Raw genomic sequence first — 57,671 nt, forward strand, 5'->3', positions numbered from 1 at the left:
AAACAAGTTAAGGTTGAAATAGATTTTGATTTTGTACAAGTATTTCCGGAAGCTATTCCTGTAGCATTTTCTTTAGCGTTTAACTCTGAAAATAATTACCGAAAAGGTGAAATTTTCAAAGAGTTTCAAGAGGAGTATGGATACAATCCGTTCTCTGGTGAATATTTCACAGATAAGCGCATTTTACATATTGATGTGGGAGACGGTACAACAGAATTCCCAATTACAGATGGTTTTAGCCCAAATCAAAAATTAGCACAGGGTACAAATAATGGAATTGGTCACGCTGCAGAAAACATCTTAGATGAATATGCAAGTAGAATTTTTGTATCTTCTGTTCAACGTCAGGATGTTTCAAAAGTTCTTAAACAAAAAACACATAAGTACCACAGTGTTGCAATGGAGTTAATTCAAGTGGAGCTTGAAAAACAAGCTCAAGAAATTATGCGTAAAGCAAGACAACAACTAGACACTGTGCAAAATAACATTGATGTTATTGTTGTATACGGTGGTGGAAGCATCTTGTTAAAGCCGCATTTATATGACTTATTAAAAGAGCTGTGCGAACAAAGACAAATTCAATTGTTCTATGTTCCTGAAGCATATGCTTCTACGTTATATGTTGAAGGTTTGCACAATACTCTTGTAAATGACGTATATGATGATATTAAAGCGGCAGTAAAAGAAGAAGAAAAAAAGGCTTTAAAATAATTAGTGGGGATTGATCGTTATGGGTAAAGAGAAAGTAAAAGTTTTACAACTTCGTATAACGGACAGTGTAGATCCTAAAATTGCTGAGTGGGTTAATGCACAAACACTTAGTTCATCTGATATTATAAAGTTCTTTATAGAATTTGATATTGCACTTAATGGTGGAATTAGAGATATGGCTGAAGTCATAACTTCGAAGAGAACAAAAGGATTTATGCAAAGTTATATAAATGCTTTAGTAAATAAATCGAATGATGAGCAAATAGAAACAATTTATGATCGTGATGCAGGAACAGTTATTAGAAGAGTTCCTGCACCTACTAACCAATCAACTGTGCATTCAAGTAATAATGTTGAACCAGTAGAAGAGGAAAAAACAAACCCTGTAATTACTAGACAAGTACAGGAGGAGGTTGCGAATAGTTCGCAACCTTCTATTCAAAATAAAGTTCAAACTCCTAGTGTAGAAGAATTACAGGCGCAAATAGCGCAGATGCAGGCACAGATGAAACAAAATCAAGCTAAAGAAGCACCACCTGTAGAAGAAAAGATTACTGATTCTGTAACAAGGACTCCGGCTCCTAAAGTGGATAAGGAAGAGCGAGTGCAAAGTAGTAATATTAATTCAGATGAAAATGTTGATGTTAAATCTGTAGAAGCAGGAAACGATAAAGAACCTAAAGAAGCCAAAGGAAATGATCTTAGCGCTTTAAAAAAGACCTTTAATGTTAAGGAATGGATGTAAAAGACAACATTTAAGTAATAAGGTTCCTAATTTATAGTTAAGTAATAAAAAAACGTATCTTTAATACTAATATTAAAGATACGTTTTTTTATTTTAGATTTACATTTTGTTGCAGTTTTTCTTCTAATTCCTTTAAGTCGTTAATACCAAAGAACTTTAAAAATTCATTAGTAGTTAAATAACCTTGCTCCGTTTCTTTTATAAGTCCCATTGATAAAGCAGATTCAATACCACTATCCGGATTTTTAATATTTCTATATCTGCCAATTTTAGCTTTTTTAACAGGTAGAGAGGTTTCAAGTTCAAACGTAGCTATTATAGTTACGGTTTCTAAAACCGGTCTTGAAAGAAATTCGTATTCTTTTGGAACAATAGGTTCTATTACCTCGTGGTATTGTTCGGAAGTCACCATTTCAAACCCACCCGCAACTCTACGTATACGAATTCCTCTTTGTTCATAATCCTTTTCTAATTCAGATATCCACCTACTAATAACACTATCTGATTGATTTAGAATTTTAGATATTCTCTCAGATGAAAGGGGTTCCTTAGCAACAAACAACAAAGATTCTACAGCGTGTTTATCCATATTAATCACCTCTACTTACAAAACCTTTTTGATAAGCAAAACCTGTGTATTAATTATTTCTACTCGGAAGTATTGAACTTTAACTAGCTCAAGTAGAGCTGAGAAAGTTACTACCATTTCCTCTAAATCGTTAATTCCTTCAAATAATTTCTCAACATCTATGTCACTTGAAAAATCTTTTAAATATTGCATTTGATCATCAATAGTAAATTTAGATTCAGCAAGCTTTTTTGACAATTCTTCAAGCTTCATATTCCTTTCCTTTAGCTGCTTTTTTCTAATAATTACGTTGTAGCTATTAATGACATCGAGAATACTACCTTTTTTCTTTTTCTTTGCTACATCTCGTTTTCTTCTTTTGAAATACTTTTGCTCTATAAATTGAAGCTCCTTAATACGTTCAAGATTACTCTTATACTTTTCGTATTCTTCAATTTCTTTTACAAGTATATTTCGGGGATCTACTTCTTTGGGAGAAGGGAGCAACATTTGCGTTTTTATTTTAAGAAGAAGAGAGGCCATAGCTGTAAACTTAGCAGTAACCTCTATATTGTTTTCCTTCATAAGCTCAATGCTATTTATAAAATCCTTTGTAATTACGCTCATAGGCAAGTCATAGATATCTAGTTCTCTCTTTTTAATGAGCTCTATAAGTAAATCAAGAGGACCCTCAAATTCATCAAATTTAATAATAAAGTTTTCCATTACGTTCCAACCTCAGTATCAGACTGATCTAGAGGAGAAGAGGGTTGCTCTAAATGATAAGGGAAAACGGTTGTAATTCCTTGCTCTTCCTGCGTCACTCCAAATAAAGAATCAGCTGCCATCATTGTTCCTTTACGATGTGTAACTACAATAAATTGTGTCTGCTCTCCGAACTTTTTAAGGTAGAATGCAAAGCGTGATACATTAGCATCATCCAATGGGGCATCTATTTCATCAAGATATACGAATGGACTTGGTGAAGCCTTAATAATTGCAAATACTAGTGCGCAAACAGTTAGGTTCTTTTCTCCACCAGATAGGAGTTCAATTTTCTTGGGCTTTTTACCAGGGGGTTGAGCAGTAATTAAAATTCGAGAATTAAGAGGTTTTTTAGGATCTTCTAAGCTAAGCTTAGCGTGTCCGCCTCCAAATAACTCAACAAATATCTTCTCAAAGTGTTTAGATACTTCTTTAAAAGTAACAGTAAAGCGTTCGGTCATTTCTTTAGAAACGTCTTTGAGTAACATTTCAAGATCCTTCTTAGCTTCCTTTATATCCTCAAGCTGTGCTTTTTCTGTTTGATAACGTTCATTAAGTTCTTCAAAGTCTTTAATAGACTCCAAATTCACAGAACCTATTGCTTTTAATTCTTTCAATAAAGTCTTTATTTCTTTTTCTGTTGCTTCTTCGTTTATGTTTAACTGTTGGGCTTGAAGTAAGTCATTTTCTCTTAAATGGTAAGCTTCAAAAGCACGCTTAATAATTTGCTCTTTTTGGTTTATGTAGTTTGTTTTTTGGATTTCCAATTTATGATTTGCTTCTTTAAGATCAATAAAGGAATCACGTAATTCTGTTAAAGAGGATTCGGACGTATCAACATAAGTTTGAATTTCATTTTTCTTAATTTGTTGATCGTTGACAGAGGTGTTTAAAGATGAAAATGATTCGGAGAGAGTGTGAAGTTGCTCTCTATATTGGGCATTTTCTTCATTAGCAGTATGTATTTTTGTTTCATTTGAATACTTCTTTGTTTGAAGAAACTCTAAACGCTTTTCAAAAGAATCTTTGCCGTTTTCCTGTTCAGAGATGAAATCTGTTAAATTTCGTTTTTCTTCTTCATACTTTTCTATTTCAATTAGACACGCAGTTTCAGTTTGCTTTGCGCTATTGTATAACTCTTCATTACTTCTCAATTGTTGAATTAAAGAAGACAACTCCTCGTTTTTTTGAGCGTGTAAGTTTTCTTTTTCGTGATATTTATTGTAAAGAGAAGAGGAGGTTCTCTTAGATTCTTCGTATTGATATTTTAAATCCTTTACTAAGACATCTTGCTCCTTAATGTTGTTTTTTGCGATCTCTAAGTTGTGCTGAGCGCTTTCTAACTTTAACTTAATTTGACCGTTGTTTTCCTTTTCTAAATCCAAAGCTTTAAGTAGAGATTCTTTTTCGGCCGTAATTAGTTCAATAGATCTTTTTAAGTTTTGTGCGTTCTCTTTAGTCTCTAAGAATTTTTGTTCATTAGTTTTAACGCTTTCTCGTAGTGTATCCATCTCTTTGCGCTTGCTAATTAAACCTTTTTTATTTCGCGTACCCCCGCTAATTGTGCCGGGCTGAAGTATATCTCCATCTAGTGTGGAAATTTTTATTTTTAAACGAGTTTCTTCGTAGAACTTCACTGCAGTTTCCATATCAGTAGCAATTAAGTTTCTTCCAATTAGGTGCTGAAACAAAGGTTTTAATTCACTTGAATGGTGAATAGAAGAGAGGGCAGGGCTAATGCCTTTATATCTGTTAATAATATTCAATTCTTCATTAGAAAAGGTTCGAATAGTCAAGTCATTTAGTGGAATAAAAGTAGCTCTACCCATTCTGTTTTCTTTCAAGAAATTAACCGCTTTTTTGGCGATTTGAATAGTGGAGACCACAATGTTCTGAGCAGCGGCATTTAAAAGACTATCAAGAGCAACCTCATAACCGTCCACTGGAGTAAATAAATTGCCTACAACGTCTAGAACGCCCTCAAGCTTACTTTTGTTTTTTAACACATTCTTTACACCCTCATAATAACCCTCAAAGTTCTCTAAAGACAATTCTAAGCTATCTAGTGTGGTTTTTTCTTTAGCTAAAGTAGTTTCAATTTGCATTAGGCTTGTATTATACTCATTCGCAAGGCGTTGCTTATTGTTTAGCTCTGTAATATGGAATTGATGTTTACCACTCAATTCTTGTATGACATTACTGTTTTCGTGAAATTCTTTTTGAATAGACTCTAATGTTTCTTTAGACACACTTAAGTTTTGTTCGGCATTTCTTTTTCTACCGCTTAACAAATCCATTTCATTTAAGAACCTTTCTTCATCCCGATTATACTGTTCAAAACGTAGCTTTGCTTCTTGATATTCGTTATAAAGAGAGGCAATCTCTTCGCGTAAATTTTCTGTTTTATCTTTAGAGGACGTTATTTCAATTTGAAGGTGAAAAAGATCTTTAACAACTTGATCTTTTGTTTCGTTATTGTCAAAGATCAGTTTTTCCAACTCTTGAAATCTATTCTTTTTGCTATTAAATTCTTCAATTGAAACAGAAAATTTCTCTTCAATTTCTCCGATTTCCCCATTAACTTCAGAAAGTTCATTTTCAAATTGTAGAATTCGTTCTTCATTAATTGAGATTAAACTCTGCAAAGAGTCAATGTTTTCTTTGATTTTAGCTTTTTCCTCTTGAGTGGAGAAGATTGAGGTATTTAGAGATTTTAGTTCTTCCTTAATATTTTTTAGCTTTTCTTCAAGATCTGTTATGTTTGAGGTACATTTACTCAGCGCATTTACTTTAAGGTTTAAATCGTTAATAACAACCTGTTCTTCTTTTGATAAGCGTTGGTATTTAAAACTTAAAAAATCTGTTTCTGTTTCATCTAAAACATTTTTAATTTTTAAATACTGTTTTGCTTTCTCGCTTTGTTTTTGAAGAGGTTTTACTTGTCTCTCTAATTCTTTTAAGATGTCGTGTAATCTAACAAAATCCTTTTCAACCTCATCTAAACGTTCTTCTGTAGTTTCTTTTTCGTTTTTCATCATTACAATACCAGCTGCTTCTTCAAAGATAGCTCTTCGTTCTTCAACTTTCTCAGACAATAGTCTTTTGGTTTGCTCTTGGCTAATCATTGAATAACTGTTACTGCCTAAGCCTGTATCTAAAAAAATCTCCTGAATATCTTTTAGTCGAGCTGGTTGTTCATTAATAAAAAACTCTGATTTTCCACTTATGTGAGCTTTACGAGTAATAACTACTGTATCCATATCCATTCTAGGTAAAATTCTTAATCGATTGTCCAACTCTATAGAAACTTCGGCCTGGGTAGAAGCTTTTCTTGTATCGCAACCAGAGAATATAACATCTTTCATAGAACCGCCGCGTAATGACTTGGCACTGGTTTCTCCCATTACCCATCTTATACCGTCAGAAATGTTGGATTTACCTGATCCATTGGGACCTACAACCGCTGTAACCCCGCTAGAAAAATCAATTTCCACACGGTCAGCAAATGCTTTAAAGCCGTGGAAAGTTGCTTTTTTTAGGATAAGTCATCATCCTCAGTGTTGGTGAACTCTTTATAAGCGTCATACGGATAGTTTTTTATTTCTGTGGGACGGTTAATAATTTTTTTAATAGTTTGTTCTTCCTCTTTAACATCTTCTTTATCTTTCCATTCATTCTCCTTGGCTACTTCTGCTATTTCTAAAACCATCTCAAATGGATTAAAATCTTGCTTTTTCTTCATAAGTAAAACCCCCTTTAAAATTACAAACGAAACAGTTTAAAAAAGTCTTTAACTTTTACAGGTGACGAATCTTCAATAGGTGTGTCATTCTGCTCTTTGTTTTTTTCATAATGGTTATGCATATAATGGCTTCTTAAACCATCTACCCATTTTTGGCTATCTTCTGTAAGTTCCATTTCACCACAAATTTTACACTGTCTATAACGAACATTTTTTAAGATGATTTGTCGATTACCAGGAATTCTAGTGTTAATTACATATTTATCAATTATTAGTTTTGAGTTACCGCCACAAGCACAAGTAGTCATTTTAATATTGGGCATAAGCCCAACACCTCCTATAGTTTAATTTCTGTAAGTTGATTATCTTTAGCTTTATTCAAGGAATTCTTTATCTCGGGTGAGTATAGTAAAGAATGATATAGGCAAAAGAGGGTAGCAAAAGGGTTTGAAAAAAGTTCGCCTTGAAGGTAGATGCTATAATTTGCATCTATTGCAATAGAGAAGGGTTCTTGCTTTAGAACATCAAAGAAATTCTTATCTGATACCTTTAGTATTTCTAGATCTAAATTTGGCTTCTTAAGAAATGAAATGCTATCTGAGATAATAAGCTTTTCTTCAATATTTAAGTAAGGAATTATTCTAGATACAATTTCTTCAAAAGAGACCGGATAAACGTTCCCTTTTTTCTCTTCTACTAAGTCAAATTTGCTAAGGTCAGGGGATGTTGTCATACCGTACTGACACAGATACTCGTTCATTTTTAAGCTAGTAATATCTATTTGTTCTTGAAACTCAAATTCATTTAAAACGTCTTTAGTTAATGTACTTTCATAAGAATTAATTGTGTATGCATCAATACTCTTTTTGTTAAAAGTCTGTACAAATAATTCTTCTAGAACAGGGGAGAGTGGGCTGTGCATTGCATTCCACAGAAGGCTGTTCATAGCATTAGTTGAATTAGTGAATTTGAAATTTGTTTCAAGATAATTTTTAAGGTTTAACAAAGGGTCAAACCAATCTATAGGTTGCTTCTTATGTTTTTTAAATTCTCCTACTAAGGTTAAATCTTTTTTTGTTATAAATTTACCGTTACTGTCACTAACCTTTAATCCAACATAAGGAAAACAATAATCATCGCGAACAAAAGATAAGGAACCACACCCAAATCGTTCTTTTGCAATCACTTGAATCATAGAAGTAGATAGCGGGCGGTTTGAAATGAAAACTGGGATGCCGTTCTGACTAAAGAATTCAGCAGCTTGAACAGCTATATATTTTGAAGATTTATTGTGGTCGTAGCTTATAAACAGTTTTTGACCGGAAGAAATTAAATTGTAATTGTATGCAAATAGAGAGCGGAATAGTTTTTCCCGTTCGTCTTTTGTCCAAAAATCATCTAATGTTCCTATCCAGCCATTAAAATAAGAAGAATACATTTATGAACCTCCTAATCTTCTTGATATTTCTCCACTAAAGTAGAGGCTTTTACAGGGGATAGAATAAGGTAGCCGTTATCTAAAAGTATGGCGCTTCTGGTTTTTCTACCTCGGGTAGCATCTACTAGTTTTTTTTCATCTCTTTTATCTGATAACAGAGTTCTCATAGGGTTTGACTCTGTAAAAAAAATACCGACAATTCTAGAGCGCGGCACAAAATTATCGCGGCTAATCGAAATAACTTTATTATCCATTACAATATTCCTCCAATGAACATAAAAACTCTTATATATATATTAATAAAATTATTGTCATTTCCTTTGCTGACTCAATATAATAAAAAACTTTGCCCACTAGGACAAAGTTTTTAACATATATACTATTTTGTTGCTGTTATGACCACTTTGTATTTATCGCTATACTTAACTTTAAATTTCGTTATCTGTTCTTCTGTGTAAAAGTGGGCGACTTTATATCCAGCTTCATTGTAAGCCTCTGCAATTCTAACAGGTTGAATATCACCGGTAGGGTAATAAGTGGGCATTATCTTGGAAATGCGATTATAAGTTAAAACGCCTTTACTTCTGCTTTCCTCTCGGTTAAGTGCATAAAGTCCTTTAAACACTGCTTCAAAATTACCAGTAGAGGTTTTAGAATATGCGAATAAAGCAGTTTTTTGGTTATACTTAAACATTCTTTTATTAAAATAATCTTCGTTTTTTAATTGATCCGTGCTATATTCCGTAAAAACGTCCTCGTTGTTAAGAAGTTTGTTGTTCCATTCTTTATTCGGGAAGAAATGTAACCTTTTAATGTCGGTATCTTCTTCGAACTTGTGCGGTGCACCGCTTTGTTGATATCCATTGTTATATCCAGCTCCAAACACATTGCAGCAGTCTGCAACAGTCTTTAAAGAGATATTGTCATCAGCATCTATATAGCCTTGTTCAATATACGTGGTGGGGTTATATTCCTTATCTATATCCCAAGGGAGAAAATCAATTTCACTTTTTAACTGATTAATTTTTTGGACAACTTGATCTATCTCGTTGTGAATTTCCTCAAGAGGCTGAGTTGCATCTATTCGAATAAATTCGCAATCTAAAGCATTTACAATATCGTTTTTCCTAATTTGGTCTAGCGATTGATTTACAACATTTTTGTGATGTGCTTCATCAATTTCAATAGCCAACTTAAACTGAGGAAAATATAAATCAATTAATCCATATTTAATCCTTTGGTTATTATCAGATCGAATTACAAACTGTTGAGTATTTATTTTAATGTCATAATCATTTAGTAAGTGCCAAATTCTAGTGATAATATAGTTCTCATCGTTTTTCTTATTTGTTTTTGCTAATTGTTTTTTTACATATTCGTATTTGTTCATTAATCCTCTACTTCGATTCCGGCTGATTTAAATGGTTCTAATACTTTTGGGTCACACATAGAAGTATAATCCACTCTTTTTAAGTTTTTGAGATGTTGAAATCCTTCAACAGATGTTACATCAAATAATTCGTCTTCACCATCCCAATCTGGCTTTATAATACCGTAGATTTCATTCCCGCCATCAAAGCAAAGATACTCAATTTTTTCTAAATCACTTGTTTCTAATTTCAAGGATTTTAAGTAATCTAGAATTTGAACAATAGGTTCTGCATCTGAATACCATTCATAATTATTGGTATACTTAGCTTCTAATTCTTTTAATTCATTTAGAAATAAAGGATTCTTATCTAATAATTCTTCAATTACTATTAATTTAAAATTAAAATCCGTAAATAGTTCGTTTTTCTCCATTTAATTACCTCCGTTGCTATAACTATTATTGGTTTTTAAGTAAGTTACACATAAGTATTATAACAATCATCTTAAATTTTGGAGTTTCTAATTTTAATTAAAGTTTTTATAATTTTTAAAGAGTGGAGCTGAGTAGTATTTAACTATTATGCAAGTAGAAGCTGCTTGAAACTGATACCAAAAAAAGAATCAATATCTTTTGAATAGGATATTGATTCTTTTATATAGAGATGCACTTTCTTGTAGCTTAAATTATTATAATGATAGGGATTAAAACCTTTAGAATACAAATAAGTTTTTAGTGAATTTGTTTCTTTAGAGTTTTTAATTGCTTTACCAAAGAGGAGAATAGGACAGCATCATCTTTTTCCAAAGCCTTATTAATCTCTTCTTCTAACTCTTTAATTGTAGACAATGTATAAATGTTGTCCATTTGTTTTAATGCTGTTAAAGAATCTTCTAAAATTGCTACATTTTCTCCGAATTCTACGTCATACCACTCAGGATAACGGTACATTTTAGTCATAATTTCAAATGGTTCCTTGTCTGTTTCTTCGTTCATATTGTGATAAACTTGCCACATATCATCGTTACTTAGTACATTTTCGCTAAATGCTACTTCAAAGAATAGAATACGGTTCGTTTCTTCAAAGAAATGTTTTAGCTTTCTTACAATTTCTTCGGCATCTGTAATAGCGTTTTCGTACACAGAAGCAATGCTTGCGTGTTTATCTCCGCCGTTTGATGCAAGTGTTTGGCAATTCAAGCTTAAGAAGAAGGGGAAGTCAAAGAAATCAACATCGAGTTCTTCAAAATATAAAATATCTTTTAACCCAACAAAACTTTTAACAAATTGAATTCTATCTATATATTGCTCCACTAAGGGGAAGATCGTTTGTTTTATTTCAGATGGAATGTTTCTATTTTTTAATTCTTCAATGATAATTTTTGTCTTATTTAAAAATGACCCTCCAGTATTAAGTTAGAATTTTTTTGACGTAGTTTTGTGTTTCTTGAAAAGGTGGAATACCCTTGTATTTTTCGACATTGCCAGGACCGGCATTATATCCAGCTACAGCTAACTTAAAATCTCCATCAAAGCGTTTGAGTAAATAACTTAAGTATTTTGCTCCGCCTTCAATATTTTCTCTAGCATTATAAGCATCGTTTACTCCAAGCCATTTAGCTGTACTCGGCATAAGTTGCATTAACCCCATAGCTCCTGTTGAAGAGGTTGCATTTGGGTTAAAGCTGGATTCCGCGTTAATAACAGCCTTAATTAAATCAAAAGGGACGTTATATTTTTGAGCCATTTCTGATATGGCGGGATCATATGTGGTATTACCGCTAATCTGCTTTATAGGTAAGGTAGAGGAAGTATTAGTAACAGAATTTGTGGTAGCTGCTATATTATTTGTTTCCATTATATTAGAAGTATTGGTTGAATTATTAGGTGCTGGATTAGAAAGTGTTGAGAAATTGTTGTTTGTAGTAGAATTTTTTGCAGTAGAGTCAGTCGTTAAAGAACTACCAGTAGTCGTCTGTTTATTATTGAAGTCATCTACTATTTGCTGAAAGGCTATTTTTTTAAAGTTGTGTTCAGGAAATAAACTTTGCTTTGAGTTATAGTTTCCTTCCAAAGTTTTAGCGGTTTCTGCAACAGCGCTTATAATGCTTTCAAATTCGCTTTCTTGAACATTCTTGTTAGAAAGAGCTGTTTTTAAAGCAGAAATATCTAGTTCGCTTAATGTTGATTGAATATTAGTTATATCCATAGTTTCCCCCTTATCTAGAATATTGGTTATTTAAATATTAGTGGAAACTAAAAAACGCCCTCCTTGTGGAGAACGTTTTTAGTCTTAACCTTGAAGTAATTGAAGTACACCTTGAGGTGCTTGATTAGCCTTACCTAACATTGCTAGTGAGCTCTGGCTAAGAATTTGAGATTTTGTAAGGTTTGAGCTTTCTTCCGCCATATCTGCATCGGAAATGCGTGACTTACTTGCCTCTGTATTTTGGATGTTAATTTGTAAATTATCTGAGATGAAGTTTAGACGACTTTGAGTAGCACCTAAATCAGCACGAGCAGATGAAACTTTGTTTAACGCATCGTCAATTGCGCTAATTGCACCCTGAGCATCAGTACTTACATTAAGTGCATTTACTCCTAATGTAGTAGAATCTGCATTTAGTAAACTAACACTAATAGTGTCATCAAATTTATCTGAAATGTGAAGATCCAAAGAAGTATCAGCATTTAATAATGACATCCCGTTGAAAGAAGTAGTTTGAGAAATATGATCAATCTCGTTAACTAGTAAATCCATTTCTGCTTTAATAGAAGTTTTATCTGTGTCACTGTACGTACCATTGTCCGCTTGAACACTTAACTCCCTCATACGCTGAAGTATGTCACTTGTCGTGCCTAAAGCGCCTTCCGCCGTCTGGATTAAACTAATACCATCTTGGGCATTCCTATAGGCCTGAGTCATTCCAGTTGACTGAGCCTTCATTCTTTCGGAAATCGCTAGACCAGCCGCATCATCGCTAGAATTATTGATTCGTAGACCAGTAGATAAACGTTGCATAGCCTTAGATAAGTCATTGTCGTTAATACGCATAGAATTACGTGCAATAAGAGAACCTGTATTTGTATTGATATACATAAAATCGCCTCCTGATTGAAAATCTATAAATACTTAACGGAAGCTTTTTTTAAAGTTTAAGAAAAAAAGTAAAAAAATCTTAAATAATAAAATTTGCTACTGCATTATAGTGTCTACACCAGGGGTTTGAACGAATAGTAAGCCGTTAAAAAAATAAAGAGATTTTTGTATATATGTGTGTATGTATTATCCTTTAAATAATTTTCATACATAAAAATTGATTTTTTAAAATTATGGGGCTAGTATTTCCTCATTAGTAAGGGTGGTGAGGGAATGATAGTCACTGGTTTTAAACCTAACGAAGAAAAAACTTATAAAATTGTAAGAGATTATTATACTTACTTTCATAAGAGGGAGGGCGTTCTATTTGTATTAGCAAATGAGGATGCGCTTCAAACATTCTCGCGCTTTCTACCAAGAGATCAAATGAATAGTAATTATGAATGGAAAAAAGTAAATTCTGGTGATGTGCATTATGTGACAGCAGGAATTGAAAGTGGAAGTGAATCAAAACTTATTGTAGAAACGGGTTTTATAAAAATTAAAAAAAGATTCTCTCAAAAAGAAACGACTTACACATATCGCCGCTTTCGTTTCATATTAAAAAAGTAACGTCTGGAACTCAACGTTACTTTTTTTGTTATATAATTTAAACCATTTGAATTTCAGGCTCATTAATTAAAATGTCATTTAAATTGTATTCAACATACTTGCCTTGTCTAAAACGTTTAGCCTTAGCATCAATAGGAATATTAAACTGTTTGAAAAAGTCTACATCAGAATTATTCTCTAATTTAAAAATAAAAACATTCTTAATGTGTTGCTTTAAACGTTTAGGGAAATTTTCTGTTTTGTTAAAGGAAAGGAGGAGGTTATTTTTCTCAAAATCAAAAATTTTAGAGAAAGAGAATAAGTGTCCATCTCGCCATAGATAGTTTATATTATCGGAGACAACAGTAATAGAAGGAAACTTTTCTTGCAGGCGGCTTAGTAAGAGGAAAGATAAGACTCTTGTTTGAATACTGTGTAAACCTTCTGTCTTTATTACTACAATATCCGTTTGTTCTATCTTGTTAATTTCATCTTCCAAGATAAGCTCTTGTTTTGACTTTTTAAAGTTTAAAAACCTTCTGGATTCCTTCGCTTTCGCGTTTTCGTGCTGATTCCACCCATTAGTTGCTCTTTTTAAAGCTTCGTCGATTAAATCATTCATCTTAAATTCTTTCCAGTCTTCTTCTAAACAAAAGTCTTTTAATACTTCTTGACTTCTTTCCGCTAAGAATTGGCTGTATTCAACTAAACCAGAATTGATAGCAACAGCATCTTTATAGTTCATAGGAGATAAGAAAGGATCAATTAAACCCAAATTAATGGTCTTAGTCTGAACATCATCAAAATCGTTTTTGAAATCTAAGATAATGACAGGGTTTTGAACCGCTTTAATTTTCTCTTTAATTAATGTTGTTTTGCCCGATTTTGTCTTTCCGGTAATTAAATCTATCATAGAATAACACCTCTCCAATTTTCATTACACGAATTATATTTTTCTTGAGCATAAATAAACAATAGATAAAAAATATTTTTAAGAGGTGTCAAACGTTTTTTTTGAAAAGAAGTAAGGATTATAATTTCGGTAGTTCTGGTTTGCTAAAAGAAAGGAATGTGGTGATTGAGATGAATATTAAAAATAAGTTTCCTTAATACATATAACCAACTGGAGGAATTTAATAAATGGGTATTCGTCATACCACTCGTAACATCTTTAAAGCTACAATGGTTTCTTTGTTATTTACCGCTATTGTAGGGTTGTTAACAGGACTAATAGTAAATCAACGATTCGCTTCTATTGAACTTGACGGAGAAAAATTACGGATTGAACCGAAGCCAACAAGGATATATGATGCACAAGGTAATAAAATGGCTGAGTTTGAAAAAGATCGTAAAGAAATGACACCTTATAGTGAGATTCCTAAAGAGATTATTGAAGGCGTAGTAGCAACGGAAGATAGAGAATTTTTTAACCACGCTGGTGTAAATGTTCGTACAATCTTCCGTGCAGTACTTGTTGACCTTCGCTCAGGATCTTTTGAACAGGGTGGTAGTACAGTTACACAACAATTAGCAAAAGGTATCTATTTAAACCCAGGTAAAACCCTAGACCGTAAGATTCAAGAAGCTGTGTATGCAACAGCAATCGAAAAGGAATATTCTAAGCAAGATATTATTGCTTTTTACTTAAATCACAACTTTTATGGTCAACGTGCATATGGAGTTAAAAACGCGATTAAAACGTATTTCGGAATGACTATTGAAGAGTTTGAAAAACAAGATAAAATTGATCGTATTGCAAGATCCGCTTTATTAGCGGGTATTCCACAGTCTCCAAGTGTGTTAAACCCTTATGCTAATAAAGAACAAGCAATGCAACGAAGAAATACGGTATTAACGAATATGTATGTTCGCGGATACATTACAAGAGAAGAATATGAAGCTGCAAAAACAAAGGATTTCTTAGTTCTGCAACAACCGAAAATTGCAGATGATGAACAAATTCACTACCCTGAATATGTTCACTATGTTTTATCTGAAGCAAGTAAAATTCTTGATATGCCAATTGAAGAAGTTATGTATTCAGGCGTAACACTTTATACAAGCTTCGAACCAGAAGTATACAAAGCAATGAGACAACATATGTCTGATAGCAGTCTATATCCTACAAATCCAGCTGGGGATGACCAAAAGATACAAGGTGCCTCAGTCTTCGTAAATCCCCAAAATGGCGAAATCTACGCTATGACTGGCTCTAGAGATGAAATTACACAATTCTTATCTTTTAATAGAGCATTCCAAGCAAAACGTGGACCTGGTTCATCATTTAAACCAATAATGGATTACGGCCCCGCGTTAGAAACAGGAAAATGGAATCCTTATTCTACAGTACAATGTCAATCAAGTTTTGGGACTTACTTTGTTAAAGACCATAACTGTAATGGTTCTAAATCAATGGCAGAAGCACTAAGATTATCTAACAATGGACCTGCGGTATGGATGCTTCAACAAGTAGGTATTGATTATGCTAGAGCGTATGTTAAAAAACTAGGTATTGAATTAACGGATAACGATGTTTATTTACCAATTGCACTAGGCGGTTTAGAGTATGGTGTAACACCACTTGAAATGGCAGATGCATACCAAGTGTTTGCAAATGGCGGTAAGCGTGCTGAAGCTCATACTATTCGCAGAATGGTGAATTATCTTGATGAAGTAGTATATGAACCTGAACAACCAAAACAAGTTATTAGAGCAGAAGCTGCTGATCAGATGAAAAGTATGCTTCGTAGCGTAGTAACAAATGGTACAGGTAGAAATGCTGAGGTACCTGGATATAAAATCTCAGGTAAAACGGGTACCAATGAAAACCCTAGTGGACACGGAAACAAAGATATATGGTTTGCTGGATTTACAGATAATATGGTAGGTATTGTTTGGATGGGTTTCGATAATGCAGACAGCCGACACTATATTCCAAGTGGGCAAACATCATATATTGCTGCAAAAATGTTTGGAGAAATTGCGAAAGATACTTTAAAAATTTTACCAAAAGCAAAAATAACAGCACAGCAATCAAACGTTGATAAAATCTCAATCGAACTTTTCCGAAACACTGAAGGTAATCAAGTTACAGTTAAATGGGAAGACAAACCAGGATTAAAATACGAAATTCATAGAAATGACGCTATTATTGGAGACAGCTTAGATGGCAGTTATACAGACACGAATTTGAAGGCTGAAAAAACTTATACGTATCAAGTAGTTGGTTTTGATGAAAAAACAGGACAAAAAGTGCTAGAAAGTAATAAGTCATCTATTCAACTTCCTAAAGTGGAAGAAAAACCAGTAGTTGAAGAGAAACCAGCGGTTGAAGATAAACCGGTAGTCGAAGAAACTCCACCAGCTACTAAGGAGGAAGATGACACTACAGAACAAAAACCTACTAAGGAAGAACCTACTAAAGAAGAAACTCCTCAAACTGAAGCTCCTAAACAGTCTGAAACACAGCCGCAAAAAGAAACAGAAACAGATCCACAAAAAACACAAACACCTTCTTCGGGTGATACAACAGGAACAGATGTAAAAGGAACAGAACAAAAGGATAGTGGTTCACAAGAGGAAACAACACAAACAAAAGCCGGCCAAACTACAAGCGGTGGGGACAATAATAGTCAAAATCAAAAGGTTACAGAGCAACAGCCAAAAACCGAAATAAATAATCTATAAGAAAAGCCTAGGTGGTCAATCCATCTAGGCTTTTTTAATTTTGTAAAGATAAAGGGTTTTCAACTAAGAAGCTTAATACGAAAGGTAGAAGGAGGCGTTTATGAAGAAAAGTATTGAGCTATTAAAGAAATGGCATATTGAAGAACCTAATAGTTACCAATCAATAGCACCCTTAAATAACATAAACCGCTTATTTAGTATTAAAGAAAAAACGGTAAGTATGGAGGGTACACAATTGGAGTTCCTTAAGTACTTACAAAAGGAGTGTGTTAATAGTGTAGCTGTTAACACTGCAAATGGTTCAGGAAGGTATTTCTTTAAAGTTGGTCGATCTATTTTAGAATTATTTATTTTAATAGAAAATAATCAAATAAAGATTGAGCCGTATCTTTTATATAATGATTCAGAAGTAAAAAGAGACATACAAAAAATTGTATGTAAAGAGTATGTTATCTTTTGTATGCTCAAAAAATGGGGTTTACAATAGTTTTTTTCTAATTGAAGTGGTGATTAGGTGAAAAGATTTATTCCAGCAGTTATCATTTTATACGCCCTAGTATATATGATTTATCCTATCCAAAACTATACACATCAAAGTGTAAAGAAAAAAGATGTATCAAACAAAATAGAACTTACATATAAAGAAAACTCAATTGTGTTAACTAATTTTAAGGAAGATGATAACGAGCGTTATTGGGGAGAGTTAAACCATTACCCATATATGATCTATAAAGATATAGACAAATACATATATGTAAACGGACAATTCTACGCTGTAAAAGGAAAGTGGGAAAGCAATGCATTTTTACTTCCAGAAGGCGATGCAAAGAAATTATTTAATCTGTCTGGAAGCAAAGGGAGTTACACGGTAACTAAAAGAACCGGCATTCAGGTTTGCAAGAACGTGGATAAAGAGAAGGTTTTAAATGTATTGAGCGGCCCTCATATTCCAATTGATCACGCGTTTGTTACTAAGGAGCCTGGGCAAGTACCAGGGGCAGCTAGAGATTACAGAAATGGAAAGCACGAAGGATTTGACTGGTATCCTGGAGCGATTGGCACTGAGATTACAAGACAAACATTAATCCATCCTCTGTTTGAAGGTAGAATTGTAAGGATTGATAAAAATTTCAAGGAGTTAGAGTTTAATCATAGAGAAGTTTTATTAAAAGAAGCTGCGGAGAGTAATAACACATCTCAAAAAACATTAGATAAATTACGTGGTAGACAAGTATGGATTCAAAGTAAAAATGGCGTTTTAGTGCATTACGCACACACTAGTAGTGTGAACCCAGAATTGAAAGTTGGAGATTACGTAAAGACAACGGATTGGATTGCGAAAGTAGGTAACTCAGGTACAAGTAATGGAGCGTTAGGTACGGATGAGGATTTACATTTGCATAGCGATATCTTAGTGTGTGGAAAGAACTTCTGGGAATACGGTGATATTTCCGATATGAATAACTCTCTTATTGATATTTTTGATAAAGCGGCAAAAGCAGAACAAAATGCTACAGCGACTAAAAAGGGTGCAAGCTTATAATAGCTTGTGCTTTTTTAGTACATTTAAAGGCCTTTTATATTTGTAAAAGGAAATAACCTTAAATAAGCAAATAGCAGCGGTTCCGCTATATAACTTACTATAAACATACTTTTGAAAAGAAGGGAGGAGGTTTAAAAATAACAATGTTCCAAATTAACATTGTAGTATTCTTGGAAATTAAAACATTTTAATATCTAACAATGAAATAAGTTTTAATTTATCATTGTTCTAATAACAAGATGAATAAAGTTTGATACATATATAATAAAATATGTTTTAAATGAACAATTTAGTTGGACTAATTGTTTAAGCTAAAAAGTTTTTTAGATATTAAATTTATGTAATTTAAGAATTTTTTTTGGGGCTACTGTAGTAAACTTAAGTATGACTAGCTAACAAGAAAGAAAAAACAGTGGCATTTAGACTGTCAAAAACAAATAGCAAAAGTTTGGTTTTAAAGGAGTGAAAAAGTTATGGACTCGGATAAGGAAATGATAAATATACCTATCTCCAAAGAATTAGAGCCATTATTAAAAGATCTGTTTGAAAAAGACAACATTTCTAAAAATGTTCAGGTTATGTCATCAATTATGTTATTTTTGAAAAAACGAGTGACTTTTGCGCGCGCTGCTGAATTATCAGGATATCCATTAAATAATTTCGGGGATGCATTAAATAAACTAGGAATTGACTGGATGGAATATGGAGAGCAAGAGTATTTAGACGATATAGAAGTTTTGAAAAGTTTTCAGCAAAAATAAATAAGATAATAGCGATTTTAAAAGGGATCTATGTTAAACAATAGGTCTCTTTTCTATTTTATAGAAAGAAATAAGTGGTTTAGGAATAAAACAGCATTGTTCCAAAGAAACACGGTGTAGACCATTGAACATTTAAATAATCATTTAATAAAATGAGGTATCAATTTTTTTATGCTACTTAATGTTCCAAATTAACCTTTAAGAACTCAACATATGTTCTTAAATAACTATGTTCTAAATAATCAATATATAAATAATATTAGCTACTAAGAGAAATATCATACTCTACCTTTGTATGTACAGCAATATTTACATTTCTCTTAGAAAATTTTCTTGTTTTTTACACCCTACTAATTATAAATATTACTTAAATAGACGTGTTATATAAGCTCCTCTCTATGAAAGCTACCATCTACTACTAATAGGTGATAGCTTCTTTTTTTATTATCTGACAACGGAAAAGGGTTCCAAGAAAAATTAAATAACATATGTATAAGATTCTTGAGGGGAGAAATGTTCTTTGAATAAAAATGTTTCTGAATTACACGAAGAAGAATTTGTATTAGATACCAACGTAATATTGAATGACGCAAGTTCAATATTTAAATTTGGTATAGGCAATGTAGTTATACCAGCGGTTGTACTTGAAGAAGTAAATAATAAAAAGGGACGACAAGATTTAGTAGGGAAAAACGCAAGAGAATTTTCTCGTCACTATATGAAATTAAGAAAAAAATTTACGGAAAATGAACTTTCAAATGCTGTGAGATTGGAATCGGGTGGTACTTTCCGAATTGAATTACATAACAAGCATAACAAAGTCATTGAAGATGTGTTTGGAGAAATGAATAACGATAATAAAATTTTATCAACTGCTATTAATTTAGCTGTACAAAACCCAAATAGAAACTACACGTTAGTAACAAATGACTCTTTAATGATTGCAAAAGCTGATGCGCTTAAAGGAAAGCTTAAAGAAGAATTAAAGAATTTTGATGCTGACGTATATAGCAATGATCGTTTAGTTGAAAATGCTGAATACATCCATAAAGGTTACCACACTGTTTATATCAATGATGAAGTTCTTAATGACTTATTTAAAGAAAGACCGGTAGAGTACTCTCGTTTTAAAGAAGCCATTTATGTAGGTGAAGGTGTTGAAGAATTAAAAGAAAACATTTACGATGGCGATTTCTTTATTTGTAAGAGCCCTACAAATGCTAAAGCAACTTTCTACGGACGCTTAATTCTTCAAGATGACAAAAGGTTTGTACGAAAAATTACAACTGAGGGTCCAGTAGCAGTTAAGGGGATTTCACCGAAGAACATTGGTCAAAGAATGTTTTTAGATCTTCTGTTAGATAAGGAAACGAGCTTAATTTGCTGTATTGGTAAAGCCGGTACAGGAAAAACGTTAGAAGCGGTGGCTGCTGCATTACATCAAATAGAAGTTCTTGGCCACTATGATAAATTACTTGTAGCAAGACCTATTGTTGAAATGGGAAATGGCATTGGCTTCTTACCAGGTGAAAAGGAAGACAAGCTAAGACCTTGGATGCAACCAATTTTTGATAACCTCGAATACATCTACAACCAATCTTCTAAAAAGAACCTTGATAAAGAAAAAGACAAAAAAGCTTCTGCTGCAGTTAAGGAACGCAGAACAATTGATGAAATTGTAGCTGAATTACCTTACCTAGAAGTTGAAGCCCTCACTTATATCCGTGGAAGAAGCATTCCAAACCAATTCATTATAATTGATGAAGCGCAAAACTTAACAAGTCACGAGGTGAAGACTATTATTACTCGTGCTGGAGAAGGAACAAAAATTGTACTAATTGGAGATCCTGAACAAATTGATAATAAGTTTATCGACTCTGTGAGTAATGGCTTAACATTTGTTATTGAAAGAATGAAACAAGAACCGTATGTAGGTGTTATGAAGCTAGATAAAACGGAACGTTCTACACTAGCTGAAAGAGCAGCTGACTTACTGAAATAAGGTTAAGTGCATATGGAAAAAGCTATAGAACAATTACATATGTTAATGAATAATGTATTAGCAGATTTTAGTCATATTAATAAAAGAAAAATTGGTGTTTGGGTTAAAGAAGGCGAGTATCTGAACAGCAAGGTAGAAATTTCGTTTGAAGATAATTGTATTGATTATGAGATGTATATATATTTACATAAGGAAGAACAAGAAATATTGACTCCTCACGAAATGTATATCTTTCTACACGAAATGAGTCATATAGTAATTTTGGAAAAAATAAAGAATGAGCAAGGAATTAAAGCGGCTGAAATGTACTTAAATGAATATAAGGATGATATTAAAAATCTCGAGAAGAAAGCCAAGAAGGAAAATTGGGGCGACACTAAAATTCAAAAGGAATATGAGAATATAAAGTGTGAAAAACAAACGGATTCTCTTACGAAAACTTTATTTGAACGTTATGTTCGTATCGCTTCTGTATAAGAAGCGGTCTTTTTTTGGCCTTTTGGAGGTATATAATATGTCTGATCAACCTGTATTAGCAGAACCGAAGAATATGTTTGAGGAATTTCTAAAGACGATGATTGAAATTGATGCCAGTGACCTTCACTTAGTGCATAACAATCCTGTTACATTTAGGGTTCACAAGAAAATTATTAAAACACAAAAATTTATCAGAGGTAATGATATCTTTAAATTACTTATTGAATCTAAGGCTATTGATGATTACCAAATTAACAACTTCCACGAACTAAAGTCCGCTAACTTTGCTGTTACCTTCTCTGGTGTACGTTTTCGTGGCAACTTATCACAAGCAAGAGGAGAATACACATTAGTTATTCGCCGCTTAAGTGATAAAGCCATTCCTCTAGACAAGATTGGTTTACCGGAACAAGTAGTTGAAACAATTAAGCGTGATACAGGTCTTATTCTTGTTACGGGCCCTACTGGTAGCGGTAAGACAACCACGTTAACATCTCTAATTGACTATGTTAATAAAAATATGAGTGTCCATATTGCTACTGCAGAGGATCCAATTGAGTTTGTTCATAGGTCATCAGAAAACTCTATTATTACTCAACGCGAAGTTGGTTCCGATACGCCTAGCTTCTCAGCAGCTCTAAAAGACGTTTTAAGACGTGATCCTGACGTAATCCTTATTGGTGAGATGCGTGAGCTTGAGACAATAGAAAACGGGATTATAGCGAGTTCTACAGGGCATATCGTATTTTGCACATTGCATACTAATACTTGTGCAGACTCTATTGACCGTCTCGTAAGTGTATTCCCTGTAATGCAACAGCAAAATATTCGTTCGCAGCTATCTTCTAATATCCGTATGATTATTAACCAACGCTTAATTCCTAAAATTGGTGGTGGTGTTGTTCCGGCATATGAAGTGCTATTCCCTAACAAGGAAATTAGAAAAGCAATTAAAGAAGATCGAATTGAAGATATTGAAGAGTTAATGGAGAAATATAAAGGTGACGGAAATATTCTATTAAAGGATGCCGTTCAGGACCTAAAAGAGAAAGGATTAGTAGATACCAATACTGTCTACTAAAAAATGCTGTAAAACCAAAGTATTTAATTTTGCTTAAAAGATACTAAAAGGGGACTTAAATAGCTAGTCCCTTTTTTAGTGTCTTAATATAGTGTATGCTTATCTCAAAAAGATAGAACAATGAATAGTAGAATGTCCAAAGGAAAAGGTGACTAAAATGGTTCAGCAACAGCGGGTGTTACATTCGCCATTTAATATAGAAACTCATAAAAAAACATTTATTAATTATTTAGAAGTTATTATTTCAGTTGATGGAGAAATAATGTACGCAGTTCCTTCACACCAAGAAAAGTTAATCGCTATTGCTTGCCGGAAACTAGATATTAATAGACAAGCGTTAGCAGATCTTTGTCCACCACAATATTATGGCGACTATATGTATTGGCTATGTCAGGTAACAGATTGTGTCTCAGTGTGGAACGGTTTTACGGTAGGGAATGCTAATGTCAAACAAAAAGAGGCTTTAGAAGTATTACAAGCTGAAGGTTTATACAGCGGACCAATTAAGGTTAGCTCTAAAATATAATTATTTTTTACTACAAAAAACAGTAACCTAACTGCAGGTGCTGTTTTTATTTTGGTTTTAAATATAAATAAAGGAAATTAACTAGCAAATTTGTAATAAAATGAAACGAAACAGTCTACTCATTCGTAGTATATATTACAGAGAGGAGTGGTTCTATGAAATATGTATTGTATGGAACAGGCTTGGCTATATTAGGGATCATAGCAACTCTTATATTATGGGGTAACTTTGATAGAGCTTATTTAATGACAGGGAGCATAGGACTTGTTTGTATTGCTTGTTCAGCATTGGTATCTGGATCTTTTGCGAATGGAGATAAACTAAGAGCAAACTTCGCTTCGGATACACCAGAAACAAGAGATTTTAGATTCAAGACGTCTATTAATACATTATTACTTAGTCTACCTTGTTTTGCAGTAGCGGTTATCCTTTACTTTGTTACTTTATAAATAGATAGTAATACGGTTTTAAACGTCTTGTATAGAGAAGAGGATTAGAATGGAGCAATTATACTTAGCATTGAAACGAGAAAGGCTCATTTTAAGAGATCCAGTTAAGTACGGAGAGAAGGGGGAAGTTATTCTTCTTGAAGTAGATAGAAAAGGAGTAACCTCTACAGTATCTATAGAGACATTTAAAGAGCTTTTTAGCGATGTATTAGATAATCCAACCTATGAAGCTTTGTCAGGGGCTCATACGTTTTTTCTAGAAGGTAAGCAACATACAATGACCGCTAAAGAAATGGGATACCAAGAGTATTTTAATCAGTGGAAAGACAAAGGAATATTTAGTTATTAATACCTTAAAGATTTGCTTAGTTTAATGAAAATTAATGTGTTGCAGCAGAGTTCTTCATTAATTAAAAAATAAACAGTAAGTTTTAAATATAAATAAATGTTGAGTAATATGTTAGTAGTTTAAAAAGGGGGTGGAAGAATGAACAAACTAATGCCATTTATCTTTCTAATCGGTTTATATGCATATTCGTTTAAGACTAATAACATAACGGCCATACATACACCGGCATTTACTGTATTTGCATATGTAGCGGCTATAGCAATGTGTGCATCGTTTATCGTAAATATCAAGAAAACGAAAACAGCAAGCGTCAACTAAAATGTACGAGTGCTTAAAAACACCTACTATCTTGTCATATAGATAGTAGGTGTTTTTTTATGGTAAGTTGATCTTAATTTTTTCACATCTTCCACGCACCATATGAACAGTATAAATTTTACTATACATAATAAAATAAGTATTTACGAAAATTTATGGAAGGTATAAAGTAATTATTAGGTTGATATATGAACCTTTTTTCTCATATGGAGACACAGAATTAGGTACATAGTTTATGTACTATTAAATAAAAGCTCGTTTTTAACTACAGATGTATAGACAAAATAGAGCACTTAGGAGCGGAATGCTGTGGAGATTTGTTATTACTGGACGGATAGATTAGGTTATGAAAAACACAATAAAGGTTTTAACTTCGGTAGCGAATTAAAATTTTCTTATGACTATAATAATAAAAAGTTAACTGTTGAAGAAGATGACTTGTACATAAAAAACTTTTTTAATGTATATAGTGATGAACAAATTAGCAATGTAACAGCTGTAGTAGGCAGAAATGGTGTAGGTAAGAGCACATTTTTAGAAGAAGTTAAAAGTCTTTATGTTCAAGGTGGGATCCTTGCTAAAAAAGATGAGAAAAAAAAGTTATATGATCACAAAAAAATACTCGTAATAAAGAATAAAAATAACTATGAAGTAGTTCATCACAAAGATTTAATTTTAGGAAAGAAGAAATATTTAAAAGAATATATGCTTGAATATACTCCTTACGGAGATGACGAAAATTTCATTACCAAACAAGCAGATTTATTTTTAATTGAAAAACACCAATATCTTAAAGAAACTTTTTGCATTTATTTTTCGTATGCATTTGATAATAATTTCTATACCCAAAAAACCTCCACTGGTTCTAAATACTTTGATTTATCTACAAAAGGGATACTAAATGAGATGAATTATAAATTAATACGAAATGGAGATAGCTATTTTGACGTTGGACCTAGGGAGCCAAGGTACAGAATTGTTGAAGATGTCCATCTAGATGTAGGTCTTTTAAGAGAATATTATGTCCGTGAAAATAAAAAAAGAATCCAACTTTTAAACAGTGATATTGGTAGAGGTTTTATTACAAAACACAATTTTTTTCCTACTAAAGCTTACTTGAATTTAGACTACATCCTCCAAAGACAAGACAATTTCTTAAATGATAATGCTTTTAAAAATCCTTTGAGATCTGAAAGTAGAAATAGAATAAACGGGCTTGAAAAGGAATTTTATAGTTTTATTAACAGCATCCCTCTATCTAAATATAATAGACGTAATAAATTAGCTTTAGCTCAGCAGACTTACTTAAGAAGAATTTTAGATTCTTATTTTAAAGATGTTAATACATTAATTTTTCTTGACAGTTTCAAAGATTATAGAATGGGTACGAAGGCTTTAAGCGAATTCTCTAAACAAATTGAAAATAAGGATAGAAAACGTGCTAGTCTTGTTCTGGAAGATAATGCAAATCACATACTTTGGCTAATGGACAATTTCAAAGATGAGATAACAAGATTCGTAACAGTATTTTTAACAAATAACAAAGATAGAAATGAAAGTTTTGACGATAGTAAGCTTGCCGCTATGACAGAGAGTTACAAGGATTTTGTGATTTATTTTAATAAAACCTTTTTAGGGAACAACCCAGCTGTCCATATAAAAGAAGATACAACATACTTAAATTCTAGAAGAGTGGGTAGCGCAGAGGGTGCCTCGAGTGTAAGTGTAGGGATAGTAGAAATTGATTTAACCTCACAAGGACTTTCTTTACTTGCGGAATTTTTACATAAATACAGTTTGATAAAATCAGGTAGTGATTTTATAAAAATTGATTGGGATGGCCTTAGTACAGGAGAAGATGCATTGTTAGGAATGTTCTCGCGTTTCTTTGTTTTAGCAGAAAAATTCAAGGGTGAAAATTCTGAGGAAGATGGTAATGAAAGGTTAGTTATACTTCTAGATGAAATTGAACATTCTCTACATCCAGAATGGCAAAGAGGAATATTAAATAACCTAATAGAATTTTTACCAATTGTATTTGATACTGTTGAAACATTACAGATAATCTTAGCTACCAATGTCCCTTTTATAATTGCAGATATTCCTACAAGTAATATTATTTATCTGGAAAAAAACGAAGTTCAAACAGAAAAAGGCCACACGCAAATTGTAGACAAGCCTAGTCAAACGTTTGCCGCAAATATTCATAGCTTATTAATGAGCAATTTCTTTATGGATACTACTATTGGAAAGTTTTCAGAACAAAAGATAAAAAAAATAGTCAGTTATTTAAATGATAGTGTCACTTTTCCAGAGAATCAGAGTAACACAAGTTTAAAAGAAGAAAAACAATATTCACAAGAAGAGATTAGAAAAACAATAAAAATTATAGGTGAGCCTGTAATACGAACAAAGCTGGAATCCCTGTATATTAACAAGTTTCGGAAAGATACTGAAGAGAGTGTTACAAAGCAATTTTTATCAGGAATTGAATCTGATAATAACATTCCTGAGGATATTAAACTGCGTTTAAGAACTATGATCAACGATTTAGGTAAGGAACAAGATAATGATTAAAATTCAATTAGATGATCCAACAACTATTAAGAATAATCACTTAGCCCACTTTAAACCGATTGTCTTAACAAAATTGTATTACCAAATTATAAAAGCTAAACGAGAAAAGAATTATTCAATAATATGGATGCTTCATTATCTACACGCGAAAGTAGATGAGGTACTCGTTGGAGAAAGAAAAGAGTTAAAAGAAATTATTGCTCATATAGAAAAGTATTACTTTATCTCACCTAGTAAATTATCTAAAATTAAAAAAGATAGAGAATATGAAGTAGATGGAAAATTAGGAAGGAAAGCTGTTCAAGATGGATTGGGAAATTTCATTATTGAAAACTCCTTGTGCAAGCATTTGGATAATAAAGCATCTGAGTTAATTAAAACATTTAACAATGAGATGGATAACCTAAAAGAGAAGTGGAAGGTTCATAAAGAGGTATTGGAATATATATTTGACTACAATTCTTTTAGTAGTGCTAGTACAGGATGGTCAGCATATGAGTTAGCAGAGCGTTTAAATGTCAGTGTCTGTCCATATTGCAACCGATTGTTTACTACATTGATTAAAAAAGAAGGTAAAGAGGAAAATCAAACTAGACCTGACTTCGATCACTACTACCCAAAATCAAACTATCCGTATTTAGGTATATCTCTGTATAACCTAATTCCATCTTGCGGGGTATGTAATAGAAGTATGAAAGGAATAAAAGATTTCTATGTTTCTGAAGCGATTTATCCTTATGAAGAAGGGTTTTTGGATGTCGCTACATTTGGTACGGACCTTGACTATACCAGTGCTAATAGTTACCGATATTTAATGGGTCAATCTGTTAATTTTAACGTCACTTTTAAAATCAACACAGCAGACAAAGCACTTCATAATCGATTAGAAACTGCTATTAAAGCGTTTAGTTTAGAGGGTATTTACAATAGTCATAAAGATATTATTTTAGATATAATATGGATTAGTCGATTAAACACAGAAGATAGATTTAATGAACTCTTTAATAAGGTTGGTTATATGTTTAAAAGTAAAGAAGAATTTACAGAAAGATTTTTTATGAACTATATAACGCCTGAAAAACAAGGGAAAAGACCTCTTGCAAAACTTACGCAAGACATTAAGAAAGAACTTCATTTATCGTTTGACACCAGTGAATAAAAGAAACTAAATAACAAAAGACAACTTCTTTACACTACGTAAAGAAGTTGTCTTTTGTTTTGCGTTGGTTTAGTTTTTGTTAATTTCTTATGCTTAGTAATCTGTATTTAAACAAAAGTGTCATTACTACATTCATTATAAAATGCACGAAAAAAGGGGCTAATATGTTACCTGTCTCGACATATATATAACCAAAAACTAAGCTTGGAACTGAGATGTTTAACAGCATTATAGGCTTTTTAAAGTATTGAGTATGAAGTGCTAAGAATAATCCAGTTGTTATGACAATGGTAGCCCATTGATGTTCTATGAATATAGAAAGTGCATTTTGAATAATTCCTCTAAAAAGCAGTTCTTCAAATAATGCCGCTAGAAACATAAAGACAATAATGCCTAGTAATGAACCGTTCTGATAGCTTTTATTCGTTTCATCAATGTATCTAGAAGGAATAAAGACAGCTAAGACTATGCTAAACAGCACCAAGCCTGATGAAGCGGCTGCTACTTCCATTATCATTAGTGAAAAATTATTAAATGACAAGAACCTCTGTAGAGTAAACACATCAGAGGACACTAAAACAAAAATAACTGCGATACACATTAGGACAAAAGAAGAAAAGACCATAATAGCGTCCTTTGTTTTAAATTCCTTCTTTATGCTTTTGTTCTGAGTGTTGTTGTTGATGTGGTGCATATGTAGCCTTCTTTCTTGCTGACTTTCGTATATAGCGGTAAATCTAGAATGTTAAATTATATAGAACAAAACCTTATAACTCTTTTAATGCTAGTAACACACTATCCAAAAACAGCTTACCGTTATAATTTTAGATTTTTTAGTTCTTTAGCTAGCTTTGAGGGCTTAAACCCTTTTAGCTGCCTAAACTCCTTCATTTCTTCGGGACTTAAATACGAGAGGCGTATATAAAAGTAGTTAATATACTCAACAAGAGCAAAAATATAAATTATTGTATACCAAAACATCTCAGTACGGAGAGTAACAACCTGAATGATTAATAATATAGCTCCTATCATAAATAACAACAAATTGAGTTTCTTACATATATTAAAAACTCTTAATGTACTGTCAGGTAACTTACTAAATGAATTCTTACGTGCTTGCTTTAATTTAAGGTACCAATATAAGCTTCCCTGGAACAATACAAACTCTAATAAGACAAAAGCGTAAACAGAATAATACGATGTTAAAAAGGCGTTTATTTCACTTTTTCTCATTAGGAACATAATCCATATAGCAGCAAAAACAATAGTGGCACTCAGTTCACCAGTGAATAATCTATAATACTTCTTTTCAATGTTTTTTCGCATATGAAACATCTCTTATTTACAATTTTATACAAAATCTTAAGTTGTTTAAAGTGTTAATTACATTTTTGTGGAAAATAAATGCTCTAATTACTTTATAAACCGTTAAAAACCGCTATAAGGGTTAGCGGAGGTGAAGCATATGAGCTCTGATTACATACAAGAACTAACAACTCTATATGAGCAATATGAAGAAAGACGAACGGCTGCTAAGGCTAACCAAGACGAAGCAAAAGACTTAAAAAATTTAATGATGGAGATTATGAAAGATCGTGGTGTTGATTCCGCTATCGTGGCTGGATTAGATGAAGACGCTGTTGAACTTTGTATTAATGTCGTTGAAAGGGAAGTGTTAGATAAAAAGATTATTGCTGAGAAGTTAGGCATTAAATCAAATGAATTAAGCAAAATTGAAAAATGGGTGGAGTACACAAGAGACGGAAAAATAACTCCGGAAATGTTGGAAGATGCCAAATTCACTGAGGAAAGAGAGCAATTCTCTGCCAAAGCAGTGAGGGAAGATGAAGGGTTTTAATACTCTTCTTTTTTTTATTTGTTTTTATGTGAGATTTTCTCACATCACGAGAAGGAGAAATTTAAAATGCTGAAAATATATAGACATCGAAGTAATAAGTAAGAAATTTCACTTTATATTAAGGGAGAATGTATACCTATGACAACAAACCAAATTGCATTAGAAAAATTAAAAGAAGTAGATTTTATCCGTTTAGTATTCACTGACATTAACGGAAAACTAAAGAACGTTGAATTGTCTAAATCTCAACTTGATCGTGTATTAGAAGGCGAAGTAATGTTTGACGGTTCTTCTATTGATGGTTTCTCACGTATTGAAGAGAGTGATATGTATTTAGTGCCTGATTTAAACACAGTGCAAGTAATGCCGTGGAAACTAGAAGACGAAAAACGTGTTGCTCTAATCTTCTGTAATAGCCATACAACGGATAAAAAGCCATATGAAGGCGATCCACGTAATGTATTAATTCGCACACTAGAAAAAGCTAAAAAATTAGGATTTGAAGTAATGGTTGGTCCTGAACCAGAATTCTTTTTATTAAAACCAGATGGGACACCAAATGACCAAGGCGGTTACTTTGACTTATCACCAATTGATACAGCGGTTAATACGCGTCGTGACATCGTTCTTGCTCTTGAAGAGTTAGGCTTCACAGTAGAGGCTGCACACCACGAAGTAGCATTAGGACAGCACGAAGTTGACTTCAAGTATGATGAAGCGTTAAAAACAGCAGATAACATTCAAATGTTTAAATATGTTGTTAAAAACGTATCTAAGAAACACGGTTTGAATGCTACTTTTATGGCAAAACCAATTCAAGGTATTAACGGTTCAGGTATGCATTGCAACATCTCTCTATTTAAAGATGGCGAAAACGTATTTGCTGGTAAAGGCGAACACCTATCAGAAACAGCTCGTCACTTCATCGCAGGTATCTTAAACCACGCTCGTCAAATGGCAGCTATTACAAATCCAACAGTTAACTCATACAAACGTATTGTTCCAGGTTATGAAGCGCCTGTATATGTAGCTTGGTCTGGTAGTAACCGTAGCTGTATGGTTCGTATCCCTGCATCTGGTGGTAAAGCTACTCGTGTAGAAGTACGTAACCCAGATCCAATGGCTAACCCATACCTAGCACTAGCTGTGTTAATTGAAGCAGGTCTACGTGGTGTAGAAGAAAAAGCAGTAGCACCTAAAGAAGAAAAAACAAACTTATTCGCTCTAACTTTAAATCAAGTAAATGAAATGGGTGTAGAAACTCTTCCAAGTAACTTAAAAGAAGCGGTTGAAGAGTTAAAAGGTAGCAAGCTAGTAAAAGACGTATTAGGAAACCACTTATTTAATACGTTCATCAAGGAAAAAGAAGAAGAATGGGACGAGTTCCGTTTATCTATCTCTGAGTGGGAACGCAAAAGATATCAATAATACATAATTTCTAAAAGACCGCTATTGCGGTCTTTTTATTTTTTGTGTTGACTTGGTTATTTCAGGAAAAGCACAACTTTTTCTTAATGAATGAAAAGAGGAGGGGATGAAAAATGGATACTGTTATGGATGCTATTCTCCAGGTGGGATTAATCGTCGTATCTATTATAGGTATTGTGTTTTTACTTATAAGTACGTTTCTAATGTTCTTATTAACCGCAATGGCACTTAGGTTAAATAAGTTTCTAAAGAAGCAAAAAGCATTGCTTGATGTAGTCGGTAAGTTCTCTACATATACAAATTTGTTTAAAAAGAAAGGGTGATAAAATGAGTACGCTTCAAAAAGAGAATGAACTAAGAAAAAAAGGTCATCAGTATATAGCCTGTATTGATGAATGTGGCCGCGGTCCTTTTGCCGGTCCCGTAGTAGCTGCAGCCGCTATTATGCCTAAAGGGATTTCAATTAATCGCTTAACAGATTCAAAGAAAATGACAAAGGCAGCAATGAAAAAGCTGGCTCCTATTATTAAAGACATAGCCATTAGTTATTCTATTGGATACGCCACTGTAGAAGAAATCGATCAATTAAACATTAAACAAGCTACACGCTTAGCAATGAAACGAGCGGTTGAAGGGTTAAAAATCCTTCCAGACTACCTTCTGGTTGATGGAACAGAAATTATTGACGTAGAGATACCTCAAGAATCTGTTATCAAAGGAGATTTATACTGTCACGGCATTTCTGCAGCTTCGGTTATTGGGAAAGTGCACCGAGATGAATGGATGGCGGAACTTGATTTAGAGTATGGAGATATCTATAACTGGAAGAGCAATGCCGGATACATTAATAAAAAACACATTGATGCTTGTATTGAACACGGACTTACACCTCACCACCGTAAGTCTTGGTCTACATATAATGATGTAACAGAGAAAATAAAACAAAAGAATAACAATAATTAGGTAGCAATGCTACCTAATAAGAAATCGGTTAACTAAACCTCCTTGAAAAGGGAGGTTTTTCTATTGATAAATCTTTTCTTTTTACGATATCCTTTTGAAGAAATAAGCATTTATAAATTAACTTTTAACCGTTGCGACAAGCGCCATCATATATATAACCTAGATGGTATGATTAGTTTTGGTTTTAACCATCCTAACTGTATAGATTTTTTCGAAGGAGATTTTAAATGATTAATCAAATATTAAAGGTAATTACTAAAGGGCATAAAGAAGTTCCTCTATTTCATATAACATTCAGTTTTAAAAAGTATCAACAAACAGAAGGTAGAGAGTCTTGTGATCTGGAACTACATCCTTTGTTGTTAAATGATAAATTAGTTATTGAACGATTAAACGAGTTAATTGATTATATTCGTAAAGAATATGCCGAAAAAGTGTTTAACATTGTATTGGATTCCGGAAAGTCACCCCGTACATTCCCATTGCTATATGTGACTTTCAACTTGAAGAAGTACAAAGAATCCGGAGAAAAAGGTTCTTGTAACCTTTCTGTTCCTCCTCCTTTAAGTGGAGATAAACTAATTATTAATACAGCAAACGAAGTAGTAGATTATATCCGAAAAAATTACGATATGGAAAAGTTGGTCTGATAGAAATTAAGCGCCATTTACATAGGATTAGCTATACGAAACAGCAAACATCCCGTTTCTTTTTTCTCGAAGCGGGATGTTTTTTGTGCATTAACAATATATTCGTTGCCTTAATTAATTTTTGTTCGAGAGTCTGCCTGTGGAGGTTGTTCCATCCACTGCTTATCAACCATAACCTTTCCGATGCGACTAAAAGCCAAATAGCTATCTAATGCTGCTTTTTCGCAGTGAGCCGATATATCAAACCTCATACTCGATATAAGAGCGGCATTGAAGTAGGTTACAGCTACGCCAAATAGAAAGCCGGATTGCATAAGCATTAATTTATCTGAAAAGGGCGAAACAGTAGAATCTGTAACTTCTGTTTCTAAAGATTGGGGCACCTGAAGATTTTCTTTAGCTAATACAGCAGAGAACACGTTAATATGTTTGTTCTTGACATCAAGAGCTTTTTCCAATACTGAACGAGCCTTTGAATCTTGGGCAACCTGTGCAAATCCTAGTAGTAGTGCTTTAGAGATAAGCGTTTTATATAAATTAAAATAAATATTTCCGCTTTCAACTGAGTTTATAGGTCTATGTTTTCCGAATATGTCTGATACATAATTGTAATCTTTAATAATTGTGGATTTTTCAGGTGTTACGTATTCAGAAGGTCCTTTATAAAGTTGTTTTGAAATTAGAAGATCCTTTGCTTTCATAAACAAGTCCATTGCTTCCATATTGCATTGGTAATAAAACAATGTAATATCGTGACGTATAGAATTGGTATGTGAAAGGCTATATTCATTGCTTCCGTGCTGAATCATCATATATAGAGCTTTTAAACATAGTGTGTCTGTAAATAGGGGCGGTGCATCTAAGTTTACATCCTCTTTTGTAAATCCTTTAGGTAGTGGGAATTTTTCTTTTTCAAAGAACCCTTTTAACGTATTGATGTGTTTATAGGATATATCCAAAGCACTTTGGAAGAAGCTATGTATTTCAGGATCTTGTATAGTTCGTAACATATATTCATTAACACAAATTGATAAGGTCTCACGTTGCCAATGAGCCCATAGATTTGAAATCTCGGGAGCGGTTAGTCGAGTGTTCTGTTGCAAGTTTTTTTCCTCCGTATAACAATAATTTGTAGTTATATTCTCCTTAAATCCTATCTTTCATACTTTTACCATTATTAGAGCAAAAACAAATTCTTATAAGCAAAAAGCAATTTGGGTAGTAACAAATAATATCTCAATATTTTTTTGGTTTTTTTCCTATTTTTAATATTTCGTTTTAAACTTATTTTATAAACAAAAGAAAAGGGAGTGCACTAATGGATTTATCACCTATGGCTCATCATCTTATTAATATTCAAATTACTCAAAACGAAAAAGAAATTTTCAAAGCATCTGCTCCAGAGGATGATAAAGAAAAAGTAGAGGACTTACTATCAGATGCAATAGGTATGCGCCCAGATATGGACTGTTCTTACGATAATATTGATGAATTTATTCTTACAGTTTTAAATAAAACAACGGATCAGACTCTACAGTTGTATAATCAATTGCAAGAAGAGGAAAAACTACAATATTTTATTTTTGCCACTAGTGATGGATACGAACATCTTAGTGAAGAGCAAATTGAAGAACTAGAGAGATTAAGAATTAGTGAATTTGAAGAAGAAACAACTGCGGCACTAAAGAAAATGCTTAATATTGAGTTTAATCTTGTAGTAAACGGTGCAGTTTTACCTTTAAAATAAAATTCGAAAGACGATTTATTGATTTAAATCGTCTTTTTTTGTCCTGTTTTAGTTAATACTTGCTGTTAACTTGTATTAAATGACAAAATGTTACTGCTAATTATATAATTGAAACACAAAAATCCCGAGGTGAATTGCATAAGCTTTTCGTCTTTTTCACATAAGGAGTAATAGATATGAACCTAAGCGATAAGGTAATTACATTTATTGATGAAGTGAAAAAGCAATTAGAACAACAGCAGAACGGAAACATAACTGCAGCTAACAAGCACACAGATAAAATAGTTAATATGGCAAAAAAATTAAAAGAATCCGGTAGTGCAGGTAAAAGTGAACTAATCAATTTAGCAAAACACGAGGATCCATATGTGCGTTTATGGGCAGCTTGTAACTTGGATGATACGGCTAGAGAGTTTGCTATTAAAGTACTAAGAGAACTGGCACAGCACCCAAATGAAGATTATGGTCACAGCGCCCAAATACAGTTGGACTTTAATATGTAGAAGGAAAGTTCTATCTATACATAAACGAGAAGACAACTTTATAGCTTTTTAAGTTAAAAGGGATAAAACTTAAACGTTGGCTTTATAAATCTCTAAAGAAAGCAGGTTTTTACGTGAATGTTGACTACTTTTTTATCAACGAAGCGGAAGACAAAATAAGCGGACCAAAAATAGAAAGTAACCAAAAAATAAAAAAGACATTCTCTGTAGAAGAGATAAGAGCATTAATTGAGGAACCAGATGTATTACTTTTTGTGAATAAACACGATAATTTATTAGAGCCAATCTTTAAAGAGGAACTTTTGGGAAAGTGGGATAAAGAATTTGTTTCTAATATAAATACAAATGATTATGGTTCTGTAGATAATTACGAGAACGGCTACTTTTATTATATTGATGTTTGGAAGATGGGAAAGAAGGCTAAGATTGTTGTTTTTTCTCTACAGCACTAAGTGTATTTATACATCACTAAAAAAACCGCTTTTAACTGTTTCTATATATTAATCGCGAAGGAAAAGTAAATAATTCTTTCAACTATTAACATATACAAAGTAAGGCGGTGAGTATCTTTGCTGAAATTTGAAATTGTAAAATGTACAAAAGCCTTCAATGAAGCATTTCAAGAAGGCGAATTATATAAGGCCTATCCTAATAAAAAAGGACAACAGCAAGTGTTTATCGGTAACGAAAGGTACCTAATTAGACCAGAAAGAACGTTTGTTATCTCAGAACGTGCTTATTATTTAGATTTCTTTGAACCTGTTGGTACGATGTTTTTATCAAACGTTAAAAAATGCAAAAAACTTCAGGAGAAAACAATAGGTGAAATTTTAGAAATTATGAAGGATTAAGATAAGAAGATAGCGAAACAAAAAAGACTACCAGCGTTTTACGCCAATAGTCTTTTTTTCTTGCTTTGTTAGTAAGGTTGTTCTTCTACAAGACCGCAGCTGTTACAGATAAATACTATTTCAACGTGATCATAAATGTTTATAATGTTTGATACAGAAACATCTGTACTTTTACAATTTCCACAGACAATTTTAAACCCCAATGTATTCACCTTTTGCATATGATATTTGATTGAATTACTTTTTATTTAAAGGATCTTTGTTCACAATAAAGGAATCGACGATTAAAGAAAATTCATCTAACGTTACGTTGTCATTTGTGGTGAAGTAGTAGTAAAAGTCTTTTCCTTGAATAAGGCTTCTAGGTAATAATTTATCATCTTTCTTCATTACCCATTTAGCAATAATAAGGTTTCCTTGATTATGTACATCCATTTCACTATCTAAAGTCATACCGTTTTTTTCTTCTTGTTGGATGTTTGTTTGAATAACATCTTCATACAAATCAATAGCAGACTTCTTTAAAGAGTACGTGAGCTCTTTTTCTTCTTTTTTGTAGACTAACTTACCTTGTCCGGAAAAATCCCAATTAGAAGGGTAGAGGAACGTGTGGGAGCCATCTGGAGAATAGAATACATTAGCAGGTTTGTTGTAGATAGCAAGTGCGTCATCGAAAGTTTTGTTGCTTTCAATTTGATTGCTATTAAAGTAGGATTTAGATTTCTCTTCGCCTGTATTCTTTTCTTCCATTACAGCTAGAGAAACTTCATTTAATTTATTCAAGTCTTCTACTAAATAAAGCATTTCCTCTGTTGTTAAATTCTTTTGAATCTGAATATGGTAGTTTTTAATCTCAGGCAGACGATCAATCACTTCTCCTTGGAATTCAGAAATAATCTCGTTAATTTTCTTTTCCGAAACACCTTCTTTAAACACAATAATGACATCTCGGGTATTGTATTTGCTTTCTAATTTTTTCAGAGATGCTTTTGTTTCTTCCTCTGAAATATTAGATTTTTCAGGAACATACCGTTGATATAGAAAGTATGAAAAAGATAAAATGAAGACAAGAATAAGAGTAACTTTAAAATACTTTTGCTTTTTCATCTAAAACCCCCTCAAAGAATAATCTAACGAATTATATCTTCTCAGCAATTACTTAAACAATGACTAGAAAAAGCTTTTAATGTAAATTTTTTTGTTTTGTGGTGGGGAGTTTATTACTAGTTAAATTTTAATGACTAGCTATTGTCAAAATGTTTCTCCATTAAGTTTTTTGATGTTCTTCTCAATTGTTTTTGCAGGAACAGCAAAAGACATACCGTTGGAGTCCTCAAGCATTGAAGAGACAATACCAATTACTTCTCCATCCCCATTTAATAAAGGTCCGCCGCTATTACCTGGATTAACATTAATCGTTGTTTGAATAAGTAATTCATCAAAATCACCATCTTCAAAAACTACATTTTCGTTCAAATTAGAAATTATACCGTTGCTCATCGAGAATAAAAAGTCATAAGGATTACCAATTGTGTAAACCGAAGTCCCTATGGAAAATTTGTTTATGTTGGAATCTATTTCTAAGCCTGGGATATTTGGCTTTTGACTTAATTTCAAAAATGCTATATCGTCATCTTTGTTCGAATAAATTACGCGCCCTTTATATTTTTCGCCACTTTTATTTATTAGGTAAAAAACCTGTTTTTTAGAAGAAACAACGTGTTCGTTCGTAACAATTAGTAGTTCGTTTTGTGCTTTTATTGCAAACCCAGTTCCGCTGACACTCGATTTATTTGTTCTTGAATCAAGGTAGATAGCAAAAACAGAGGGAACAGCTTTTTCATATATATCATTCGTGGAAGTACGATTAGATTGTTGAGTTAAATGCTTTGTAGTTGCTGTAGTAGGTAACGTGTTACCGCTATAAATGATTGTTCCTAAAGATAAGGCGACTAACATACCCATCTTTGTATAGAAGTGTTTCATTAAAGCACCACCTTTCAATAACGAACCATACTTAAAATAAATACAAAATCAACAAAACTGGATTAAAAAGGGGAGAGCCCACAGGAATGAGAATTGTCGCTTTGCTTATCGTATTTACCATTACATATTTATCGAATACCCCGCATTTAATGGTTTCAGATGTACATACGTGGATTAATTCAAGTAACTATGAACAAAACATAAGATTTTTATACATATTTAAGAAAGACAGTGTATTTTATGCTTCTTGGGGTGAAGTAAAGAATACGGAGTTTTACTTACATAAGCTAGGCCACTTTATCTTTTACGGGGCTCTTTCAACGTTTCTGTTTTGGAAAAGTACTAATAAAAAGACTATATTTATTAAGCTAATCCTAATTGCTGGATTTACACTAACAGATGAAATTCATCAATTTTACGTTGTGGGAAGATCGGGTAGATTAGTTGATAGCTGCTTTGATATGTTTAGTGCGCTATTTTGGTTCTCTTTAATATTTGCTTTTGGAAAAGCAACGAAAGAATCTAGAGTAAAAAAACAAAAGGTAGCTTCTTCTAGAATTAAACGCCAGACAGTGTTTGATAAACTTGAAACCGAAAATTAAAGCAACAAAAGACTGAGCCTATATATGGCTCAGTCTTTTGTTTTATAAACATTTACTTTTATTTTGGAATTTAGTATGCAGTGTATTAATTACTTGTTTAGAAGTATTGTTATTTCCGTAAACTCCATATTCCTTAAAGTACCTACGGTTTCTTCCGTCTAACACGTAAACCAAAAAGGAATTATCGTTGCATAGTTCACAGCAGTATTTTCCTTTATCAAATGTCTTGGTGAGAAGAAGGTTATTTGTATATAATTCCTCTTCAACTAAGTAACCTAATTCCATTAGACCAGCAGTAATTTCTTCAAGGTTAACTTTTGCCTTTGTACAATGCTCCTCGGCACTTGTATGCATACTAACGCTCCCTTACATTAATTTAAAAGTAAATATTTTATGTAAAGATACACAAAAAGAGGGCATTATATTTACTTTTTTCTGGTTTCCTGTGCGTTCAGGTAAAAACCTTAATAAATGTAGGTTCTAATATTATTTTTATAAACTGATATTTTATCAACAGCAAAAGATAAGTCTCTTGGTTCTCCGTTAATGTTTATACTAATAGCAATAGAAAGCGGCATATCAAGGTTTTTAATCCTATCCTGCAAGGCATAATATTCATTATCCATTTTATTATAAAGGACAATTGTGCTAATTAGTACTTCTTTTTCCAGTAATTCCATTTCACACATTATAGGGCAAGACTCTTCGGTATTTAACGTAAGCTCCCCAAGTACAATGGATCCGTTTAATTCTTCAGTGAAATTACTTGTACTAGCTGGTTTTATCCAAGTTTCATCTTGGCTATCTTCATTCTCAAAGTCCCACTCCCAAATAGGGTGTCTTTTTAAATCATCTATAGTTAATTCGTCAATTGGTTTAGCTACACTCATATTATTCTCCTTTTTACTAGCAAGAACATATTGCTTTAATGGGTTTAAATTGTATAATCGGTTTCACTAACGGATATTATTTCTACAGATGAACAGTAAAAGCTTAGTGTGCCTTCCTCGTAATCAAGAACCTTGTATCTAGAATTCTCCCAACCTCTATCTGTTATATCTTCAATGTCTAAATGAATTTGATGATAGATACCATCGCTATCTAAGTAAACTTGTTTAGGATGGTGAAAGCGGAACTTTGCAAGGATGTTATTGTGTTTGTTGTTCTTATCTTGAATAACAAAATTGATTTCTAAATGTGCTTTATGGTCGCCATTTTCAGAGGAATAATCTAAAGAAAAAGTAGTTAAAAATTTAATATCAGCATACGAAAAATCCTGAATTGTGTTTGTAATCATTTCAATATTTTTTATCATTTTATCTCCTAAGTAGCAGTTTAGTAAGTTGCTAATTTTATTAATAGGTTTACAAAAGATTATACCTTATTCTTGTCGCATATATCTAACTGTTGTTAGCCTAATGCCAGTAATCTTATTAGATATACGTAATTAGTAAAAAAAGAAGACTTATTCCAAAAGGAAAAGTCTCAATAATTTATAAGTCGTGATTCCCTAAAGGGAAGACAATAAAAATATTGAGCTATCCCTAAAGGTTAGTCTTCTTATGAGTTTAAAGCAGCCATAGATATTCTGCTACCCAAAGAGCCATTACTCTTCCATCGCTGAATTTTACCATTTCTACTCCATCATAATACCATTGGTTAACTACTCTCATTGTTAACGCCTCCTCATAAGATTTACCTTTATATACTCTATAAAAGTTAATTGTCAACAAACTTTTTAAAGGAAGCTTTTTTCTTTTTTTGTTGAATTTCCCTCAACTCTGATTATAAAGGAGGTATAACAACACTAAATCAAGAGATTGGTGCGGATTATGCCACAGTGTATTAGTAATTCTGGTCGGAACACTAGATAATACATTGCCGTTCCTTGCAATTCTCTGTCCTTGGAGGGATTCTAATGGCTCGTTTTCTTGAAACAAAATCTACTGCTTACTCATTCGAAAGTTATGGTAATTTACTAGCAACTGACAAAGTATTTGGCAATATGACAAATACTTCTGTTAGACATCTACCTACTGGTGGATATCTTGTTAGAAATTGCGTAACTAATAATGTTGATGCTGTAGTTGTTTTGGTAAAAGAAGGAGATAAATTAATGGCGTACCACGCTGCTTAATTTCTTTAAGTTTGAACCCTCTGCTCTTATTTAAAGTTGTTATGAACCGTTTTCGGTATATAATAATTATAAATATCAGAGGGTTTTACTTTATGTAAATCTCTTTTTTTCGCAAATAGTTTTATAGAAGAGGGTGTACATATTAAATTATTACTGTTTAAAGAAAAACCATTAACAAAAGTAGTAAATGCATTGCCACAGAAATATAGGGATCAACTCAAGGAAAGTGAAGAAATAGTATCCGCTATTTTTTACACAAAAGATGAATTCGTTATAACCTCTAAACAGGCATATAAGGGGATTCAAAAACTTGGTGAAACTGAAACTAGAAAGATTGCTGTTGCATACAATTTCACTGCAGAGGCAATTGAGATTTTTAAAGAACATAATTTTTATCTTATTCATTATTCAAATTTCACTTGGACCGATCAACAGTGGAAAGATAATTTATCAAGTCGTTAAGTTGGGCAACTTTGCAATTAAAAAAGTTGTTTAACTAGTGTTAAACAACTTAAGGTTTATTCTTTTACACTTCGAATGACCAAAGTTTTAAATACTAATGCAATATTAACTGCTTTATATTGTCATTCAATGGGTTTACAATAATCTTTTCCGTATTCACTACCAATATCACATACGGCTTTATCACCTTTCATTAGCGTTAAATCTCCATTCCATTTGGAAACTGTTAGAATATCTTTTACCTTTGCTCCTGTTTCCCATCCTTTAGGAATTTCTTTAATTACTTCGTAACGATCACTCATAATGTGACATCTCCTTTTGTTGCTATGTATTTTTTGGTTATTTTATTAATTATATATAATTATTTTTCATTTAGTGAAAGAACTTGTTATTTGTAAAAAATATTGTAAATATTGGATAAAACTAACTTTTGGGAGAGGGGAATAACAGTGAAACAAACTGCAAGAGATAGCTTTATTAAACAACTGACACAAGCTTGTGATAAAGAAGGAATAGAAATAGATATTCTGTCTTTGTCGGATAAAGAATTAAAAGAATTCTATCTTAAATTACAAACAGTAAGAAGTTATAGATGTGCTTATGGAGTTGAGAAAGGGAAAGACTTTGAAGAGATGATGAAAGAAGGTAAATTGCAATTTATTAGCTTTACTGACACTTATAAATACGTTAGGCCGCTAACATTCAAAGAATACTTAATGCTATGTGAGTATGCAGAAAAGCATCCAGGTCAATACGGAACTTTGCGTAAATAGCGAGTGAAAAAAGACTGGGTATCAGTCTTTTTATTTTTTATTAATTTAGTTCATTTCTACACGTACTCAATATTTACTTATAACTTTTATATCTCATCTGAATTTCTTGTACTAACAACCAAAATGGCGACTGCAATTATTGCTACAGATGCAAGAAAAGGTAGATAAGTTTCAGCAAAGAAGAAAAGATAAAAAATAAGAAAAAATGCCAAGCAAAGTGTAATAACTAAATGGAAATTGTGTTTTAGGGTCTTCATAATAGAAGCCTCCTCGTTAATTTTTAACATTCTATAACAAGAAAGATCAATTTTTATAAAAAAGAGAAATAAATACTGAAGTGTAAAGCTTAGTTACACACGATTGATAAATAGCAATAAAAAAAAGACTGAACAGTAATTAAGCTTCAGTCTTTTTTATTTATCTCGAATGTAGTTTAATGCATCAATCAGGCGACTAAACTTCAGGAGTTTTATATACAATATCTTAGTGTAAATAGCTCTTAAAGGGTTTAGATGATGCACTGCCAAAAACAATTTCCCCCGACTCTATAATCTTAGAAAAATCGAGAAGTGAGCGTTTATTCTTAGGGAATTCGCTATCCTCTGAAATTATTTTAGCTGCCTCATTATTAGTGAGTTCTAAACCTGCTGTCTTATTGTTTTCTTTAAATTCGTTACTTACTTTCATTTTAAATAACAACTCCTATATATTTTGTGTGTTTTGTAAACTTGCTACGAAACACACAAAATATATTCGTTTTCCGCTAAATGTCAATGGTTTATAAATCTTAATTAGTCATTAAAGAAACCAGAGATATAAATTAAAGTTATTTAAGATATACTGGAAATCATAATGAACAAAAGCAGCTATTTGGCAAAAACAGCTGCTACGAATGAGAGGATTAAATATAAATGAATTACAAAATAGGCGATGTGTACAAAAACGAGGCTTTCCCAAATCGTGTATCAACAATAATTGATATCTCTCCAAAAGTGGATTACGATGGAGGGCTTTCGTGTTTTGTAATGGATAACACAAATGGTGAAATTGCTTTCTCAGTTGAATATGAAATGCAACTGAAGGAATGGTGTGAAAAGATTAATAGTGAGCTTCCGAAATATGAAAGTCTGTCTAAGGAAGAACTCCAAAGACTTGCTAAGTATCAAATTGGTCAAACATATTTACACACTGAATCACCAGATTTACGTTACACAATTATCTCTATATCACCAGTAAAAGACACACATAATCAATTGTCTTATTTCTGTGAAGTCCAAGATAACAGCGGTGACATATGGTATGATGTTCACTCCGGAGGGAATATGGATAGAGTGTTAAAAGAAATTTAAAAGCAAACAGAAGTGGTTTAAAAGCTAAAAAGCAATGGAAATGATTTTCCCATTGCTTTTTAGCTTGTTAATTTAATATTTAATTGTTATTTTTCAACTTTGTCTGTTATGTAAGGAACTCGTTGATGATGAGTTGCATATATCGCGGTTGAAAATTCTTCAATACATATTTCAATATCCTTTGTACTTAACTCACAATCACGCAATACACCTTGTTTAATTTTCTTATAAATAAATTCTCTTATTTTACTTTCAAGTTCTTCGGACGAAGCGAAAGTAAGGGAACGCGAATAAGCTTCTGTGGAATCAGCAAGCAATAATATTCCTTCTTCTTTTGATTTAGGAGTAGGGGTTTTGTACCTAAAATCTTCTATTGTGACGTCCATTCCTAAATCTAAAGCCTTCTGATAAAAGTGTAGTAAGACCGTATCTCCGTGGTGAGAGTAAATAACATCAATTACTTCTTGAGGAATGCTATACTTTTTACACAATTGAGCGCTACGCTCAGAGTGAGCCAAAATAATTTTAGCACTTTCTAAAGGATTAAGATGGTCGTGAACGTTTTTGTCTGGATGGGAATTCTCTATGAAATATTCCGGCTTATCCATTTTCCCTAAATCGTGATATAAGGCGGCCACTTTCAAGAGAAGTGTGTTAGCGCCAATACGTTTAGAAGCTGATGAAGCTAGGTGCCCAACATTACGGGAATGATCATAAGTGCCTTTAGCTTTTCTATAAAGTTCTTCTAAAACAGGATGATCATACTTGTTTAGTTCTGTTAGTTTATAAATAGTGGCCATACCCAACGCATTTTCTATTAGCGGTATTAAGCCGTTTGCCAATATACCTGACAATAAACCTGAGAAAATTAAAACAATTGAATCGTTAATAAGCAACCTTTGATCCAGTGAGTAAAAAAGAATGAGGTGAGATAACCCAACTATTACACCTAGAAGAGAACCGGTCTTAATAGCATCTGTAAATCGCCTAAAGTCGTTATATAGGAACGATAAGCTTATTCCTATAATAAGGCTAAGTAGCATATACACGTAGTCATCACTATTAATTAGAAACCCTAAAAAGATAGAAGCGGCTATAACAAATCTTCTTCCCCAGAACACCGCAAACACAATTAATGAAGTGATAAAAGGAATAAAGAACCAGAATGCTCCGTGCAATAAGAATGATAATAGCGTAACTAATGAAATTAAAAAGAATGTAAATAAATACTTTCTCATTGAATGCATTTGCTTCGCTAAATAGCGAGAACAATAAAAGTGGAACAAGATAGAAAATAAAAGGATATTAGGATAATAGCGTAAGAAATCAGACCATTTGAACTTATGGTTAATTAAATCTAACTGCTCTAATTTTTGAATATGTTCTTCGTTAATTTTATCGTCTTTACGAGCAATAATTTCTCCCTTTGTAATCTTCTTGTATACTGGTGCTACTTTATCTAAGGTTTGTTGCTTTTGCTTTTCAGTTTCATCTGTATTAAGAACTTCATTAACCTTTATGCTTTTGCTCAAATTTGGAATGAGCTCTCTTCTAATTGTGGCACTAAATAAATACAAGTTTGAATCATTCGCTAATTCGTCCTGATACTGAGTTACATTTTCTTCCCTAACTCCTGCATCATAGGTCCTTTTTAATTTGTTCTTTAAGTAGTCTTCAGCTCTTATTAATTCATCTGAAGGTAAATCTAATAACTTTTCAAGTTGATTAGAAGATAAATTATAAGGATTACTCAAAGTCTTACTTACAGACGAAAATGGAGCGCTCTTTAACGCAGTTTTTCCACTAATAAGTGATTCAAAAAACGTATTTAGCTCTGCTAGTTGTTTCTCTGAGACAGAAGCATTTCGGTCATATACACTCTTTGTCTCTTTAAGAGCCTCGTCTTTTAGATCCTGAGTTGCCTTTTCATCAATATAGGTTACTGACTTAGGAGCAATAATATCATTCTTAACAATCGTATCAATCTTTACTTTGGTATAAAAGAAGTTGGACGGTTGAGAACAAAAAAGAATCACTAATGAAAAAAGGATTAATGCGATAAAGTGTCGGTAAGTCATTAATGTTTTCAATGAGACACCACCCTAATAAATAAATAAGAGAGGTAAACCCTCCCTTATTCATTCGTAATTTTTTTAGCTTTTCCCCGTAGAAACTGAAAAAGGAAACGTATAAACACTTATTATGCTGTTTGCCTTACTCCAATTTAGTATGTAATAAGATAGCTACTACTCTGTTTCTTTCGCTTTTTTCTTCCTCAACGAAGGGAACATTCCAATTTTACTAGCAAACAGTTGAAAAAACACTAGGTAAAAGACAAGTAAGAATAAACTGAATTCGACTGCTAATTTCACTGAAGCAAATGCGCCTAGAGCAAAGAAGATACAGAATAAATAGATGATCCATACAGTTGTCCGATGACTAAACCCTAAGCTCAATAATCTATGGTGCAAATGGAACTTATCTGGTTGAAAGATAGGTTCTTTTTTAATTTTCCTTCTTACAATAGCATAGAGTGTATCTGATATTGGGATGAAAAAAATAAGGATAGGAGTTATGAAGGAGATAACAGCAATTTGTTTTAACTCCCAAACAGATATGGCAGCCATAAAGAATCCTATAAATAAGGAGCCTGAGTCTCCTAAAAACACTTTGGCCGGATGAGAATTAAAGAACAAAAAACCAAATAAAGCACCGCTAAGAATTAACGAAAGAAATGCGGCCGATGGATTCCCCAAGAACAAAGAAACAACAAAGAATGTTAATGATGATATTCCAGCTACGCCACTAGCAAGCCCATCTAGTCCATCAATGAGGTTAAAAGCATTTGTAATACCTACAATCCAAAGCACCGTAAACGGAATAGAGAATAAGCCTAAATGAAGAGGGTTATCTAAAAATGGTAGGTGAATGACCTTAACTGAGTAAACGTTAATAGCAAAGTAGATTGCAATTAGCGTTTGGACAGCGAACTTTGTTTTTGCTGGCAAATTAAATTTATCATCCATTAACCCCAAGCCAAATATCATTGCGCAGCATACAAAAAAATGAGCAAAAATAGGGTTTGTAAATGGGTCATATAAATATTCTAAAAATATATACGAGATAAAGAATGTAAGAAAAACAGCGATACCACCAGAGCGGGGCATTATTCCTTTATGAACTTTTCTTTTATCAGGAACATCAATGATCTTAAATTTTAACCCTATCTTAATTGCAAGTGGGGTGGTTGCCAGGGAAAGAAAAAGAGCGATGATAAAGATGGATACATAGGGGATAAAGTTTGTCGTTTTTAACACTTCAATCATCTTTATTTACTCCTCGCTAAGAAGAAGGATAGTCTCATAATACGTATCACTCGTTTAGGTTCAAGGATAACTCGGTGAAGCCATTCTAACCCCATTTTTTGCATCCATTTAGGTGCTCGTTTAATGTTTCCGGACACGACATCAAATGATCCACCTACACCTTGGAAGATATGTGTATCTAATTGGTCCATATTTTCTTTTATCCACTTTTCTTGAGCTGGACTTCCAAGAGCTACAAATAAAAAATCGGGCTTTGCCTCATTAATTGTGTCGATAATAAGGGCCTTGTCCATTACAAAACCATCTAGGGTTCCAACTATATTAAGCCCGCTATATCTTTGTTCTAAGATACTTTTAGTCTGTTCAGCAACTCCTGGTTTTGCTCCGTATAAGAATACTTTTTTATCTTCTTTAGCTGCTAGTTCACAGAGCTGCTGAAATAAATCGCAACCTGTTACACGTTCTTTAATATTTCCGCCTTGTCTTTTGGAGAGAATAAGTATTCCGTGTCCATCTGGTATTTGGTAAGTAGCGCTATTCAAGAGTTCTTTTAGCTCTTGATCTTTGGTGCCGTGCATAATCTTTTCAGGATTAATTGCAACAATAAAGGATTTTTTATCTTCGTTAATATCATTAAGAAGCTGATGTTTTAGGTCTTCGTAACCTAGAGTAGTAACATCAAAACCTCTTATATTTTCTTTCATAAAAATTCCTCCTGTTCTCAAATAGAAACATTATATTTATTTTTCCTACACGAAAAAAAGCCTTTAAACGGAAAAAGATATAATATGAGATCGAAAGAACTTTTACTTAATTTATAAAGTTAATTTTTATAACTTTATAAAAAAAATTTACTTTTTTATCTTGGAGCACATTTATGTATGTATAATTTTGTAAACCAAGAAAAGGAAGAGGAATAAATTATGAATAAAATTAAACATAGAAGCTTTCAGAATAAAACGCTCAAAGAAACTGAAAAGATGATTGGAATTAAGCCCATTGACAAAAAATCGCGTGAATTTAAGAAATCTGATATGTGTAGAATTGATAGAAGTTGGGGAATGGTGGACTATACTGTGCAAGTTCTTAATAATGAAACTGCAGCAGCCCACAACAAAGAATTTTTAAAATATGAAACATATGAAATAATAGGTTATGAGAAACTATGGAATCGTCATATAGCGGTCTATTATAATGTTTTAAAACATAGGGAACTAACAGAAGCGGAAAAGCATATAAAAGCCTTAAAAGATATGCCAAAAGAGGAGCGAATGAAATGTTTAAATTATATTAAACAAAATATTTGTCTAGTGTGCGGTGAAGAAGATGTTGAGGCTTATGGATGTGATTGTGATGATGATGACAACGATATTTAAATAGCTATTAAGCTAGCCTAGTTATACGTTGGACATAAATACAAAAGATGCATTTTTAAATGCGTCTTTTTTGTTTTGTTTAAATAACCTTTTAAACTAAAGTTGCAGAGTTTGAGCGGCTATGGAAAGTATTTTTCTACTTTTCTCACTCATTTAAAGAGCCTATAATACAGGTATCTTAGTCTTATTGGAGGGGTTTTCAATGTCAAATAAACAAGTTAAAGATTTTTCAGAACTAGATGAAATTGTTATTAAAGCAACGAGTAAAAGATTAAAATTTCTAGTGAAAAGAATAGGTCTTTCTCAATCGCAATTAGCAAAAATTTTAGACAGGGATTCAAAAACAATTTCAAATTATTATTGCGGAAAATCGCTTCCGGATAAAAAGGATTTAATTGTACTTTCTAGAGTGTTAGGCGTTTCATATGATGATATTCTAGTGTTTAAAGGAGATATAGAAGGTTATCAACGAACAAATCGATATTATCTAGAGTTTGACGAAAAAACTGAAAAGGTATGTGCAGAGTTTATTAAAAATTCCAGTAAAGACAGTAAATTATTTAATACTTCTTCACAAGGGAATGCAAATATCCGGAATTTAGAAGAGGCTACGATAGCTATGCAATTTCTTCATTTTATGATTGAAGAAGACATTAGCAGTAGAATGATGGCTGCAATACTTTATCGAGGAGGAATTTATAGCGACTATATGCACCATATCTATGAGGTATATATATGGGAAAAGTTATCAGAAGAACAAAAGCTTATTTGCCAAAAACAGTTCGCATACCTTCGAGGCGAAAGTGAGGAGGAGCCGTCATTTTCAGAGAGATATAATATTAAAAAAATGAGGCCTTAATATGAATTTACCCTTTGCTATGCAAGCGTAAAATCTTGTTGATGATGTGACTCACTTTTTCAACGTCGTAATCTAAATAGCTATATGTTTTTTGTTCATTAAACACAGTGACTTTAAATGTCTTTGTTACTTTGCAAAAATAAAGTTCAACAACACCTGGAATAGTGTGAGTAATGTAGGTTTCTTTGTACTGAATAAGAGTGTGTAGCATCATTTTTATTTCAAGTAGATTCATAAGAGCACCTCACATTAAAATTAGAAAATTCTAGGCACTCATAGGTTTATTTTTTTAGTGTTTTAGTGGTATATATGTCCTATTTAAACACTATAAGTAAACCATATTTATACTTTAAATTCCTTTTTATACCTCAAAGATACACTATATTAAGTGTTAAATATACATAAAAAGTAAATAAAAAATATTTTAGTAAGAACGGATTAAAAAACAGTAAAAACCTGTTAAAACTGTGCTATACTATTGAATGGGCTTTTTTAGAAATACAAGTAATTATTAGTTTTAAAACCTACAAAAAACATTTTAGGGGGCTTTTATGAAAAAGTTCAAAAGAGTTAGCGCAGTTGTTTTAGGTATTGCTTTGTTGTTCTCACCACTTGCTCCACAAACAGTTGCAGAAGCAAAAGTTGTTTGGGGAAATCAAGAACTAGTTAAAGGGCAAATAGGACGTGTAACAGTTATAAAGAACACGAACCTTTACAACATTAAGAACAACAAATTGGTAGTAGCTAGAAAGGTTACAAAAGGCCAAGTATTCCGTGTGTACTCTGAATCTAGTAAATTTGGTGGTCTTTATGCTGTATCAAAGGATACTTATGCTCAAAAATCATCAAGTATTAAGTATGAAAAAGCACCTAGCGACAAAATTCAAGCGCTAGGAGTAAAAGTTACAAAGAAATCATTAGCAAGCAATATTAGCTACCCGCAGGTATCTGGTCTTATTAATAAACCGTTTGAAGCTAGCTATAATCGCAAGTTTTTAAATATTGCTAAGGAAGCACAAAAAGCGCACAATGAACTTAAAGCACAAGAGAAAGAGGATCGTAAAAACGGTTGGTATGTTGGACCATACTCTCACAATATGAGCTACTCTGTGCCTTACAATCAAGATAATATATTAAGTGTTGCTATTACACATAGCGAGTATGCCGGTGGAGCTCACGGTATGGCTTGGATTGATACGTATAATTATGATTTGTTGAAAGCAAGACAAATCAACTTAAAAGACATTATTAACAATAATACGAAGTTAAGCAAAGTTAACAAGTATATTCGTAATGAAATGATCGCTCGCAATAAAAAAGGTGCTCAATTTGAGGTTAATGAATTTAAATCTGTTAACGTAAAAGAGGATCAATTCTATTACACTAGTGGTGGAATTGCAATTATCTTTGGTGAATATGAGTACGGACCGTATTCTAATGGTATTAACAGCTTTAAAATTCCATCAAGCCTATATAAATAATTTGAATACTAGTTGTTAAATACGCACAAAACTATTGCGGTATTCAACGTAATAACAAAGAAGCAAACGGATGCAATGTAATTCGTTTGCTTCTTTTCTTTGTGTGTATTAAGGGATGTACCATACTAATTGACAAGTAAGTTGATTATAAAAAAAATTTAAGTCTATGAATAACGAAGGGAGATACGGTTAACAATTGTTGTATGGACTTGTAGCTTAATTGCAGAGCAGCCAGTTGTATAAATACTTATGCAGCTGCGCATCTTGTGGGTTCAAATCCCACCAATTCCACAGAATGCGTTCGTTCAATGCATTTGATTCTCTCGCAAGCAGGATAAGCCGAATATCAAAAAAACAGCTAAGGGTTAACGCCCTTAGCTGTTTTTTATTTAGTTTCAATACTAACTTGTTTTTTAATTAATGAATAAAAGAGCATTCCTACAAAGAAGATAAAGAAAATAACGTCAAGTAAACCGGTGTGCACGCATATCACTAATAAAGTTGTGATAAAAGCGTAAGAAATTTTATAATGACTTTGATTTGTGGCTTTCAATTTATTGTAGATGGCTGTTAGCAAGAAAGAAATAAATGCAATGCCAATAATTAAAAGAATATAACCGCCGTCTAAGAATAGCTGACCTAAAAGGCTAGGTGTCGTTGTTCTACCTTCCCTTGTGACAGGTATTCCGTTTTCAGAGAAGTGATTTACTTTATCAGTGATAATGGATCTTGGAGATAAATTTTCTCCAGGTAAAACTGTTTTGAATGCTGATAAATGAAGTTCTCCGTGCATTGTGCCATTTGTATGAGTGTACTCAATAATTCGTCCAAGAACAATCTTTCCGTTAACAAACTCCGCTGTTACAGTTTTAAACCATTCAGGCATTTCTTTGGTTTTAGCAATAGCTGTTTTCGTTTTGTTATCCAACTTGACAGCTTGTACAGGTGCTTTGTTGAAAGCTTCTGTTTTATCCTCATTGGCCACACGCATATGACCGAAAGCAGAGAAAGCAACAGAAATTACAATTAACATAATAGCAACCACTCTAAAACTGAAACGTCTAAAAGAATAATGGAAGAATAAAACCAGCGTAAATACAATCATAAATAGGTTTGTACGATAGCCAATTAATACGTAAAGGGCTAAAACAAAAATGCTTGATAAAACGAGAACTTTGATAGCTATCTTCTGACTTAATTGTTTTTTAGTGATGTACTCTGTTATTAAAATTAAGTAACCGAACCAAAAGAATGCTGAAAGGAAGTTTAGTTTAGGATTAATATTTCTTCTAATTGATTCATCTAATATGCCTATTTGTCCTGTAGAGAACAGATAGATTAAACTTAATAGTCCAACTACCGTTAGTACAGAAACGCCTAAATAAAACAATTTGTAGAACCAAGGCGCTGAAATACTTGGGAGCATTACTTTCTTCTTGTTTACAAAATAATAGACAACATAATAAACCACCAAAGCAACAATAATTAAAGGGTACGTGGAGTATTTTAAGCCAAATACGTCCGATCTCGAATGGTCAAATATATTACCGAAGAGGTGATAACAGAATAGAACGAAGGGAAAGAAGATGGCAGGGGAGAATAAATCAACTGCCGATAGTTTTTCATAACCTTTTTTTAATTGTGTTAGCAAAAATGTTCCTCCTTATTAGAAATAGTAAATATTAATATCATCCATACAAACTTTTTTGAAGAAGTGTTTTGTATCTAACACAAAAGCGTCTGATTTCATTAATTCACGAATTTTTTTATAGTCTAAAGAAGACATCTCTTCTTGCTCACATAAAACTAGCAGGGCATCTGCATTCTTAACTGCCTCATACGCGCTGTCGTCTTTAAATGGATAGACTGTTGGAACTGCCGGGTCATATGCTCTTGTTTCTCCCGCTTTTTTCGTTAAAATTTCAGTGATGTAAACAGGAGGGCTAATGCGGTCATCATTAGAGAAATCTTTCATAGCAAGGCCGAAAACAGCAATTTTACTTCCTGCAAGATCCTTACCTAACTCTTGTAGTTTGTTCTCAACTATTTTTACAATTTTATCAGGAATACCATCGTTATATTGTCTAGCCTCTTGAGAGATAGAAAGTTCATTTAGAATTCCAAGCTCTTTTGCTTTTGGAACGAGATAGTGAAATGCATTCGGTAAACAGTAACCGCCCACACCTGGTCCTGGTGTTAACAAGTTTACTCGAGTATGAGTATTCGCCATTTGAATTAATTCTTTAGGGTCTATCCCCATATGTCGAGCCATCGTAGCATATTGTTGCACCATCGCAATATTCACATCACGCTGCGCATTTTCAATTACTTTGGACATTTCTACTACTTCGATAGCGGAAGCAATGTGGGTATCTGCTTTGGTTACGATTGTTAATGCTTCTCTTGCTTTTTCAGCATCTTTTCGAGTTACTCCACCAATTACTAGCGGCATATCTACAAACTCTTTAAATGCTTTTCCTTCCGCAATGCGTTCAGAAGCATAAGCTAAGTGAAAATCTTCGCCCGCTTTTAATCCAGACAGTTCTAAAAGAGGTTTAAAGAATTCGTTTGTAAAGCCTGGTATTACCGTGCTACGAAGAATAACAGTGTCGCCTTTTTTTAGACGCTTTGATAAATCAAGCGCTACACTTTCAATAGGACCTGTTACCAATTGTCCATCTTTTACAGGGATACCAACTGTAATAATATACGTATCTACGTTTTCTGGAAGATCTAGAATAGAAGTTAGAGCAGAAAAACGTTCATTTCTAATTTGATCATTTAAGATAGTTTGTATGGTTAAATTATTAAAGCTCTCTTTATGGTGTGTGTGACCTTGATTAATTTCACTTACAAGTTCTTTGTTAACATCCACGCCATAGACTTTTGCTTCATTCATTGCAAAACTTAAAGATAATGGAAGACCAATAAAACCTAAACCAATTACAGAAATTTCTTTCACTAATTATCACTCCTATAATGTGTTATATACATTTAAAATTTTAAAGATTTGTTTTTCAATAGTGTGTTCCTTAGAATTGTTGTATCCATTGATTGAAAAACTGTTCTTCAAAGCTGGGCTTTCATACAGCTCTAATATTTTTCTTGAGAAATCATCGTTATCCCCTAAATTAACTAAAAATCCATTTTGATTGTCCTTTATGATCTCTGGAACGCCACCAACGTTATGTGTAATAACCGGTGTCCCACAAGCGGTACTTTCAAGTGCTACAAGGCCAAACGCCTCTCTCTTAGTAGGGAAGATAAAAACATCTGCTGCATTAAACCATAAGGGAACTTCGCTTTTAGGGATAGAAGAGTGAAAGGAGACATTATATAGGTGCTCATACTTTTCTTGTAACTTTTTCTTCTCGTTGCCGTCACCTACAATAATAAAATGAAAGTCTTCAACGTCTTTTAAGTTATCCATAACCTGTTCGAAAACATCAATGCCTTTGTCGTTAATAACTCTACCTAGAAAAAGAATGTTAAATTTATCTTGAGGGAGTTGTAGTTTTTTTAACGTTTCTTCTTTGTCCTGAGGGAGAAAGAGTTTGTTGTTAACACCACAATGAATGGAGTGTGAATGGGGAGAAAACTGAGGAAAACGCTTAATAAATTCTTTTTGTAAATAGTCACTCACTAAGATAATCTCATCAGCGGATTTTAGTAATTTAGACATTAGTTTATCTTTTTTGTTTCCACCTTTTAACAGATCACTTCCGTGATAGGTGAAAACGATCTTTTTTCTAAAAATGAATTTAAGTATGGGTGCTACTACTGCAGTAGGGAATACGTAATGAAAGTGGTAAATCTTATTTCGGGGGTTAAAGGCGGAGAGGAGGGTTTTGCTCCAAAGTGACAAGTATTTTAAAAGAGCTCTTTTTTTATCTCCTTCTGCACGGTCATAAGAGACAATTCTCTTTATAGGCACATTATTTTTTTCAAGTTCTTCACTTTGCTCTTTAACAAATGAGCCATAAGCAGGATCATTCAGCGATGGGTACATATTAGATACAATGACAACATTTTTCTTCATTTTTTCCTCCTAAAAAAACACTCTTATTTTAAAGAGTGTTTTTCCATAAAATGCTGAAAACCTTTAATTAGTTTGGGTTTGTTGTGCGACTTGTTTCTGAATAAAGTCTTTTAAGAAAGTTACATCTATTGTGTATGTTTTATCTTTAAAAACAACATCAGCTTTGTTGCTATTTGTTATACCTTCTAATTTAAACGAGCTACTTTGGATAATGTATTTCTTTGTTTTGGGGTTGTAATTAAAATCCGATTTAGAAAGTTCATTTTCAATAGCTGGTCGAATTGTATTTGTAGCAAATTCCTGCGTAGCTTTTATTGGTTCATTTGACTTATCAAAGAAGTGTGCACCAAACAATCCCAAAGCTCCTAAGATTGCAATAATAACCACTATTTTTATAATTGTAGAAGCAATTCTTAAAATAAAAGGCAGGATTACAAAAAGTACTACACAGACGATGATGATAAGTAACAAGTGATCTAGTACAAAGTTAAGCATTTAAAAACCTCCTTTTATTAAAACATTATCAATAGAATACCATATACATTTTTAATACACTAAAAAAGAGGAGATTAACCTCTTTTTTAGCGGAACATTGGGTTTGACCATTTGTATCCATTTTGAATTAAGTTCTTTTGATAGAAATATCGGAAATTCTCAGTAGCCTTAAATTCAAATGTGTACTTCCCTGGATTTAAATACGGTATTTTTGTATTTGTAATAGGGTAGCTCACTTTTGATTTTGTATAAGAATCAGGTTTTGCATACTTTTTAGATCCAGTATCAGAGTTTGGAAGGAAGAATAGAACTTCATCACAACCATATTGGTGATTAATATCTAATACTGAATTGCTGTAACAAGTGCTAGGGATATTGTAAGAGACTGTACCTAATGCAATTGTTTGACCTTTTGAATTGTCTTTGTTTTTCTTATACACTTCAAATTTAAACGTTCCTCCAGTAGGCATATATCTTCCGCGTTCTTGATAGTAGCCATTTACAGTCTTGTTAGGAATGAACATTGAATCAAAGTCTCCAAGTTTGTCTGCATCCTCAGTTGTGGGAAGCTTAAAGATTTGGGAGAAGTGATTTGGGTTTTTCACACTAGTCTCTGGAGTAGCCACTGTGTATTTAGGAATTGGCTCTGGAAAGAAGCGGTATAAAGCATAATGGTAAGCTTGCATTCCACTTTCAACCGTTGTTGATGGATATGTAGGGTAGTGGCCGGCACAAATTTTAATTGGTCCTACGCCATCTGAAGTTAAGAAGTAGTTAGTAATGCTATGGTTAACTGAACTACACTCAGTAAATGTTCCTACATTTGGTCTACTAGGGAAATAGTTTAACATTCCTTCATCCTTGTTATTTGTATACATCGGATTACCATCCCAATCAACTTCACCTGTATAGTGTGCAAGTTGAGCCACTACACGGAATTGTACAGATTGATAGGTGTTTGGATACTTGTTTTTGATATAAGTTAAGAACTTGCTACGATCAATTGTAAAGTAATAATCCTCACCGTGATTTAGCGTGAATTTTGGCATAAAATCAGGGTCTATCCCCATAATGTGAGTGTCGTCTGAAGGATCATCAGTAAATTTAGTATCGAATACATCAATTCTAAACTTCCCAGGACTCGTACCATCAGGATTATAACAAGACACGCTGCCTGTTACTCCACAATTTTCTTTTGTCTGGGTAAACATTTTATTAGATACTTTTACTTTTACTGTACCAATCGTATTGTCTGAGCTGTCATTATCAACGATAACTTTTACAGCCATATCAGGGTTTCTTACAGTGATAGTTTTGCTGTCGCTGTCATTAGAAGGATTTGAGTCCTTATCAACCTTTAAATTAACTTTAAAAGTAGTAGGCCCCGTATAATCCTTCACTTCTGGAGTAGTATGTGTAGAAGTATAAGTTACACAATCTCCGGCCGCTAACAAACCAATCGTTCTTGTAGAAGTTGTTTTCCCCACGAATCCGTAGTCTAATTTAGCGTTTCTGTATTCATAGTTACCTTCGTTACAAACTTTATAAGTAACTTTTACAGGTTCATTAGAGTGAGGGTAAGTAGGTGTATGGCTAACAATTGTTACGCTTCCGTCAATAACTTTATGAAGTACTTTAAACGGTTTAGTTGCCGTATTGTTTGTGCGATCAGATTCTTTTTTAGGATTTGAATCATCTTTATTAACAGTCATATAGTATGTTTTGTTAGTATCAGATGATACACTTGGAGCTATTTCACTAATATTTCCTGTGTAGCATTCTGATTCATCAATAGTTGTATTAATAACCTTTGATTTAGACTGACTACTATCTGGACCATAATTTATTACTGGATTTTCAACAGCGATTTGACCTAAATTACATACAGTGTAGTTTACTGTGTAACTAGAACCTTCATAAACAGGAGAAGGAGTAATGCTGTTAATTTTAATACTTAAATCGCGATTTTCTTGTAGAAATAGCTTGTACGGTGGTAGATAAAGTGTTGCGAAGTAGTAATACGTACCGCCATCTACTTTTTCCAAGCGATATAAGTTAAATACACCTGCAGCATAATCATCAGGGAATAATTGCACACTAGCATAATCTTTTAAATTTGCACCTACAAGAGGAATACCTAAAGCGGTGTTCACTTGTGGGAAGTTACCTCGTTTACCAAGGGAACAATTTGTTCCACACTGATCCCAATAAAATCTGTCATATGCTCGGTTCAATTCGTCATCTATTGATTTTGGTTTGTCAGTTGCAGGGTCAACATAGGTAGGTGTAACCGTTCCAGGTTTTAATACATAAGGTTTTGTTGGGCTGCTAGCAATATTAGACTCTAAGTTTTTGTGGTCCCAAGGATATTTTATAAAGTCTCGCGTTTTAATATAGTTAACATCACCGTTAATATCAGGGTACTCAGGGTTGTTATATTGAATTCCGTTCTCGTTATAGCCTAAGAACAGCCATTCTCCATTTTCCCCTAACTTATTAGCCTTTCTTCCTTCCGTAACTACATCTGCCGGAGTACCATATACAATAAGACATCTATTTATTGCAATGTCACGGTTAATAGATAGGGTTTTTCCAGCTTTTGAAACGTAAATTGAAGGCTTAACTTTCGCTAATTTTAAGTATTTATCAAACTTGGCGGTAGTATCTACTTCTGATATGCGGTCTGAGTCTGGGTTGCACCCGTATAACTCTTTAGCTTGGACACTCTCGTTTAAAGAAGGAATAGATAACGATAAGGTGAGGGCACCGGCAAACATAAAGGAGAGTAAAAAACCTGTTTTGACTATTTTTTTCTTATTCATATTACT

67 protein-coding genes (2 of these 67 running past the window's edge) are annotated in these 57,671 nt (G+C 32.9%); 33 read left to right on the forward strand and 34 right to left on the reverse strand.

Annotation, left to right across the window (positions count from 1 at the left end; all coding sequences use genetic code 11):
- Positions 1-711: the 3' portion of a ParM/StbA family protein gene (locus tag WKH56_RS07440; protein WP_342835113.1), read on the forward strand. The gene continues 507 nt to the left of window position 1, outside the view; only the last 711 of its 1,218 coding nucleotides appear in the window; its start codon lies off the left edge, out of view; the stop codon is at positions 709-711.
- Positions 712-730: 19 nt separating this feature from the next.
- Positions 731-1,456 (forward strand): hypothetical protein, encoded by a 726-nt coding sequence (locus tag WKH56_RS07445; RefSeq protein ID WP_342835114.1) that lies wholly within the window; start codon positions 731-733, stop codon positions 1,454-1,456.
- A gap of 88 nt (positions 1,457-1,544) precedes the next feature.
- Here WKH56_RS07445 and scpB read toward each other — a convergent pair whose 3' ends face one another.
- From scpB to WKH56_RS07505, 12 genes are all read right to left on the reverse strand, one after another.
- A complete protein-coding gene (gene scpB / locus WKH56_RS07450) occupies positions 1,545-2,045 on the reverse strand; it encodes an SMC-Scp complex subunit ScpB (RefSeq protein ID WP_342835115.1) in 501 nt (166 codons plus the stop codon).
- Between the two features lie 15 nt (positions 2,046-2,060).
- Entirely contained in the window at positions 2,061-2,750 is a 690-nt protein-coding gene (locus tag WKH56_RS07455) for a segregation and condensation protein A (RefSeq protein WP_342835116.1), read from the reverse strand.
- The gene (smc, locus tag WKH56_RS07460; protein ID WP_342835596.1) at positions 2,750-6,331 is read right to left on the reverse strand and encodes a chromosome segregation protein SMC; all 3,582 of its coding nucleotides are present in this window, start codon (positions 6,329-6,331) and stop codon (positions 2,750-2,752) included. Before smc ends, WKH56_RS07455 begins: the two co-directional genes overlap by 1 nt.
- Entirely contained in the window at positions 6,325-6,531 is a 207-nt protein-coding gene (locus tag WKH56_RS07465; protein WP_342835117.1) for a hypothetical protein, read from the reverse strand. Before WKH56_RS07465 ends, smc begins: the two co-directional genes overlap by 7 nt.
- Before the next feature lie 20 nt (positions 6,532-6,551).
- Complete coding sequence (locus tag WKH56_RS07470) at positions 6,552-6,854, reverse strand: YgiT-type zinc finger protein (protein ID WP_342835118.1); 303 nt, start codon at positions 6,852-6,854, stop codon at positions 6,552-6,554.
- A 14-nt stretch (positions 6,855-6,868) separates the two neighbouring features.
- A complete protein-coding gene (locus WKH56_RS07475; RefSeq protein WP_342835119.1) occupies positions 6,869-7,969 on the reverse strand; it encodes a hypothetical protein in 1,101 nt (366 codons plus the stop codon).
- An 11-nt stretch (positions 7,970-7,980) separates the two neighbouring features.
- Positions 7,981-8,223 carry a DUF370 domain-containing protein gene (locus WKH56_RS07480; protein WP_171778097.1) on the reverse strand — a complete coding sequence of 81 codons (243 nt, stop codon included), beginning with the start codon at positions 8,221-8,223 and terminating at the stop codon, positions 7,981-7,983.
- 125 nt (positions 8,224-8,348) lie between these two features.
- Positions 8,349-9,359 carry an AbaSI family restriction endonuclease gene (locus tag WKH56_RS07485; protein ID WP_342835120.1) on the reverse strand — a complete coding sequence of 337 codons (1,011 nt, stop codon included), beginning with the start codon at positions 9,357-9,359 and terminating at the stop codon, positions 8,349-8,351.
- Entirely contained in the window at positions 9,359-9,772 is a 414-nt protein-coding gene (locus WKH56_RS07490; protein WP_342835121.1) for a DUF6892 domain-containing protein, read from the reverse strand. The genes WKH56_RS07485 and WKH56_RS07490 overlap by 1 nt, the downstream gene beginning before the upstream one ends.
- Before the next feature lie 298 nt (positions 9,773-10,070).
- A complete protein-coding gene (locus tag WKH56_RS07495) occupies positions 10,071-10,652 on the reverse strand; it encodes a hypothetical protein (protein ID WP_342835122.1) in 582 nt (193 codons plus the stop codon).
- A gap of 97 nt (positions 10,653-10,749) precedes the next feature.
- A complete protein-coding gene (locus WKH56_RS07500; protein WP_342835123.1) occupies positions 10,750-11,547 on the reverse strand; it encodes a transglycosylase SLT domain-containing protein in 798 nt (265 codons plus the stop codon).
- A gap of 84 nt (positions 11,548-11,631) precedes the next feature.
- On the reverse strand, positions 11,632-12,438 hold the full coding sequence (locus WKH56_RS07505; RefSeq protein WP_342835124.1) for a flagellin N-terminal helical domain-containing protein: 807 nt from the start codon (positions 12,436-12,438) through the stop codon (positions 11,632-11,634).
- A 273-nt stretch (positions 12,439-12,711) separates the two neighbouring features.
- Here WKH56_RS07505 and WKH56_RS07510 point away from each other — a divergent pair, with 273 nt between their 5' ends.
- Complete coding sequence (locus tag WKH56_RS07510) at positions 12,712-13,050, forward strand: hypothetical protein (RefSeq protein ID WP_171778102.1); 339 nt, start codon at positions 12,712-12,714, stop codon at positions 13,048-13,050.
- 37 nt (positions 13,051-13,087) lie between these two features.
- Here the strand turns inward: WKH56_RS07510 and WKH56_RS07515 are convergent, their stop codons facing one another.
- Entirely contained in the window at positions 13,088-13,942 is an 855-nt protein-coding gene (locus WKH56_RS07515) for an ATP-binding protein (RefSeq protein WP_342835125.1), read from the reverse strand.
- A gap of 227 nt (positions 13,943-14,169) precedes the next feature.
- Here WKH56_RS07515 and WKH56_RS07520 point away from each other — a divergent pair, with 227 nt between their 5' ends.
- From WKH56_RS07520 to WKH56_RS07580, 13 genes are all read left to right on the forward strand, one after another.
- Positions 14,170-16,716, forward strand: coding sequence for a transglycosylase domain-containing protein (locus WKH56_RS07520; RefSeq protein WP_342835126.1), 2,547 nt, complete (start codon positions 14,170-14,172; stop codon positions 16,714-16,716).
- Between the two features lie 100 nt (positions 16,717-16,816).
- Positions 16,817-17,203, forward strand: coding sequence for a hypothetical protein (locus tag WKH56_RS07525; protein WP_316911435.1), 387 nt, complete (start codon positions 16,817-16,819; stop codon positions 17,201-17,203).
- Between the two features lie 75 nt (positions 17,204-17,278).
- Positions 17,279-18,259 (forward strand): M23 family metallopeptidase, encoded by a 981-nt coding sequence (locus WKH56_RS07530; RefSeq protein ID WP_342835127.1) that lies wholly within the window; start codon positions 17,279-17,281, stop codon positions 18,257-18,259.
- A gap of 473 nt (positions 18,260-18,732) precedes the next feature.
- Positions 18,733-19,020, forward strand: coding sequence for a UPF0175 family protein (locus tag WKH56_RS07535; protein ID WP_342835128.1), 288 nt, complete (start codon positions 18,733-18,735; stop codon positions 19,018-19,020).
- Positions 19,021-19,540: 520 nt separating this feature from the next.
- Complete coding sequence (locus WKH56_RS07540; protein WP_342835129.1) at positions 19,541-21,022, forward strand: PhoH family protein; 1,482 nt, start codon at positions 19,541-19,543, stop codon at positions 21,020-21,022.
- 12 nt (positions 21,023-21,034) lie between these two features.
- Positions 21,035-21,499, forward strand: coding sequence for a hypothetical protein (locus tag WKH56_RS07545; protein ID WP_342835130.1), 465 nt, complete (start codon positions 21,035-21,037; stop codon positions 21,497-21,499).
- 37 nt (positions 21,500-21,536) lie between these two features.
- Positions 21,537-22,580, forward strand: coding sequence for a type IV pilus twitching motility protein PilT (locus WKH56_RS07550; RefSeq protein ID WP_342835131.1), 1,044 nt, complete (start codon positions 21,537-21,539; stop codon positions 22,578-22,580).
- 157 nt (positions 22,581-22,737) lie between these two features.
- A complete protein-coding gene (locus WKH56_RS07555; RefSeq protein ID WP_342835132.1) occupies positions 22,738-23,106 on the forward strand; it encodes a hypothetical protein in 369 nt (122 codons plus the stop codon).
- A 155-nt stretch (positions 23,107-23,261) separates the two neighbouring features.
- Complete coding sequence (locus WKH56_RS07560) at positions 23,262-23,555, forward strand: DUF5316 domain-containing protein (protein WP_316911428.1); 294 nt, start codon at positions 23,262-23,264, stop codon at positions 23,553-23,555.
- 49 nt (positions 23,556-23,604) lie between these two features.
- Positions 23,605-23,904: a hypothetical protein gene (locus tag WKH56_RS07565; RefSeq protein WP_342835133.1), complete on the forward strand. Its 300-nt coding sequence runs from the start codon at positions 23,605-23,607 to the stop codon at positions 23,902-23,904.
- A gap of 138 nt (positions 23,905-24,042) precedes the next feature.
- Entirely contained in the window at positions 24,043-24,222 is a 180-nt protein-coding gene (locus WKH56_RS07570) for a hypothetical protein (RefSeq protein ID WP_342835134.1), read from the forward strand.
- 309 nt (positions 24,223-24,531) lie between these two features.
- Complete coding sequence (locus WKH56_RS07575) at positions 24,532-26,799, forward strand: AAA family ATPase (RefSeq protein ID WP_342835135.1); 2,268 nt, start codon at positions 24,532-24,534, stop codon at positions 26,797-26,799.
- Positions 26,792-27,958 (forward strand): hypothetical protein, encoded by a 1,167-nt coding sequence (locus tag WKH56_RS07580; protein ID WP_342835136.1) that lies wholly within the window; start codon positions 26,792-26,794, stop codon positions 27,956-27,958. The genes WKH56_RS07575 and WKH56_RS07580 overlap by 8 nt, the downstream gene beginning before the upstream one ends.
- Before the next feature lie 79 nt (positions 27,959-28,037).
- Here the strand turns inward: WKH56_RS07580 and WKH56_RS07585 are convergent, their stop codons facing one another.
- Positions 28,038-28,469 (reverse strand): CPBP family intramembrane glutamic endopeptidase, encoded by a 432-nt coding sequence (locus WKH56_RS07585; RefSeq protein WP_342835137.1) that lies wholly within the window; start codon positions 28,467-28,469, stop codon positions 28,038-28,040.
- Positions 28,470-28,774: 305 nt separating this feature from the next.
- Positions 28,775-29,284: a hypothetical protein gene (locus WKH56_RS07590; RefSeq protein WP_342835138.1), complete on the reverse strand. Its 510-nt coding sequence runs from the start codon at positions 29,282-29,284 to the stop codon at positions 28,775-28,777.
- Between the two features lie 139 nt (positions 29,285-29,423).
- On the opposite strand from WKH56_RS07590, the gene WKH56_RS07595 reads away from it, so the two are divergent.
- The 5 genes from WKH56_RS07595 to WKH56_RS07615 all read left to right on the forward strand — a co-directional run bounded on the left by WKH56_RS07595 (position 29,424) and on the right by WKH56_RS07615 (position 32,857).
- A complete protein-coding gene (locus WKH56_RS07595) occupies positions 29,424-29,816 on the forward strand; it encodes a hypothetical protein (RefSeq protein WP_342835139.1) in 393 nt (130 codons plus the stop codon).
- 138 nt (positions 29,817-29,954) lie between these two features.
- Positions 29,955-31,244: a glutamine synthetase family protein gene (locus tag WKH56_RS07600; protein WP_342835140.1), complete on the forward strand. Its 1,290-nt coding sequence runs from the start codon at positions 29,955-29,957 to the stop codon at positions 31,242-31,244.
- Between the two features lie 113 nt (positions 31,245-31,357).
- Entirely contained in the window at positions 31,358-31,567 is a 210-nt protein-coding gene (locus WKH56_RS07605; RefSeq protein WP_316911420.1) for a hypothetical protein, read from the forward strand.
- A gap of 4 nt (positions 31,568-31,571) precedes the next feature.
- On the forward strand, positions 31,572-32,207 hold the full coding sequence (locus WKH56_RS07610) for a ribonuclease HII (RefSeq protein WP_342835141.1): 636 nt from the start codon (positions 31,572-31,574) through the stop codon (positions 32,205-32,207).
- 227 nt (positions 32,208-32,434) lie between these two features.
- A complete protein-coding gene (locus tag WKH56_RS07615; protein ID WP_342835142.1) occupies positions 32,435-32,857 on the forward strand; it encodes a hypothetical protein in 423 nt (140 codons plus the stop codon).
- A 110-nt stretch (positions 32,858-32,967) separates the two neighbouring features.
- Here the strand turns inward: WKH56_RS07615 and WKH56_RS07620 are convergent, their stop codons facing one another.
- Positions 32,968-33,960: a DUF3231 family protein gene (locus WKH56_RS07620; RefSeq protein WP_342835143.1), complete on the reverse strand. Its 993-nt coding sequence runs from the start codon at positions 33,958-33,960 to the stop codon at positions 32,968-32,970.
- A 215-nt stretch (positions 33,961-34,175) separates the two neighbouring features.
- Here WKH56_RS07620 and WKH56_RS07625 point away from each other — a divergent pair, with 215 nt between their 5' ends.
- From WKH56_RS07625 to WKH56_RS07640, 4 genes are all read left to right on the forward strand, one after another.
- On the forward strand, positions 34,176-34,604 hold the full coding sequence (locus tag WKH56_RS07625; protein WP_342835144.1) for a hypothetical protein: 429 nt from the start codon (positions 34,176-34,178) through the stop codon (positions 34,602-34,604).
- Between the two features lie 176 nt (positions 34,605-34,780).
- Positions 34,781-35,107 carry a HEAT repeat domain-containing protein gene (locus WKH56_RS07630; RefSeq protein WP_342835145.1) on the forward strand — a complete coding sequence of 109 codons (327 nt, stop codon included), beginning with the start codon at positions 34,781-34,783 and terminating at the stop codon, positions 35,105-35,107.
- A 113-nt stretch (positions 35,108-35,220) separates the two neighbouring features.
- Entirely contained in the window at positions 35,221-35,559 is a 339-nt protein-coding gene (locus tag WKH56_RS07635; RefSeq protein WP_342835146.1) for a hypothetical protein, read from the forward strand.
- 117 nt (positions 35,560-35,676) lie between these two features.
- On the forward strand, positions 35,677-35,958 hold the full coding sequence (locus WKH56_RS07640) for a hypothetical protein (RefSeq protein WP_342835147.1): 282 nt from the start codon (positions 35,677-35,679) through the stop codon (positions 35,956-35,958).
- Positions 35,959-36,195: 237 nt separating this feature from the next.
- On the opposite strand, the gene WKH56_RS07645 is transcribed toward WKH56_RS07640, so the two are convergent.
- Complete coding sequence (locus WKH56_RS07645) at positions 36,196-37,065, reverse strand: S8 family serine peptidase (RefSeq protein WP_342835148.1); 870 nt, start codon at positions 37,063-37,065, stop codon at positions 36,196-36,198.
- Positions 37,066-37,209: 144 nt separating this feature from the next.
- Positions 37,210-37,944 carry a S1C family serine protease gene (locus WKH56_RS07650; RefSeq protein WP_342835149.1) on the reverse strand — a complete coding sequence of 245 codons (735 nt, stop codon included), beginning with the start codon at positions 37,942-37,944 and terminating at the stop codon, positions 37,210-37,212.
- A gap of 86 nt (positions 37,945-38,030) precedes the next feature.
- Here WKH56_RS07650 and WKH56_RS07655 point away from each other — a divergent pair, with 86 nt between their 5' ends.
- Entirely contained in the window at positions 38,031-38,546 is a 516-nt protein-coding gene (locus tag WKH56_RS07655; protein WP_316911410.1) for a VanZ family protein, read from the forward strand.
- 42 nt (positions 38,547-38,588) lie between these two features.
- Here WKH56_RS07655 and WKH56_RS07660 read toward each other — a convergent pair whose 3' ends face one another.
- The 3 genes from WKH56_RS07660 to WKH56_RS07670 all read right to left on the reverse strand — a co-directional run bounded on the left by WKH56_RS07660 (position 38,589) and on the right by WKH56_RS07670 (position 39,861).
- Positions 38,589-38,900 (reverse strand): hypothetical protein, encoded by a 312-nt coding sequence (locus tag WKH56_RS07660; RefSeq protein ID WP_342835150.1) that lies wholly within the window; start codon positions 38,898-38,900, stop codon positions 38,589-38,591.
- 110 nt (positions 38,901-39,010) lie between these two features.
- Complete coding sequence (locus WKH56_RS07665) at positions 39,011-39,436, reverse strand: hypothetical protein (RefSeq protein ID WP_342835151.1); 426 nt, start codon at positions 39,434-39,436, stop codon at positions 39,011-39,013.
- 44 nt (positions 39,437-39,480) lie between these two features.
- Positions 39,481-39,861, reverse strand: a complete 381-nt coding sequence (locus WKH56_RS07670) for a hypothetical protein (protein ID WP_342835152.1) — start codon at positions 39,859-39,861, stop codon at positions 39,481-39,483.
- Positions 39,862-40,464: 603 nt separating this feature from the next.
- On the opposite strand from WKH56_RS07670, the gene WKH56_RS07675 reads away from it, so the two are divergent.
- Positions 40,465-40,683 (forward strand): hypothetical protein, encoded by a 219-nt coding sequence (locus WKH56_RS07675; protein WP_316911406.1) that lies wholly within the window; start codon positions 40,465-40,467, stop codon positions 40,681-40,683.
- Between the two features lie 192 nt (positions 40,684-40,875).
- A complete protein-coding gene (locus WKH56_RS07680) occupies positions 40,876-41,145 on the forward strand; it encodes a hypothetical protein (protein ID WP_342835153.1) in 270 nt (89 codons plus the stop codon).
- Positions 41,146-41,267: 122 nt separating this feature from the next.
- Here WKH56_RS07680 and WKH56_RS07685 read toward each other — a convergent pair whose 3' ends face one another.
- Positions 41,268-41,447 carry a hypothetical protein gene (locus WKH56_RS07685; protein ID WP_342835154.1) on the reverse strand — a complete coding sequence of 60 codons (180 nt, stop codon included), beginning with the start codon at positions 41,445-41,447 and terminating at the stop codon, positions 41,268-41,270.
- A gap of 147 nt (positions 41,448-41,594) precedes the next feature.
- Between WKH56_RS07685 and WKH56_RS07690 the strand changes: the two genes are divergently transcribed.
- On the forward strand, positions 41,595-41,918 hold the full coding sequence (locus tag WKH56_RS07690) for a hypothetical protein (protein ID WP_342835155.1): 324 nt from the start codon (positions 41,595-41,597) through the stop codon (positions 41,916-41,918).
- Positions 41,919-42,004: 86 nt separating this feature from the next.
- Here the strand turns inward: WKH56_RS07690 and WKH56_RS07695 are convergent, their stop codons facing one another.
- Both WKH56_RS07695 and WKH56_RS07700 read right to left on the reverse strand, forming a co-directional pair.
- Positions 42,005-42,175: a hypothetical protein gene (locus tag WKH56_RS07695; RefSeq protein ID WP_316911402.1), complete on the reverse strand. Its 171-nt coding sequence runs from the start codon at positions 42,173-42,175 to the stop codon at positions 42,005-42,007.
- A 226-nt stretch (positions 42,176-42,401) separates the two neighbouring features.
- Positions 42,402-42,605: a hypothetical protein gene (locus tag WKH56_RS07700; RefSeq protein ID WP_342835156.1), complete on the reverse strand. Its 204-nt coding sequence runs from the start codon at positions 42,603-42,605 to the stop codon at positions 42,402-42,404.
- A gap of 224 nt (positions 42,606-42,829) precedes the next feature.
- Here WKH56_RS07700 and WKH56_RS07705 point away from each other — a divergent pair, with 224 nt between their 5' ends.
- Positions 42,830-43,267 (forward strand): hypothetical protein, encoded by a 438-nt coding sequence (locus WKH56_RS07705; RefSeq protein WP_342835157.1) that lies wholly within the window; start codon positions 42,830-42,832, stop codon positions 43,265-43,267.
- A gap of 86 nt (positions 43,268-43,353) precedes the next feature.
- Here WKH56_RS07705 and WKH56_RS07710 read toward each other — a convergent pair whose 3' ends face one another.
- From WKH56_RS07710 to WKH56_RS07720, 3 genes are all read right to left on the reverse strand, one after another.
- Positions 43,354-45,357 (reverse strand): HD family phosphohydrolase, encoded by a 2,004-nt coding sequence (locus tag WKH56_RS07710; RefSeq protein WP_342835158.1) that lies wholly within the window; start codon positions 45,355-45,357, stop codon positions 43,354-43,356.
- A 156-nt stretch (positions 45,358-45,513) separates the two neighbouring features.
- Positions 45,514-46,593 (reverse strand): glycosyltransferase family 4 protein, encoded by a 1,080-nt coding sequence (locus tag WKH56_RS07715; RefSeq protein ID WP_342835159.1) that lies wholly within the window; start codon positions 46,591-46,593, stop codon positions 45,514-45,516.
- Positions 46,594-46,595: 2 nt separating this feature from the next.
- Positions 46,596-47,297 carry a WecB/TagA/CpsF family glycosyltransferase gene (locus tag WKH56_RS07720; protein ID WP_342835160.1) on the reverse strand — a complete coding sequence of 234 codons (702 nt, stop codon included), beginning with the start codon at positions 47,295-47,297 and terminating at the stop codon, positions 46,596-46,598.
- A 219-nt stretch (positions 47,298-47,516) separates the two neighbouring features.
- Here WKH56_RS07720 and WKH56_RS07725 point away from each other — a divergent pair, with 219 nt between their 5' ends.
- Positions 47,517-47,969 carry a hypothetical protein gene (locus tag WKH56_RS07725; RefSeq protein WP_342835161.1) on the forward strand — a complete coding sequence of 151 codons (453 nt, stop codon included), beginning with the start codon at positions 47,517-47,519 and terminating at the stop codon, positions 47,967-47,969.
- Between the two features lie 202 nt (positions 47,970-48,171).
- Complete coding sequence (locus tag WKH56_RS07730; protein WP_342835162.1) at positions 48,172-48,828, forward strand: helix-turn-helix domain-containing protein; 657 nt, start codon at positions 48,172-48,174, stop codon at positions 48,826-48,828.
- Between the two features lie 7 nt (positions 48,829-48,835).
- Here WKH56_RS07730 and WKH56_RS07735 read toward each other — a convergent pair whose 3' ends face one another.
- Positions 48,836-49,063 (reverse strand): hypothetical protein, encoded by a 228-nt coding sequence (locus WKH56_RS07735; RefSeq protein ID WP_342835163.1) that lies wholly within the window; start codon positions 49,061-49,063, stop codon positions 48,836-48,838.
- A gap of 316 nt (positions 49,064-49,379) precedes the next feature.
- On the opposite strand from WKH56_RS07735, the gene WKH56_RS07740 reads away from it, so the two are divergent.
- Entirely contained in the window at positions 49,380-50,309 is a 930-nt protein-coding gene (locus WKH56_RS07740) for a DUF3298 and DUF4163 domain-containing protein (protein WP_342835164.1), read from the forward strand.
- A 385-nt stretch (positions 50,310-50,694) separates the two neighbouring features.
- Here WKH56_RS07740 and WKH56_RS07745 read toward each other — a convergent pair whose 3' ends face one another.
- The 6 genes from WKH56_RS07745 to WKH56_RS07770 all read right to left on the reverse strand — a co-directional run.
- On the reverse strand, positions 50,695-51,960 hold the full coding sequence (locus tag WKH56_RS07745; RefSeq protein WP_342835165.1) for a hypothetical protein: 1,266 nt from the start codon (positions 51,958-51,960) through the stop codon (positions 50,695-50,697).
- A gap of 15 nt (positions 51,961-51,975) precedes the next feature.
- Positions 51,976-53,271, reverse strand: a complete 1,296-nt coding sequence (locus WKH56_RS07750) for a nucleotide sugar dehydrogenase (RefSeq protein ID WP_316911390.1) — start codon at positions 53,269-53,271, stop codon at positions 51,976-51,978.
- 12 nt (positions 53,272-53,283) lie between these two features.
- On the reverse strand, positions 53,284-54,348 hold the full coding sequence (locus WKH56_RS07755) for a glycosyltransferase family 4 protein (RefSeq protein WP_316911389.1): 1,065 nt from the start codon (positions 54,346-54,348) through the stop codon (positions 53,284-53,286).
- Positions 54,349-54,411: 63 nt separating this feature from the next.
- Positions 54,412-54,843 (reverse strand): hypothetical protein, encoded by a 432-nt coding sequence (locus WKH56_RS07760; protein WP_342835166.1) that lies wholly within the window; start codon positions 54,841-54,843, stop codon positions 54,412-54,414.
- Positions 54,844-54,929: 86 nt separating this feature from the next.
- Positions 54,930-57,665 carry an Athe_2463 domain-containing protein gene (locus tag WKH56_RS07765; RefSeq protein ID WP_316911387.1) on the reverse strand — a complete coding sequence of 912 codons (2,736 nt, stop codon included), beginning with the start codon at positions 57,663-57,665 and terminating at the stop codon, positions 54,930-54,932.
- A gap of 5 nt (positions 57,666-57,670) precedes the next feature.
- Position 57,671, reverse strand: a 1-nt sliver of a protein-coding gene (locus WKH56_RS07770) for a hypothetical protein (protein WP_342835167.1). It continues 692 nt past the right edge of the window; just 1 of its 693 coding nucleotides falls inside the window; its start codon lies off the right edge, out of view — the gene reads right to left on this strand; its stop codon straddles the right edge of the window (only 1 of its three bases is visible, at position 57,671).

Source organism: Priestia sp. SB1 (assembly GCF_038898415.1).

Coding starts and splice junctions, on each gene's coding strand:
- WKH56_RS07445 (WP_342835114.1), top strand. CDS start 731: ATGGGTAAAGAGAAAGTAAAAGTTTTACAACTTCGTATAACGGACAGT.
- scpB (WP_342835115.1), bottom strand. CDS start 2,045: ATGGATAAACACGCTGTAGAATCTTTGTTGTTTGTTGCTAAGGAACCC.
- WKH56_RS07455 (WP_342835116.1), bottom strand. CDS start 2,750: ATGGAAAACTTTATTATTAAATTTGATGAATTTGAGGGTCCTCTTGAT.
- WKH56_RS07465 (WP_342835117.1), bottom strand. CDS start 6,531: ATGAAGAAAAAGCAAGATTTTAATCCATTTGAGATGGTTTTAGAAATA.
- WKH56_RS07470 (WP_342835118.1), bottom strand. CDS start 6,854: ATGCCCAATATTAAAATGACTACTTGTGCTTGTGGCGGTAACTCAAAA.
- WKH56_RS07475 (WP_342835119.1), bottom strand. CDS start 7,969: ATGTATTCTTCTTATTTTAATGGCTGGATAGGAACATTAGATGATTTT.
- WKH56_RS07480 (WP_171778097.1), bottom strand. CDS start 8,223: ATGGATAATAAAGTTATTTCGATTAGCCGCGATAATTTTGTGCCGCGC.
- WKH56_RS07485 (WP_342835120.1), bottom strand. CDS start 9,359: ATGAACAAATACGAATATGTAAAAAAACAATTAGCAAAAACAAATAAG.
- WKH56_RS07490 (WP_342835121.1), bottom strand. CDS start 9,772: ATGGAGAAAAACGAACTATTTACGGATTTTAATTTTAAATTAATAGTA.
- WKH56_RS07500 (WP_342835123.1), bottom strand. CDS start 11,547: ATGGATATAACTAATATTCAATCAACATTAAGCGAACTAGATATTTCT.
- WKH56_RS07505 (WP_342835124.1), bottom strand. CDS start 12,438: ATGTATATCAATACAAATACAGGTTCTCTTATTGCACGTAATTCTATG.
- WKH56_RS07510 (WP_171778102.1), top strand. CDS start 12,712: ATGATAGTCACTGGTTTTAAACCTAACGAAGAAAAAACTTATAAAATT.
- WKH56_RS07515 (WP_342835125.1), bottom strand. CDS start 13,942: ATGATAGATTTAATTACCGGAAAGACAAAATCGGGCAAAACAACATTA.
- WKH56_RS07520 (WP_342835126.1), top strand. CDS start 14,170: ATGGGTATTCGTCATACCACTCGTAACATCTTTAAAGCTACAATGGTT.
- WKH56_RS07525 (WP_316911435.1), top strand. CDS start 16,817: ATGAAGAAAAGTATTGAGCTATTAAAGAAATGGCATATTGAAGAACCT.
- WKH56_RS07530 (WP_342835127.1), top strand. CDS start 17,279: ATGATTTATCCTATCCAAAACTATACACATCAAAGTGTAAAGAAAAAA.
- WKH56_RS07535 (WP_342835128.1), top strand. CDS start 18,733: ATGGACTCGGATAAGGAAATGATAAATATACCTATCTCCAAAGAATTA.
- WKH56_RS07545 (WP_342835130.1), top strand. CDS start 21,035: ATGGAAAAAGCTATAGAACAATTACATATGTTAATGAATAATGTATTA.
- WKH56_RS07550 (WP_342835131.1), top strand. CDS start 21,537: ATGTCTGATCAACCTGTATTAGCAGAACCGAAGAATATGTTTGAGGAA.
- WKH56_RS07555 (WP_342835132.1), top strand. CDS start 22,738: ATGGTTCAGCAACAGCGGGTGTTACATTCGCCATTTAATATAGAAACT.
- WKH56_RS07560 (WP_316911428.1), top strand. CDS start 23,262: ATGAAATATGTATTGTATGGAACAGGCTTGGCTATATTAGGGATCATA.
- WKH56_RS07565 (WP_342835133.1), top strand. CDS start 23,605: ATGGAGCAATTATACTTAGCATTGAAACGAGAAAGGCTCATTTTAAGA.
- WKH56_RS07570 (WP_342835134.1), top strand. CDS start 24,043: ATGAACAAACTAATGCCATTTATCTTTCTAATCGGTTTATATGCATAT.
- WKH56_RS07580 (WP_342835136.1), top strand. CDS start 26,792: ATGATTAAAATTCAATTAGATGATCCAACAACTATTAAGAATAATCAC.
- WKH56_RS07585 (WP_342835137.1), bottom strand. CDS start 28,469: ATGGAAGTAGCAGCCGCTTCATCAGGCTTGGTGCTGTTTAGCATAGTC.
- WKH56_RS07590 (WP_342835138.1), bottom strand. CDS start 29,284: ATGCGAAAAAACATTGAAAAGAAGTATTATAGATTATTCACTGGTGAA.
- WKH56_RS07595 (WP_342835139.1), top strand. CDS start 29,424: ATGAGCTCTGATTACATACAAGAACTAACAACTCTATATGAGCAATAT.
- WKH56_RS07600 (WP_342835140.1), top strand. CDS start 29,955: ATGACAACAAACCAAATTGCATTAGAAAAATTAAAAGAAGTAGATTTT.
- WKH56_RS07605 (WP_316911420.1), top strand. CDS start 31,358: ATGGATACTGTTATGGATGCTATTCTCCAGGTGGGATTAATCGTCGTA.
- WKH56_RS07610 (WP_342835141.1), top strand. CDS start 31,572: ATGAGTACGCTTCAAAAAGAGAATGAACTAAGAAAAAAAGGTCATCAG.
- WKH56_RS07615 (WP_342835142.1), top strand. CDS start 32,435: ATGATTAATCAAATATTAAAGGTAATTACTAAAGGGCATAAAGAAGTT.
- WKH56_RS07625 (WP_342835144.1), top strand. CDS start 34,176: ATGGATTTATCACCTATGGCTCATCATCTTATTAATATTCAAATTACT.
- WKH56_RS07630 (WP_342835145.1), top strand. CDS start 34,781: ATGAACCTAAGCGATAAGGTAATTACATTTATTGATGAAGTGAAAAAG.
- WKH56_RS07645 (WP_342835148.1), bottom strand. CDS start 37,065: ATGAAAAAGCAAAAGTATTTTAAAGTTACTCTTATTCTTGTCTTCATT.
- WKH56_RS07650 (WP_342835149.1), bottom strand. CDS start 37,944: ATGAAACACTTCTATACAAAGATGGGTATGTTAGTCGCCTTATCTTTA.
- WKH56_RS07655 (WP_316911410.1), top strand. CDS start 38,031: ATGAGAATTGTCGCTTTGCTTATCGTATTTACCATTACATATTTATCG.
- WKH56_RS07660 (WP_342835150.1), bottom strand. CDS start 38,900: ATGCATACAAGTGCCGAGGAGCATTGTACAAAGGCAAAAGTTAACCTT.
- WKH56_RS07665 (WP_342835151.1), bottom strand. CDS start 39,436: ATGAGTGTAGCTAAACCAATTGACGAATTAACTATAGATGATTTAAAA.
- WKH56_RS07670 (WP_342835152.1), bottom strand. CDS start 39,861: ATGATAAAAAATATTGAAATGATTACAAACACAATTCAGGATTTTTCG.
- WKH56_RS07675 (WP_316911406.1), top strand. CDS start 40,465: ATGGCTCGTTTTCTTGAAACAAAATCTACTGCTTACTCATTCGAAAGT.
- WKH56_RS07685 (WP_342835154.1), bottom strand. CDS start 41,447: ATGAGTGATCGTTACGAAGTAATTAAAGAAATTCCTAAAGGATGGGAA.
- WKH56_RS07695 (WP_316911402.1), bottom strand. CDS start 42,175: ATGAAGACCCTAAAACACAATTTCCATTTAGTTATTACACTTTGCTTG.
- WKH56_RS07700 (WP_342835156.1), bottom strand. CDS start 42,605: ATGAAAGTAAGTAACGAATTTAAAGAAAACAATAAGACAGCAGGTTTA.
- WKH56_RS07705 (WP_342835157.1), top strand. CDS start 42,830: ATGAATTACAAAATAGGCGATGTGTACAAAAACGAGGCTTTCCCAAAT.
- WKH56_RS07715 (WP_342835159.1), bottom strand. CDS start 46,593: ATGATTGAAGTGTTAAAAACGACAAACTTTATCCCCTATGTATCCATC.
- WKH56_RS07720 (WP_342835160.1), bottom strand. CDS start 47,297: ATGAAAGAAAATATAAGAGGTTTTGATGTTACTACTCTAGGTTACGAA.
- WKH56_RS07725 (WP_342835161.1), top strand. CDS start 47,517: ATGAATAAAATTAAACATAGAAGCTTTCAGAATAAAACGCTCAAAGAA.
- WKH56_RS07730 (WP_342835162.1), top strand. CDS start 48,172: ATGTCAAATAAACAAGTTAAAGATTTTTCAGAACTAGATGAAATTGTT.
- WKH56_RS07735 (WP_342835163.1), bottom strand. CDS start 49,063: ATGAATCTACTTGAAATAAAAATGATGCTACACACTCTTATTCAGTAC.
- WKH56_RS07740 (WP_342835164.1), top strand. CDS start 49,380: ATGAAAAAGTTCAAAAGAGTTAGCGCAGTTGTTTTAGGTATTGCTTTG.
- WKH56_RS07755 (WP_316911389.1), bottom strand. CDS start 54,348: ATGAAGAAAAATGTTGTCATTGTATCTAATATGTACCCATCGCTGAAT.
- WKH56_RS07760 (WP_342835166.1), bottom strand. CDS start 54,843: ATGCTTAACTTTGTACTAGATCACTTGTTACTTATCATCATCGTCTGT.
- WKH56_RS07765 (WP_316911387.1), bottom strand. CDS start 57,665: ATGAATAAGAAAAAAATAGTCAAAACAGGTTTTTTACTCTCCTTTATG.